Source organism: Enterobacter sp. RHBSTW-00901, from assembly GCF_014103115.1.
Lineage (GTDB): Bacteria > Pseudomonadota > Gammaproteobacteria > Enterobacterales > Enterobacteriaceae > Enterobacter > Enterobacter cloacae_P.
This window is the reverse complement of sequence record NZ_JABXPB010000002.1, coordinates 112,818-170,488: the sequence shown is the minus strand read 5'-3', so window position 1 is coordinate 170,488 and position 57,671 is coordinate 112,818. Positions and strand designations below refer to the sequence as shown.

The 57,671-nt window shown below is 43.9% G+C and carries 57 protein-coding genes and 4 pseudogenes (2 of these 61 cut by a window edge); 38 read left to right on the top strand and 23 right to left on the bottom strand.

Translation table 11 applies throughout. The features are described 5' to 3' along the window. Positions 1–2,463, bottom strand: partial view of a MobH family relaxase gene (gene mobH / locus HV318_RS23275; RefSeq protein WP_007372219.1) — the 5' portion only. It extends 240 nt beyond the left edge of the window; the window shows 2,463 of its 2,703 coding nt (coding positions 1–2,463); it begins with the start codon at positions 2,461–2,463; its stop codon lies off the left edge, out of view. A 149-nt stretch (positions 2,464–2,612) separates the two neighbouring features. Here mobH and HV318_RS23270 point away from each other — a divergent pair, with 149 nt between their 5' ends. Both HV318_RS23270 and HV318_RS23265 read left to right on the top strand, forming a co-directional pair. After that, complete coding sequence (locus HV318_RS23270; protein ID WP_016241589.1) at positions 2,613–3,182, top strand: hypothetical protein; 570 nt, start codon at positions 2,613–2,615, stop codon at positions 3,180–3,182. 22 nt (positions 3,183–3,204) lie between these two features. Next, entirely contained in the window at positions 3,205–4,104 is a 900-nt protein-coding gene (locus HV318_RS23265; RefSeq protein WP_016241590.1) for a DsbA family protein, read from the top strand. A gap of 39 nt (positions 4,105–4,143) precedes the next feature. Here the strand turns inward: HV318_RS23265 and HV318_RS23260 are convergent, their stop codons facing one another. Beyond that, on the bottom strand, positions 4,144–5,619 hold the full coding sequence (locus tag HV318_RS23260) for a UvrD-helicase domain-containing protein (protein ID WP_007372217.1): 1,476 nt from the start codon (positions 5,617–5,619) through the stop codon (positions 4,144–4,146). Between the two features lie 175 nt (positions 5,620–5,794). Between HV318_RS23260 and HV318_RS23255 the strand changes: the two genes are divergently transcribed. Further along, on the top strand, positions 5,795–6,082 hold the full coding sequence (locus HV318_RS23255; RefSeq protein ID WP_007372216.1) for a DUF1294 domain-containing protein: 288 nt from the start codon (positions 5,795–5,797) through the stop codon (positions 6,080–6,082). Between the two features lie 48 nt (positions 6,083–6,130). Here HV318_RS23255 and traA read toward each other — a convergent pair whose 3' ends face one another. Then, the gene (traA, locus tag HV318_RS23250) at positions 6,131–6,466 is read right to left on the bottom strand and encodes a TraA family conjugative transfer protein (protein ID WP_007372215.1); all 336 of its coding nucleotides are present in this window, start codon (positions 6,464–6,466) and stop codon (positions 6,131–6,133) included. A 261-nt stretch (positions 6,467–6,727) separates the two neighbouring features. Here traA and HV318_RS23245 point away from each other — a divergent pair, with 261 nt between their 5' ends. Then, a complete protein-coding gene (locus HV318_RS23245) occupies positions 6,728–7,300 on the top strand; it encodes a phospholipase D family nuclease (protein WP_016241591.1) in 573 nt (190 codons plus the stop codon). A 35-nt stretch (positions 7,301–7,335) separates the two neighbouring features. Here HV318_RS23245 and HV318_RS24310 read toward each other — a convergent pair whose 3' ends face one another. The 7 genes from HV318_RS24310 to HV318_RS23210 all read right to left on the bottom strand — a co-directional run bounded on the left by HV318_RS24310 (position 7,336) and on the right by HV318_RS23210 (position 13,283). Next, the gene (locus HV318_RS24310) at positions 7,336–8,028 is read right to left on the bottom strand and encodes a hypothetical protein (RefSeq protein ID WP_016241592.1); all 693 of its coding nucleotides are present in this window, start codon (positions 8,026–8,028) and stop codon (positions 7,336–7,338) included. 58 nt (positions 8,029–8,086) lie between these two features. Beyond that, a complete protein-coding gene (locus HV318_RS23235) occupies positions 8,087–9,415 on the bottom strand; it encodes a prolipoprotein diacylglyceryl transferase (RefSeq protein ID WP_007372213.1) in 1,329 nt (442 codons plus the stop codon). 232 nt (positions 9,416–9,647) lie between these two features. Continuing rightward, entirely contained in the window at positions 9,648–10,727 is a 1,080-nt protein-coding gene (locus HV318_RS23230) for a restriction endonuclease (RefSeq protein WP_007372212.1), read from the bottom strand. A gap of 459 nt (positions 10,728–11,186) precedes the next feature. After that, a complete protein-coding gene (locus HV318_RS23225) occupies positions 11,187–11,495 on the bottom strand; it encodes a hypothetical protein (protein ID WP_016241595.1) in 309 nt (102 codons plus the stop codon). After that, positions 11,492–12,127 (bottom strand): hypothetical protein, encoded by a 636-nt coding sequence (locus tag HV318_RS23220; protein WP_016241596.1) that lies wholly within the window; start codon positions 12,125–12,127, stop codon positions 11,492–11,494. The genes HV318_RS23225 and HV318_RS23220 overlap by 4 nt, the downstream gene beginning before the upstream one ends. A gap of 6 nt (positions 12,128–12,133) precedes the next feature. Beyond that, positions 12,134–12,862 (bottom strand): signal peptidase I, encoded by a 729-nt coding sequence (gene lepB / locus HV318_RS23215; RefSeq protein WP_007372211.1) that lies wholly within the window; start codon positions 12,860–12,862, stop codon positions 12,134–12,136. 4 nt (positions 12,863–12,866) lie between these two features. Beyond that, entirely contained in the window at positions 12,867–13,283 is a 417-nt protein-coding gene (locus HV318_RS23210) for a hypothetical protein (protein WP_016241597.1), read from the bottom strand. 170 nt (positions 13,284–13,453) lie between these two features. Between HV318_RS23210 and HV318_RS23205 the strand changes: the two genes are divergently transcribed. From HV318_RS23205 to HV318_RS23190, 4 genes are all read left to right on the top strand, one after another. Beyond that, positions 13,454–14,224 carry a hypothetical protein gene (locus tag HV318_RS23205; protein ID WP_016241598.1) on the top strand — a complete coding sequence of 257 codons (771 nt, stop codon included), beginning with the start codon at positions 13,454–13,456 and terminating at the stop codon, positions 14,222–14,224. A 6-nt stretch (positions 14,225–14,230) separates the two neighbouring features. Then, complete coding sequence (locus tag HV318_RS23200) at positions 14,231–15,346, top strand: toxic anion resistance protein (protein ID WP_016241599.1); 1,116 nt, start codon at positions 14,231–14,233, stop codon at positions 15,344–15,346. Between the two features lie 23 nt (positions 15,347–15,369). Continuing rightward, positions 15,370–16,344 (top strand): hypothetical protein, encoded by a 975-nt coding sequence (locus HV318_RS23195; RefSeq protein WP_016241600.1) that lies wholly within the window; start codon positions 15,370–15,372, stop codon positions 16,342–16,344. 806 nt (positions 16,345–17,150) lie between these two features. Further along, positions 17,151–18,277, top strand: a protein-coding gene (locus HV318_RS23190) for an IS3-like element ISSen4 family transposase (protein WP_085954994.1) whose coding sequence is annotated in 2 segments (ribosomal slippage) — positions 17,151–17,415 and positions 17,415–18,277 — 1,128 coding nt in all. Because the reading frame shifts where the segments join, the coding sequence is not laid out codon by codon here. Between the two features lie 242 nt (positions 18,278–18,519). Here HV318_RS23190 and HV318_RS23185 read toward each other — a convergent pair. After that, complete coding sequence (locus tag HV318_RS23185) at positions 18,520–19,224, bottom strand: IS6-like element IS26 family transposase (RefSeq protein WP_016162063.1); 705 nt, start codon at positions 19,222–19,224, stop codon at positions 18,520–18,522. Between the two features lie 299 nt (positions 19,225–19,523). On the opposite strand from HV318_RS23185, the gene HV318_RS23180 reads away from it, so the two are divergent. The 7 genes and pseudogenes from HV318_RS23180 to HV318_RS23150 all read left to right on the top strand — a co-directional run bounded on the left by HV318_RS23180 (position 19,524) and on the right by HV318_RS23150 (position 26,026). After that, positions 19,524–20,669 (top strand): MlaE family ABC transporter permease, encoded by a 1,146-nt coding sequence (locus HV318_RS23180; protein ID WP_001325018.1) that lies wholly within the window; start codon positions 19,524–19,526, stop codon positions 20,667–20,669. 5 nt (positions 20,670–20,674) lie between these two features. Further along, complete coding sequence (locus HV318_RS23175; protein WP_001325019.1) at positions 20,675–21,466, top strand: ABC transporter ATP-binding protein; 792 nt, start codon at positions 20,675–20,677, stop codon at positions 21,464–21,466. A gap of 1 nt (position 21,467) precedes the next feature. Beyond that, positions 21,468–22,406 (top strand): MlaD family protein, encoded by a 939-nt coding sequence (locus HV318_RS23170; RefSeq protein ID WP_000449980.1) that lies wholly within the window; start codon positions 21,468–21,470, stop codon positions 22,404–22,406. Further along, positions 22,406–23,047, top strand: a complete 642-nt coding sequence (locus HV318_RS23165; RefSeq protein ID WP_000948259.1) for an ABC-type transport auxiliary lipoprotein family protein — start codon at positions 22,406–22,408, stop codon at positions 23,045–23,047. The genes HV318_RS23170 and HV318_RS23165 overlap by 1 nt, the downstream gene beginning before the upstream one ends. Positions 23,048–23,394: 347 nt before the next feature. Beyond that, a complete protein-coding gene (locus HV318_RS23160) occupies positions 23,395–24,672 on the top strand; it encodes an L-cysteine desulfidase family protein (RefSeq protein ID WP_001515737.1) in 1,278 nt (425 codons plus the stop codon). Between the two features lie 81 nt (positions 24,673–24,753). Further along, a pseudogene (locus HV318_RS23155) lies at positions 24,754–25,272 on the top strand (PLP-dependent transferase); the annotation flags it as partial. A gap of 56 nt (positions 25,273–25,328) precedes the next feature. Beyond that, positions 25,329–26,026 (top strand): IS1 family transposase gene (locus tag HV318_RS23150; protein ID WP_223335778.1). Its coding sequence is split into 2 segments (ribosomal slippage): positions 25,329–25,578 and positions 25,578–26,026, totalling 699 coding nucleotides; the frame shifts between segments, so codons are not numbered across the junction. 200 nt (positions 26,027–26,226) lie between these two features. Here the strand turns inward: HV318_RS23150 and HV318_RS23145 are convergent. The 3 genes from HV318_RS23145 to HV318_RS23135 form a co-directional block, all read right to left on the bottom strand. Next, positions 26,227–26,415, bottom strand: coding sequence for a hypothetical protein (locus HV318_RS23145; RefSeq protein ID WP_007372207.1), 189 nt, complete (start codon positions 26,413–26,415; stop codon positions 26,227–26,229). A gap of 35 nt (positions 26,416–26,450) precedes the next feature. Further along, entirely contained in the window at positions 26,451–27,641 is a 1,191-nt protein-coding gene (locus tag HV318_RS23140) for a hypothetical protein (protein WP_009652915.1), read from the bottom strand. A 112-nt stretch (positions 27,642–27,753) separates the two neighbouring features. Then, complete coding sequence (locus tag HV318_RS23135; RefSeq protein WP_016241897.1) at positions 27,754–28,152, bottom strand: hypothetical protein; 399 nt, start codon at positions 28,150–28,152, stop codon at positions 27,754–27,756. Between the two features lie 160 nt (positions 28,153–28,312). On the opposite strand from HV318_RS23135, the gene HV318_RS23130 reads away from it, so the two are divergent. The 6 genes and pseudogenes from HV318_RS23130 to HV318_RS23105 all read left to right on the top strand — a co-directional run. Further along, a complete protein-coding gene (locus tag HV318_RS23130; protein ID WP_007372203.1) occupies positions 28,313–28,819 on the top strand; it encodes a hypothetical protein in 507 nt (168 codons plus the stop codon). 468 nt (positions 28,820–29,287) lie between these two features. Beyond that, positions 29,288–29,536 (top strand): annotated as a pseudogene (locus HV318_RS23125) (transposase); the annotation flags it as partial. 64 nt (positions 29,537–29,600) lie between these two features. Continuing rightward, positions 29,601–30,752: an IS30-like element IS30 family transposase gene (locus tag HV318_RS23120; RefSeq protein WP_001254932.1), complete on the top strand. Its 1,152-nt coding sequence runs from the start codon at positions 29,601–29,603 to the stop codon at positions 30,750–30,752. A gap of 9 nt (positions 30,753–30,761) precedes the next feature. Continuing rightward, positions 30,762–31,190 (top strand): annotated as a pseudogene (locus HV318_RS23115) (IS3 family transposase); the annotation flags it as partial. 672 nt (positions 31,191–31,862) lie between these two features. Next, a complete protein-coding gene (gene ltrA, locus HV318_RS23110; protein ID WP_001189111.1) occupies positions 31,863–33,371 on the top strand; it encodes a group II intron reverse transcriptase/maturase in 1,509 nt (502 codons plus the stop codon). 80 nt (positions 33,372–33,451) lie between these two features. After that, positions 33,452–33,928 (top strand): annotated as a pseudogene (locus HV318_RS23105) (IS3 family transposase); the annotation flags it as partial. Positions 33,929–34,080: 152 nt separating this feature from the next. Here the strand turns inward: HV318_RS23105 and HV318_RS23100 are convergent. From HV318_RS23100 to HV318_RS23090, 3 genes are all read right to left on the bottom strand, one after another. Then, positions 34,081–34,506, bottom strand: a complete 426-nt coding sequence (locus HV318_RS23100) for a hypothetical protein (protein WP_016241518.1) — start codon at positions 34,504–34,506, stop codon at positions 34,081–34,083. A 13-nt stretch (positions 34,507–34,519) separates the two neighbouring features. After that, positions 34,520–34,948 carry a hypothetical protein gene (locus HV318_RS24305; RefSeq protein ID WP_032155219.1) on the bottom strand — a complete coding sequence of 143 codons (429 nt, stop codon included), beginning with the start codon at positions 34,946–34,948 and terminating at the stop codon, positions 34,520–34,522. A 133-nt stretch (positions 34,949–35,081) separates the two neighbouring features. Next, positions 35,082–35,396 carry a hypothetical protein gene (locus tag HV318_RS23090; protein WP_009652923.1) on the bottom strand — a complete coding sequence of 105 codons (315 nt, stop codon included), beginning with the start codon at positions 35,394–35,396 and terminating at the stop codon, positions 35,082–35,084. A 222-nt stretch (positions 35,397–35,618) separates the two neighbouring features. Between HV318_RS23090 and HV318_RS23085 the strand changes: the two genes are divergently transcribed. Next, the gene (locus HV318_RS23085) at positions 35,619–36,965 is read left to right on the top strand and encodes an ISNCY-like element ISLad2 family transposase (RefSeq protein WP_076611902.1); all 1,347 of its coding nucleotides are present in this window, start codon (positions 35,619–35,621) and stop codon (positions 36,963–36,965) included. 150 nt (positions 36,966–37,115) lie between these two features. On the opposite strand, the gene HV318_RS23080 is transcribed toward HV318_RS23085, so the two are convergent. Further along, positions 37,116–38,147: an IS630-like element ISEc33 family transposase gene (locus tag HV318_RS23080; RefSeq protein WP_001395480.1), complete on the bottom strand. Its 1,032-nt coding sequence runs from the start codon at positions 38,145–38,147 to the stop codon at positions 37,116–37,118. Positions 38,148–38,274: 127 nt separating this feature from the next. On the opposite strand from HV318_RS23080, the gene HV318_RS23075 reads away from it, so the two are divergent. From HV318_RS23075 to HV318_RS23055, 5 genes are all read left to right on the top strand, one after another. Next, entirely contained in the window at positions 38,275–38,982 is a 708-nt protein-coding gene (locus HV318_RS23075; protein WP_242462381.1) for a hypothetical protein, read from the top strand. A 13-nt stretch (positions 38,983–38,995) separates the two neighbouring features. Then, positions 38,996–40,357 (top strand): FRG domain-containing protein, encoded by a 1,362-nt coding sequence (locus tag HV318_RS23070; RefSeq protein ID WP_000482601.1) that lies wholly within the window; start codon positions 38,996–38,998, stop codon positions 40,355–40,357. 152 nt (positions 40,358–40,509) lie between these two features. Further along, on the top strand, positions 40,510–40,950 hold the full coding sequence (locus HV318_RS23065; RefSeq protein WP_016239970.1) for a hypothetical protein: 441 nt from the start codon (positions 40,510–40,512) through the stop codon (positions 40,948–40,950). Positions 40,951–40,967: 17 nt separating this feature from the next. Next, positions 40,968–41,774 carry a SecC motif-containing protein gene (locus HV318_RS23060; RefSeq protein ID WP_182274663.1) on the top strand — a complete coding sequence of 269 codons (807 nt, stop codon included), beginning with the start codon at positions 40,968–40,970 and terminating at the stop codon, positions 41,772–41,774. Positions 41,775–42,090: 316 nt separating this feature from the next. Next, positions 42,091–43,494: an ISNCY-like element ISKpn21 family transposase gene (locus tag HV318_RS23055; protein ID WP_001567368.1), complete on the top strand. Its 1,404-nt coding sequence runs from the start codon at positions 42,091–42,093 to the stop codon at positions 43,492–43,494. Positions 43,495–43,522: 28 nt separating this feature from the next. On the opposite strand, the gene HV318_RS23050 is transcribed toward HV318_RS23055, so the two are convergent. Beyond that, a complete protein-coding gene (locus tag HV318_RS23050; RefSeq protein ID WP_001567369.1) occupies positions 43,523–44,155 on the bottom strand; it encodes a DUF6904 family protein in 633 nt (210 codons plus the stop codon). A 226-nt stretch (positions 44,156–44,381) separates the two neighbouring features. On the opposite strand from HV318_RS23050, the gene HV318_RS23045 reads away from it, so the two are divergent. From HV318_RS23045 to HV318_RS22995, 11 genes are all read left to right on the top strand, one after another. Beyond that, positions 44,382–45,728, top strand: coding sequence for an ISNCY-like element ISLad2 family transposase (locus HV318_RS23045; protein ID WP_076611902.1), 1,347 nt, complete (start codon positions 44,382–44,384; stop codon positions 45,726–45,728). Between the two features lie 58 nt (positions 45,729–45,786). After that, the gene (locus tag HV318_RS23040) at positions 45,787–46,590 is read left to right on the top strand and encodes a hypothetical protein (RefSeq protein ID WP_000589340.1); all 804 of its coding nucleotides are present in this window, start codon (positions 45,787–45,789) and stop codon (positions 46,588–46,590) included. A gap of 13 nt (positions 46,591–46,603) precedes the next feature. Beyond that, complete coding sequence (locus tag HV318_RS23035) at positions 46,604–47,965, top strand: FRG domain-containing protein (RefSeq protein WP_000482601.1); 1,362 nt, start codon at positions 46,604–46,606, stop codon at positions 47,963–47,965. A 152-nt stretch (positions 47,966–48,117) separates the two neighbouring features. Beyond that, positions 48,118–48,558, top strand: a complete 441-nt coding sequence (locus HV318_RS23030; protein ID WP_016239970.1) for a hypothetical protein — start codon at positions 48,118–48,120, stop codon at positions 48,556–48,558. A gap of 17 nt (positions 48,559–48,575) precedes the next feature. After that, positions 48,576–49,382, top strand: a complete 807-nt coding sequence (locus HV318_RS23025) for a SecC motif-containing protein (RefSeq protein ID WP_182274663.1) — start codon at positions 48,576–48,578, stop codon at positions 49,380–49,382. A gap of 365 nt (positions 49,383–49,747) precedes the next feature. Then, entirely contained in the window at positions 49,748–50,152 is a 405-nt protein-coding gene (locus HV318_RS23020; RefSeq protein WP_045269655.1) for a hypothetical protein, read from the top strand. After that, positions 50,149–50,484 (top strand): hypothetical protein, encoded by a 336-nt coding sequence (locus HV318_RS23015; protein WP_045269657.1) that lies wholly within the window; start codon positions 50,149–50,151, stop codon positions 50,482–50,484. The genes HV318_RS23020 and HV318_RS23015 overlap by 4 nt, the downstream gene beginning before the upstream one ends. A gap of 16 nt (positions 50,485–50,500) precedes the next feature. Next, entirely contained in the window at positions 50,501–50,860 is a 360-nt protein-coding gene (locus HV318_RS23010) for a hypothetical protein (RefSeq protein ID WP_045269654.1), read from the top strand. A gap of 782 nt (positions 50,861–51,642) precedes the next feature. After that, the gene (locus tag HV318_RS23005; protein ID WP_045269653.1) at positions 51,643–52,575 is read left to right on the top strand and encodes a hypothetical protein; all 933 of its coding nucleotides are present in this window, start codon (positions 51,643–51,645) and stop codon (positions 52,573–52,575) included. Positions 52,576–53,510: 935 nt separating this feature from the next. Continuing rightward, positions 53,511–54,473, top strand: a complete 963-nt coding sequence (gene parM, locus HV318_RS23000) for a plasmid segregation protein ParM domain-containing protein (protein ID WP_007372199.1) — start codon at positions 53,511–53,513, stop codon at positions 54,471–54,473. 13 nt (positions 54,474–54,486) lie between these two features. Then, complete coding sequence (locus HV318_RS22995; protein ID WP_009652914.1) at positions 54,487–54,873, top strand: plasmid partitioning/stability family protein; 387 nt, start codon at positions 54,487–54,489, stop codon at positions 54,871–54,873. Positions 54,874–54,899: 26 nt separating this feature from the next. On the opposite strand, the gene HV318_RS22990 is transcribed toward HV318_RS22995, so the two are convergent. The 4 genes from HV318_RS22990 to HV318_RS22975 all read right to left on the bottom strand — a co-directional run. Continuing rightward, on the bottom strand, positions 54,900–55,616 hold the full coding sequence (locus tag HV318_RS22990) for a GntR family transcriptional regulator (RefSeq protein WP_080940394.1): 717 nt from the start codon (positions 55,614–55,616) through the stop codon (positions 54,900–54,902). 324 nt (positions 55,617–55,940) lie between these two features. Next, a complete protein-coding gene (locus tag HV318_RS22985) occupies positions 55,941–56,546 on the bottom strand; it encodes a hypothetical protein (protein WP_043016718.1) in 606 nt (201 codons plus the stop codon). Between the two features lie 10 nt (positions 56,547–56,556). Continuing rightward, on the bottom strand, positions 56,557–56,979 hold the full coding sequence (locus HV318_RS22980) for a hypothetical protein (protein WP_043016719.1): 423 nt from the start codon (positions 56,977–56,979) through the stop codon (positions 56,557–56,559). Positions 56,980–56,993: 14 nt separating this feature from the next. Next, positions 56,994–57,671 carry the 3' portion of a hypothetical protein gene (locus tag HV318_RS22975; RefSeq protein WP_009654999.1) on the bottom strand. It continues 78 nt past the right edge of the window, so 678 of the gene's 756 nt are visible here — the last part of the coding sequence; its start codon lies off the right edge, out of view — the gene reads right to left on this strand; its stop codon occupies positions 56,994–56,996.

Below are 57,671 nucleotides of genomic sequence, written 5' to 3'. Positions count from 1 at the left end.
AATGTTGTAATCTTTATCAGAAACATCAGTTAAAGCAGAGTAAAGCAGATCGTTAAACTTCCCATCCATCAGCAAGTCGATATCATTATTAAGTTCTTTTCTGAGATATAAGCACTTCTGAGTACGATGGAAATAATACTGGGCTGGGGCTTCCATAAACCTTTGCCATAACCAGTTGGAGTCCTGAAGCAGAGCATAATTACGCTCATCAAAATCTTTATCAATAGCAATGATTAAGTGGCCTGATTCAATGAAAAGATCGTCTGAGTGGTCGGTAACATATTTAACGAGAAATTCTTTGGCCGCTTCAAGACCAGATACGTATAGCTGACTAAATTTATCGTAAAATTTTACGTTAGCCGGTATGTTGGCCGAAGTATCCGCATGAGCCGAGTAACCAAAATCGTTATCAGCTTTCACGTCATCCTGCCACATGGAATCATAATCTTCGTAAATTGAATAATCATCAATTACCTCACCAGACTGAATGCCGGTATCGACAGCATCCTGGTGCAGCTGAATTTCCTTTAATGCCTGACGGGTAGGTGAGGGCTGGGTCTGATCCAATGCATCGCTTGAAGTTGGTTCGTTGCTATTATACGAGTTGATGATTGAATGAAACTCAAGGGTTTCGTTCAGAGTTTTATGGTTTGGTTCTTTTATAAGTGAACTGGGTACAGAGAACTCAATCTCTGTTTGTGCCGATGCCAGGGTTTCTTTGAGGGAAAGACGGCGCTTGGGTTCATTATTCTCCGACACTGGCTTTGGTTGATTATCTTTGAGCCCTTTTGATTCCCCGCTGCCCGCCAGCTCAGTTGTTGGTGAATTAGTGTCATCCAGACAATCTTTTTGATTTTTGGTACTGGTATTTCTTTCCTTTACACGATTGTAGTCCTCATCAGAAAGCAGATTGAGCTTATGCAGCAGTTCGTGGGCGTTTTCCGGCGTAACCTGTCGGTTTCCAAAAATACTCTCCAGTGGAGATTCCTGTTCATCAGCAATGATTGTTCCGCCCTGTAAAACTGAGCGGTCGACCTCATTCGGTATTCCGGTTGACGGAACCGGCTTCTGACCAATGTAGGGTTCGCTTTCGACGAGTTTTGGCTGGTTTGGCCTCCCGGTCAGGTATTCCACCCATTTACCTTCAATACGGATGCGGCTGCTGCATGGTAGAGGGTCAACAGTATCGACAAATAGTACTTCTGGAGATATCAGAAGGATGCAGCTCAACGCAACTTTAGGGTCTTTGCTTTCTCTTGAACTTTTATCATTCAAGATATGAGGGGCAATACGCCAGTATGCAGTGTCATCGTCCTGGTGAACGTTTGGTCGACAGAGATGATAACTTAGCATCAGGTCAGCCAGACTATTCTGGGTTTGTGGAATAACAGCGCCGGAGTTCCTAACGGTCTCAATAATATCCTTGACCGCAACACCCCAGACGATGAATACGCCATAGGTAGTCACCCATACAGGGCTTCCTGGCTTGTTGGGAATCCAATCTCCTTTTTTCAATCTATGGCGCATGGCATCAACTACACGCTGAACCGCAGGTACACCTGACTGGCTTGCACGAATCGCATCACCGGCGTATTGCCGCATATCATAGTTAACGGATGCTGAGTCGGCGGCCTTAATGGTAGTGAGGATCTTGTTTTTGACGTCCTGACCACTGATTTTTTCTGCATTGAGCTGCGCACTGGCATTCAGTGCCCGGGTCAATTCATTGAAAATATCATTCCCGCCGTTAAGAAGGTAAACATGCATTTCTTTTGGCATGATCATCAACAACATATTGCTCGTGCTGGAGGTATGCTGGCGGTGACGGCCTGGTTTCCATACAAGATAGTATCTTTTTACATTGTTCTCTTTTGCCCAGACATGGATTGGTTCATGGCCTGGAGGCCAGTGAATTTTCCCGTCTTCGTTCCATACTTCAAAATCGGTAAATGGTTTCCCGAGGTCATGAAGTAGCCCACCAGCTGCGACTGCAAGTCGCCATGCTAATGCACGATTTGATTTATGTACGGGAACCGCCATTGAATCAAACTCGATGTTTTTAGAACGCCGGATACACTGGAAACACACTTCCAATGAATGACGCAACAATCCGGTTGCAGCACGGTGATGATGGTTTTCGGATGCCGGGAAGAGGTGAACAAAGTTAGCGAAATTTATCAGCATAGGAAGAATAAGCTGATTAAACTCAGAGTCCCTAATATCCAGTTCTCGTTTAATCGCCATCACAAGTGGTTTCTGGTAATGACGTAATACGTACTCACCCGGTACTTGAGCCGGGAATCCGATTTCGCTTGCCGGATAGCGCATATTATCTCGTGATGAAATGAGTTTCCCGATTTCTTCATCTACTGACATATCGATTTCGTCACCGAATAGATCAGTGGTAGCCTTTTTGTTATCAGGCAAAAAAGTATTCAGAATATTTTTAATGTGTCTCAGCATTAAAAGATTTCTCCGGTTAAGTACCTTGTAAGTTAACCGATTGAGAAAAAAATCGTGCTGGAAAATGACGACGTTTTGTCTTCATAAAACATAACGTCAAGGGTGAGAAATTAAGATAATGACGTTGCTATCCAATTGGAGACTAAGCAATGAAATTGGCGAATAAAATTGTTTTGCCCCTGCTGGTGGTTATTACCGGCGTAATCACCAGCGGTTGCAGTGGGACAGGTAAGCCACAACGTACTTACCTCGACGAAACGCGCAATCTCCCCGCCAGGGCCGAGTACCCCTACCAGTATCAGTACTCCGAATCCTGGCGTGGTACAGAACGCGGTGGCGCGGCTATACGTTACCCTGGGTATGAGCATACGCTCGTGAGTCCGTATGCCATCAATGATCCATCCGGGAAGCGATATGTGGCACATGACAATTACACCCAGGTCTTGCTCACTTCAGTGGCAAACACAAAGTATGCCAATGGGCCGCGTGGCACGTTCACACAGACCCCAGCATTTTGCGGGGAAAATACCTTTCTCCTTCCTAATAACACACAGAACGCCAGTAGGGCTGAATACCTCCGTATCAAAGATAAATACTGCTCAACACCTGGCTATCGGTTAAGTGCCCACGAATTAAATGTGCTTTCCAGTGGTGAACCGGAAGAGCTGCGGAAATATCGAATTCAGATGCAGATCGATAACCAACAACCTAAGTCCTAATCCATCAAAATGCGAGGGTACAATGGATAAGCAAAGAAATGAAAAGTGCAGTTCTGGAAATAAAACAATTTTTGCCTGGGCCGGGGGAATCGTTGTTGTAATCGGAATGGTTTGGTTGATGGTAATTAGTTTTATCTCGTACAAAACCCAGGTGATGACCAATCAACTGCTGGATAAAATTAGTACATCGCTGGCCAAGAACCCCGCAGTTCAACAGGGAGTGAACGGAAATATTCAGGACGAAGTAAAGGGTGCTCTTAAGTCTATCGCCGACCAAAAGCTCGCGGAAGAACGAAAGGCACTCTATAAAGGCTGGGACAAAGCAAATAAAAATACTGATGGCCGTTATATCTATGGCGAGCCTGGCGCTCGGTTTTCGTTGATCAACTATGAAGATCTGGAGTGTCCATTCTGCAAACGCTTCAAAGAAACGCCGAAGTATATCGTTGATACCGCGACAGCCGGGGCTGTTAACTGGGAATGGCGTCATTACCCTATGTCATTCCATGAGCCGGTCGCATCGAAGGGCGCAGCTGTTGCTGAGTGTATTGCGGAGCAGAAAGGGCCGAGTGCTTTCTGGGCCGTTACTGATTATTGGTTTAACCATACTGAAACAAACGGTAAAGGTTTTAAGGATGCGGACAGCATCCCAGCACTGTTTGAGGTAGACCAGGCGAAATTTGATACCTGTATGGGCAGTACTGAAGTGATTAAGCGCATTAAGCAGGATATGGAGGCCGGTTCAGCTGCCGGTGTTGATGGTACACCAACCACGATTGTGCGTGATAATGTCACCGGTAAAGAAGTCTCTGTTGTAGGCGCACAGCCCTTCTCAAAATTCGTTGAAGTGATCCAGTCTATGGTTGTCGATTCTCAGAGAGACACATCAGGCGAAGCCTCACCAGCTCAACAAGATAAATAGAAATAAAAAAGAGCCCTGAATTAACCAGGGCTTTTTTTGTCAGATTATCACTACTGAAACATTTCGCTCAATACGACTTCGGTATTCTTCTAATAGCTCCATTAACGAAGTATTGATGTTTACAGATTTCTTGGTTCTGGTAATAGTTACGTACAGCAGATTAAGTTCGTCAATAATTACTTCCCGTGGCTTCTTCATCACAACGGCTTCTATAATGGATGGGAAGTCGTCATTGATGATGACATGGTCAAATTCCTTTCCCTTCGAGGTATGGGCTGTGGTAACAATTAAATCAGCTTCCTTTTCTGTTCTGGCTTCATTCATCCTCATGGTCTCAACCATCCCGGGGATATCAGCATAGACTTCCATTAACTTAATCGCCCGCACCATGTCCACGTCCTTGGTGGTTTCTGCGATCTCTAAAAAATTTGCCCAGTTCCCGTATTCCGTAGTGATACGGTTATTTTTAATAGCAGCAATGTTACCTGTTTTTAGCGCATGTAAATCAAGGAGCTCGTCGAGACGGTATTTTGAAATACCTCCATTCCACATCACCCGTTTGCCCCACATAATCGACTCGTAGGCAGATTGTATGACTCCCATGTAGGTGCGGCTGATGATGGCGTAAAAGTTTTGATCCTGTATCGCCGATGGCTCAACGATAGCATCAAGACTACCCAGGCCTACCAAGGGGAACGTTTCACCCTTCATTGACAGCACAACGTTGGCCAGTGCTGCAACAAGAGGCCCAAACCGGAATGACTTAGTCAGGCGCATAACCTGAGCCCCGTGGTCTTCAACAATCTCAAGGGCGTTTTCCGCACCGCGCCAGCGGTTTATCACTTGGTGCTGGTCGCCGACAAAAACTTTGCAGCAGTTGTTTCTAAGAACGATATCGATCGTTACCGGATTTGCGTCCTGCGATTCGTCGAAGAGAATGACATTGTAGAACTGGTCTAGGGCTGGGTTCGATAACTGGAACAACTTGAGGATGGTATTCGGTGAGCAATAGGCATCGTTGAGTGGGTCAGATTGCATTTGCCATGTACGTTTTGCTGCACGTAGCGCTTGATCCAACCTGCTTTGAGATATTTTATCGGTTTTACTTAAGTCTTTAAGTACGTGTTCAGTAGTAATTTCGTGTTCATCTGAATTCATGAAATGGGTAAGCCCATTTATTGCAAGCTTAACCACTCTCCAGTCATCTTCACCCATCATTGCGCGGTATTCGCTCACGGATATAAACTGTCTGTATTTATGAGCAAAGTGTTTGTACCGGGTCACGGCCAAACCATGAGATGTTTTACACTCGACGTTTTTTGGGAATTTCTTTTTTGCATCATCTTTAATAGCTTTATTAAAAACGATATAGAGAATTTTGAGTGAGGGGTTTGCATCCGCGAATTCTTTTAGTGTAAAGGTCTTACCAGACCCCGCGTATGCCTGTACTGAAACAATACTGCCAGGTGTAGGTTTGAAACCTATGATCACGTTCTGTTCATCAGTTACCGGCATCAGAATTACCTTTATGTTAGATATCGTTTCATAGTACCTTTTGACACGGCGCGAATGATTTAAAAATGGGGGCAAATTGTACCCATTTTTAAGAATACAAATTTATCTGTTCATGAGTAATACAATAAGATAGTACCATCAAACTATTACTGCGGCCCTCAACAGGAGGTAATCTATGTTTTATTTATCGTCCTTTGTCTGGATGTCAATCTGGAGTCTGATTTCGATTTACATCTATTACAAAGATAAAAAGGCCGCGACTGCTGGCGAGTACCGTGTGGATGAACTGACGCTGGATGCGCTCATTGTGCTGGGCGGGTGGCCAGGTTGTTTCATTGCTCAACGAATGTTTAAACACAAAACACGCAGTGCTTACCAACGTCGGTTCCGGGTTATCGTTGCGGTCTGGATAGTTCTTTACATCGGATTATGGAATTTTCTATGGGCGGGAAATAAAATATGAAGATGTAAAAAAACCGGCCAGAGCCGGTTTTTTTTACATCCATGATGGTTACATGAATGCCGGTAAAGTGGTTTGCACTGCGTGGGATGCGGCCATCATGCCATTGATAATGTCCGGTGAGTAGTACAGGGAGATCGCACCACCAACAGCAACCGCCAGTGACATCAGACTCTGACGTACAACAGCAGCTGCGAGACCAACCAGAACGATAAGACCGATCAGCACCTTACCCAGAGAACCCTGCATGTAATCAGAGATTTTGAGCCATACATCGTCAAAACCTGCCTGGGTTGAACCAGAAGCGTGAGCGGTAACAATGGCAAGAATCAGAATGCCGGTGATCACCAGCGGGGTTTTAAACTTCTCAAATTTGATAGCGTTCATTTAAACATCCTTAATAACGAGTTTTAATAATTTCGATCTTTGGATGTTCTCCAGCTATTTAACGAGTTTGAGCCGGGAACTTTATTAATATAAAATTTGTTTTGTTTGATTTCATTGTTAAAGCAGGGCGTTATACAATAGCAATGTGTGATATAAGGTGACATTTATCCGTGTCTATTAACATATATGAAAATCTGGATGAAAACTTCTTTTTGAGTATGAAAGCCAACTTTACTAGTGTCACATTTAAACGAGGTGGATATGTTGAAATCAGAGGTGTTGGTCAGTACGTTGACATCGTTGGGATTATTATTTTTTTCTACTTTTGCACAGGCTGATAATCCAACAGAAGTAATGCTACCGGCTGGTGGCGTTAGAGTCGTTGTCGGATTTTCACCTGAAGGGTCTGCACAGAAAGCAATACTGGATCTGATCAATTCAGCTCAGCAGGAAATCCGTATGGCGGCATACTCTTTTACGTCACCCGTAATTGCGAAAGCATTAATTAATGCTCACCGAAGGGGAGTAGATGTCAGGATCGTAGTTGACAAAGGGCAAAATAATAACCGATATGCAGTCTCGACTATGAATACAGTAGTTAACGCGGGCATTCCGTTACGGACGAATGATCAATTTCTTCTGCACCATGATAAGTATTTGTGTGTTGATAGGATATCTGTTGAAACCGGTAGTTATAATTACTCAAGTTCGGCTTTCAATAAAAATAGTGAAAATAGCCTTGTACTTTATAACGCACCAGATGTTACAGCGCTGTATCTGGCCCACTGGGAATCTCGTTGGACTGGTGGTGTGGATTACATACCTAATTATTGAATTTTAATCAGGGTTCGGGATGAACCCTGATTTTATCATTTAAGAAACGCTTCAAGTTCGTCCATATCCAGGTCGTTATAAAATGAACGCCAACCTTTACGGGCTAAATTCGGATGCAGCATTTTGATGTTGCTTAATGGCATAATGCTGCTTAGTCCCATTTTAATAAAGTATTCATATACCAGGCGGCTGTACCGGTCAAAATCGGTAAGCGGTCTCGACAGAAGGTATGCTGCCTCTGACATAGTCAATCCCTGTATATGCAACCTGTAACCCAGCAGACGGCTGCATGTATCGCGCATAACACCGCGTGTTAGCGGGAATAACTCATCACTTACAAGATGTTCAGGTAAGTGAGTTCTCGGGCACTGAACAGGATTTATACCCCTGATATAGCACTCATCATTCTCAAGGATACAAAACTGGGGTTCCGGGCCGGAAAAAGAGTTACCAAGAAAGCCGCAGGGATCGATCACGCCACCACCCTTAAGTGCTATCCATCCGTACTGAGTTTCAGTGACTTGGTATAACCCACGATCTCCTGGATTGATGCGTTCTTTGACCTTTTTTCGACGTGTTCCTATAGTAGCAGTTCCGGCAATTACTCCCTGATCTACCAGTGCTCGGCATACGATGTAGGATCTCGCCTCTGACCATTCAATCCAGGGTAAACCAATGTGGTAACTGGTCGAAACCAGCCTTAAGCCGTCGATGCATGAATCTGTCATGTAACTTCTCCCGAAAAAAAAGCGCACCAAAGATGCGCTCGTATTTTCAATTCAACAGTCAGGCTTTGGATTTTTTGGCCAACTTGTCCGTTTGCTTAGAAAGTTCCTTTTTTGTGAATTTGAGGGAATCGGTTCGTTTATCAGGATCGCCAACAGCCTGAAGAATCAACGAGTAGGAGTTTTCGCCATTGAGTACAAAGAGGTCGGTTGCCTGCGACCATGCCCCCTTGTTTTCAGAACGCTGTACCCGCAGGATATTTCCTGGGAGGAGTGAGACTGACCAACCTTTTTCATCAGAAAGGTATACGTTGACCTTACCTTTCGATGGTAACAAGAATACTTTTGATGAAAAGGTTGAATAAACGAATACCGTATTTTGTCCCTGCGAATTGTATTCAACAGTTTTAAAGTGCCCACTATAGTCCAGGTCAGCGCCAGTAAGCGCATTCTTCTCCTGAACAACAAACTGTTGGGCTGTATAGCCTTCTGATGCTGCTTTATAGTCTGACGTAGCAGTAGTTTTAGTGGGTTCCGTATAACCGAACTCAGCTGGGTCAATTTGATGGCCAGAGGTATCTTTAGTGATGTTTTCAACACCTGCAATATCACGTGTGGTAGGTGATGGCGGTGTTTGAACCGGGTTGGTCTGCGCCGCAGCGTGTTGATTTGGTTCTGCTGTAACTGGAGCTGAAGCCGGGGCTTCACTAGTGGCCCCAGATAGTGCTTTTTTAGCGATTTCCTGTGCAGGAGTTATCTCAACCGTTCCAGGTTGCTCTGCGTTTTGTGAAACCTCGCTACCGTCAGTAAACCCAGGTTCAGCCTTAATTGAGTCAACCAATGACTGCGTAGCAGGATCTGACTTAGATACAACTGGTGAATTTGCATCCGGGTTAGCTGGTGGCGTGGTTGTGGCCATTTTTAGCATCTGATCGCCAAGATTATCAGACGATGCAGGGGAAACACCGGCGCTATCTTGCTTTGTGACAGTAGGTTCACTTTTATCATCATCAGGGGGCGCTGATGCGGGTTCCTGTTCATTATTTGTGATAGGAAGTGTCAGTGTTGGCTGAGGCCCAGCCTCATCGGTATCAAGGTCATCGTCATCCACATCGATACCATGTTGTTTTGCAATATCCGGGTTAACGCTGATCCCACTCTTTGCAACTTCGACGATAGATAGGTTCGGTTCTTTGTCTGGTTTACCATTCATTAAAATAAATGCGCCTAATGTGCTTACCGCAAAGATACCGGCAACCAGGATACTCAAGGTTTTTTTAGAAAATCGCGCCTTAACACTGGGGGTTTCATCTCCAGCATTCTGCGCTGCGCGTTCGCGTAATTTCTCCTGGCCGTATTCAGCACTTGTGCCACGTTTTTCACTCGTCATTGAAAACCTCGTTGATCACTATTCGTTCTGGCCGAAGCCCCAACTCACGGTGTATATGAAAGTGAGCATGATATGGAAAGCCCCATAATCGCGTGAGATGGTTGCCCCGGAATTGATTAGGAAAATATGCTCTCGCGATAATAAACGGATTATATCTTGAGGGAGGTAGCTCTCGAAATTTTGCGGCCTGAAAACGACCGCAAAATGAGATGGTTTTCTTGAAAATAGATTTCTAGAGGTTACGGGTTCCTTTACAAATTGGGTAAGCCGAGCAACCATAGAAATAATTTCCATTCGACATTCTTCTAACCATTTTGCTATGGCAACGGGGACAGCTAGGTATGACATTAAGATCGTATATTTGATTCTCACCTGGACCAACATTTATTATCTCAGTGGCAGGCGGGGGGATTTCTTTATCCTTGATTATTTTCAGAAGTCTGGAACCATCGATAAGCGATAATGTTCCTTTAACATTTGCGCTAAGAGCGAATTCCCATGCATCCTGAGTAAAGAACCCAGAGGTGATGATATAACCCCGCTCATATGCATTGGCTTGCACTACACCGTAAATTTCGCGGACTACCGAGACTCCTACTTTGCTGGTTTTCCATAATTTGCACTGTACCATTTCGCGGCGACCATCTTTTTGCAGCAGAATGTCGACTCCGCCGTCAGCTCCTGTATTAGTCAGAGTTGCTTTGTAGCCATTGAGTTCGAAATGCAGTCTTATAATCTTTTCGAATTGCTCCCATGTCATATTCGAGAGAATTTTCTGGGAATCATTTCCATCCTGAATGGAGGAGTAAATTCGACGTACTTCAGCAAGTTGTACATTTTTTAGCAATGTTGCGACAAACATCATCATCGAAAGGGTTAGAGATGCGCCTCGAAGGATTTCAGGGAGTATGTTACTCACGCCTACAGCAAAACGATTCATTACGAGTGCTAGGTCATCAGTACTGCTTGCAATAAACTGATAATACAAATCGCCTGGAACGTACACATAATTAGTAAGAGAAAGAATATATAGCAAGCAGGAAATCGGGAAGCCGATATACCACCGGAAAAAATAGGTTTGCTGGCTAGCACCACTGTTTCTCCATGACTGGATATTAAAAATAACGCCGAAGACTTCCTTTCCTGTACGGGTCATCGACATCTGGAGAGACAATTGTGTAATAAAGAGGCCCGCAATGACCAACGGGCCATCATGTAGAAAGAATAAAGCTAATGACGCTAGCAGGAAAAAGCACCACTGGAATTTGGCGCATCGGGACATTCCTTTTGCTGCCAATTTTCTAAAAACCATATGGTCACCATTCATTCAGAATTAATTCTAAGAAAGGTGCGCCTCAGTATCCCATTACAGTTATCAATGAATACATCGTAAAACATGACTGATAAACAAATCAGGGCAAATGTATAAACGATGATTTCTTCAACATATGGAAAATCAGGGTAAATCGCACCTAAATAAATTGCTGACAGTACAAGATACCCACCCCACAATTGGAACAACCGTGGTCTTACTAACAACCATGTGAGTAACGCCAGTACCACTAAGTTTGCAATGCCTATGGCGTTGATCGTCTTTATGGAAGTGAGCGGCACAAAGTACAGAACGCAATAAACGCTACATATCAGAATCACAATGGCGTAAATCACAACACGCTGGAGTAGAGAGTTCATGGTTTCCTCATACACTTTACAGGCCTGTATAACAGAATACCACCGTGTAGCGATTGACGAAGCATATCAGTGTATCTAGTTAATCATTCTCATCTCCCTCACAAGCAATTTGGCTCGGCATCCAATAAGGATGATTTGAAGTCTTGACGTAACTGAACACCATTCTGCATGGAACGCTCGTTAAGTTCGCAACTATCATACTTCTGTCACTGTTTTCAAGGAATTCAGCGCCAGAAAGTTCATTTTCATTCCAGAGACCAGCATTAGAAAGGGTTGCCATCGCATCTGGAAGCGCGTTTATTGCCTTGGTTGCGGGAATTGGTAATTTATCCCGACTTCCACAACCCAGGATAAGGAAGCATAAAAGAACAGTCGTGATAGATTTCATTCTCTCTTCCTCATTTTGGTGTTGTGGGTATTAAAGAGGTCGATGGCTTCAGTTCCCGTGATGGGTATCCAGTAAGGAGGGATGGCTGGAGCCTCATAAAATGGAATTCTCCCGCAGCCTGCTACGGGTAGAGAACAAACAAACAGGATTTCGTCGAACTGGTTTTCAAGTGCCCACAACTGGCTGTACCCAACTAATCCATTTAATTTTGCTTCATGGTGAATTTTCAGAATCGAAAATACAGCCTTCGCAAAACCAAATGGTGGGTTACCAAAGCGTATTGGATCGATACCCAGCGATGTCAGTGCAGACTTCGATATATCATTAAACCTATTGAATAGCGCAGAGCCATGTTCATGGTCTGTTCTTAGGGCAAAAGGAATAGTATTGTCGGGGCTAATTAAGCATTGCTCTTTGAATTGACGGAAACCAGACACACGTTGGATATGGCATTCGACTGATCGCAGAAACAAATCAGGCACACAAAAATCATGAGCAGTAAAACCTTCGAATCCTTCATCGTTACAGAGCTGGTTTGTTAACCTGAACCACAATTGGTAGGCAGATAGTACCTCCTCGTAAGTGCTTCTGACCTCCACATTATTGGTTTTGTAAAAGGTTTCGATCATCATGACTGATTACCTTTGATGCGGCTGCTGTCGTTGTTTAATGGAACGGTCACCTGAATCCCCACGCGCCAGAAAGCCTAAATTGACGATCCTGAAATTTACTCGCCCTACGAGACTATCATGGGGAATGAGACCTCTGAGGTTCCTAGGTGTGCCAGGGGGATTGTCCCAGTAACGGGAATCAAGCGAATGGTCTCGGTTATCACCGGCCATAAAGTAGTATCCTTCGGGAATGATCCATTTCTTACCCGTTTTCACGTAGCCGATACGGTTATCTGTCTGGAAGATATAACTTTGACCGGCAGTGTCGGTATCTGCCTGGTATTGAGTAGTAAAACCATCTTTTTTAATCTGGTTTCCGTTTTGTTTACCGTTTATCGAGAAGATTTTCTCTTCGTTGTATGTGACGGTATCGCCAGGAATACCTAATACGCGTTTGACATAGTAAACGCCGGGAACAGAAGGGGCGTTAAAAACGAGTACGTCCCCACGCCTAATAGCGCGATGATCGAATAAACCACCTACACGCTGAGCGATAACCAAGTCTCCAGGTTTTATAGTTGGGTACATGGATTCTGTCGGGATCAGGAATACACCGCCGAGAAACTGAAAGGACACAATAACCGCAAGCGACAATGAGGAGGAAACTATCAACCAATGTTTTGGACGACGAGACCTTATCAGCTGATAAGAGAGGTAAAGTGCAGAGATGATAAAAACAATAATTAACGGTTTCATGGAGTTATATACCACGCTTAATATTTTTTGCGTAATTAGAGAGCGATTTACCCAAAAACAGGTATACGAGACAGGTGAAAAGGTAAACAAAATGGATGCTGGTGGTTTTTTGGGCTAAAGTGAAAAATTGGTTCGCCTGCCCACCAGCTAATGTGTAATTGAGTTGAACTGTTGGTTTTTCAGCATCGACATAAAAACTTCTAGTTTTCATGAAGGTTAACGGCTTGAAAAATACTTTATAACCAACTCGTGCATAAATTGTGCATGTTGTAATGGTTATTACCAACGGCACATAGAATGGAATAATTGTATTGAGCCAGCACAATAATGACCACACCAGCACTGAATCCAGTAGAAACCTGGCAATAGAGTTGGCCTGCGTTCTGCCCGCTACCACCATAATGGGTATAAATTTAACCATGAAATCCACCATAGTTATACTTGTTTACACCATCTTATAGACAGACAAATTTTCTCCGACTTTTTTTGAACGCAAAACGACCCCGAAAAACGGACATTATATGGTCAGGAATTTCGATAGTTTAAGAGAACATGGTAAATTTTTTCTATCGAAATTTGTGGAGAATTGAAATGAGCAGTGATGCCACTAAGATGGTTGAAGCCTTTGTTAAAGACCCATTAAGTTACGATAGATTTGGGCCAGAGCTTATTTCAAATCAAAAATGTGTCCTCAACATCAATGGGCATGAAATGTCAATTGATGAAGCAGTTAAGATGAGTGATATTGAAAAGTCGCTCTTAGATGAAATTTACCATCTCATAGACGCAATGACAAAAGCGGAAGTCAATTTCTCAAAGGGAAAAAAGAATCTTTTTCGTCGGATGTTCGATCATTTAACAGGTTCCGAAATCTTACGGAAAGCCCAGCTAGATATTTATAACAAAGTAGTTATGAAACTATGCGAACGGATACCTGATCATTTCAAAATGCTAACCGCTCATGCTGAAATCACGAAGGGTTTGGAGGCAATCTATGCGCAAGATATTCATCAGCTAGAGGTTTTCATAGATGTTGTTGAGTCATATCTGAAAAATAAGAACGAGTGTGACTATAGTGTCACAAGCAATGAATATATGGCAATTAACAGGCTACGGATAAGAGTTAATAACTTTCAGGGAGTTCTTGTTGGTTTAAAACTAAGTCAGGTTCAAGCACAAATGAGCTATGAAACAGCTGTCGATGTAAAAGATAGCCTTCGAGATATTAAAGATAATTTATTACCTATGTGGGAAGGGCAGGCTAAGAACATCAACGCCAGTGGTGTTTGTAGTGGTATTGATGAAGTGGCTCATGAAAAATTCAAGAAGCTGGTCAATAAATTAAATAAGAACATAAGGTGAGATAACATGAAGATCATAAATAGTATTGATATATTAGATGTCAAAGTGGCTAAGGAATTTGATAAATATGCTGTTGATGTAAGTATGGAATCATCAATAAAAGATGCAGTCAGATCTTTCCAGATTGGTGATATTGATGCCGCGCATAACTTTGGACGATTGGAGGACACTACTGATATTAATTATCTTGATAACCTCCTTCTCAGCGTCAGCTCATCATCTCAGGGCAAGAAGGGAGAGACTCTGAATGAGATTGTTGCACTGGCTCGTGAAGTCAGTAATGCAGTCGAACCAAGTTATCTTCAAAAGAAACTGTCACGGATACCGTATGTTGGGCCTTTCATAATGAAAGCCATCGGTCTTCATTTTAGTGCAATGTCAAGATTTGATTTAGTTAAAGGACAAATCGATATTTTAACCTCGGATATCGAAAGCATATCGGAGGGGTTGTTTGAAATGAATAAAAATATTGATGGAATGTATGACCAAGCTTTAACTAGTGTAAAAAATACAGGGGTTAACATTGTAGCTGCCTATTACATTCTGGAGAAGTTACAAACAGTTCAGGCTTCTATTCGTAAGGAACTAAAAAATCAGCCTGATAATACCATGCTGAGCATGGAAGCAATGAATATTGAACATCAAATCGCCCTCATAACAAAACGTCGAAATGACATGATCACGGAACAACAAAAGGCATTTGAAGACCTAAAGATGATGAAAATGATGAAGTTCAATAACCTCTCGATGGTAGACCAGTTTGAAACTATTATTAAAGTAACGATACCATCTTCTAAACGCAGCCATCTTATTATTGACCAGGCCGAAAGGAGTGATAAAAGCTCATTACTGATTCAGGCAATTGGTGATTCTGTAAATCAACAAGCCAGACGTCAAGCTTTGTTAGTAAAAGAGAGCAGTATTCGTGTAGCCAAAACAGCTAATCGTACTGTATATGATGTTGAGACAATTGATTACATATCAAACCAGATCAATGAGGCCGGTCGAGAAATTAAAAAAATCCACGACCGAGCCAAGACGCAACATACCCAGCTTGAAGCTCGCGCAGCGCAATGGAAGGAGAAGCGTTTTATGGTAGCAAAAGAACTGTCTTCCAAATAATAGTTAAATTTAGAGGATGTGCTATGGCTAGAATCAGACAAAGTAATCCATATGATGATGTTGAGAATGCTATTAGACGGAAGCGTGATAGAGCTATATATTTTACCTTAGCTATATCTCTAATCTTCGCTATTATATTTCTAATATTATGGTTTTGTATTCCATCAGACATGCCAGTAGATGAGCAAGTCAAACAGGTTTCTGACGATATATTCAACATTCTACGCTCCAATGAGTTAGTTCCTGAAAATGCTTTTGATACGATAGGATCATTTATTTCCATATATGGAAGAGTTGGTGTGGGTGTATGTATATTGATTGTAATACTAGGGGCAATTATTAATGGGAATGGTTTACAACTTGAGATAATGACAAGTTGCATAGTATTGTTTGTAGGGTTTAATTTATTTATTGCTGCATTTGGTGATGAGCCTCATAATTATAAATACAATACCGACAAAATAAGTACTGCTATGAAAACTGGAGACTTGGACTCTTTGTATGAAATCTATGGAGACAGAGGGAGTTTACTAAGAAAGTCAGTTGAAAAAGCACTTGCAGATCCTAAACCAGCTACTGCAAAAAAACTGGGAGATATCGATGGCCTGTTACTCAGAGGTGTAATAATTACTGCTGAAAAAGTATCTGATAGCAATTATAAAAATCATCTTGGAAACTTGGTTTTGTTAATGCCTGAATATAAAGAGGATAGTGTCAAAGACAAAAACACACTGTTTGATTCACAACTTTATAAAGCTATTGATTACCATATTTATGACATTGGTTACAAGTCTGGTGCGCTTGCTTCAAATCCTCTTTCTGCTTGGAAGTCGGGAAATGATCTTAAATCCAATTATATTAAATATATTATAAAAAGTACTGCTCTAATATTTTTTATACTTGCCGTAATTTTTGTGGTGATTATACTGCTGACGGTTAGAAATGGCCGTAGGCTTACTTATTTGATAGAGTCTAATATTAAATATCTGTCGAAATAAAATAAAACGCCCCTGCGGAGTATATAGTAAAAACAGTGTCTATTCGCGTGTGAGTGAGTGACAGGGCTTTACATATAACGTCAGCGGCTTTCATTTCAAACGTACATACTGTGTATAATGGTATGTACGTTTTTTATTTGCGCCGAGTCCTTCGGCGGTAACCATTCATCCATGAATTTTTGTTCAGTGTTTAATTGCACCTTGTGAGTGCGACTTGTTCCAACAAGTCGGGAGAGATAGGAGTTACGTCATTGGTTTAGCAGGACGGGGATAGTTATTTGCGGCAAGTACAGAGTTGTCGCCGCATCCATGCGGCTTTGACAGTTCAGTTGTTCACTCATTGATTCACCTTCTTGATTAATTGCACTTAATTTACCACCACATTGCAACCGCTCCTTACCACGTGTTGCAAATTAATCGCACCACAACTTTCACGGAAAGTACCACTTCGTCGGATCTCGGCTTTGTGCCAAAAACGGACATTGACTTTGGCTGTTACTGAATTGCAGGTTTTAGTTAATCCACGAATAAATCTCCCAAACACCTGCACTATCCATCAACAGTATAAGCTGATTTAACGTTTAGTATTTCTTATTAAGTTTTTAACCACGGTCTTGCGGGCGCGAAACCGCTAGAGCGCTTACTTAGCGAAATGATGTACGCTTGGAAGCAATTGATTTAGCGTGGATTAAAGGTTAACTTCTTCTGAGTAAAATTCATAAAAGAAGGCAATAGTGACCTGCTCCCCGTTGATTAGTACACCCCGATGTTAGTAATGTCTTCATAAGCCACATGAGGACATCCCCATGAAGAAGCGTTTTTCCGACGAACAGATCATCAGTATTCTCCGCGAAGCCGAAGCCGAAGCTGGGGTACCCGCCCGTGAACTCTGCCGCAAGCATGCCATTTCCGATGCCACGTTTTACACCTGGCGTAAGAAGTATGGCGGTATGGAGGTGCCTGAAGTTAAGCGCCTGAAGTCGCTTGAGGAAGAGAACGCCAGACTCAAGAAGCTGCTTGCCGAAGCCATGCTGGATAAAGAGGCGCTTCAGGTGGCTCTTGGGCGAAAGTACTGACGACAGACCAGAAGCGGGAAGCCGTGATGTTGATGTGTGATGCGACCGGTCTGTCGCAACGTCGTGCCTGCAGGCTTACAGGTTTATCCCTGTCGACCTGCCGCTATGAGGCTCACCGTCCGGCTGCTGATGCGCATTTATCAGGGCGCATCACTGAGCTGGCACTGGAGCGCAGGCGTTTTGGCTACCGTCGTATTTGGCAGTTGCTGCGCCGTGAAGGGCTTCATGTTAATCATAAGCGCGTGTACCGGCTTTATCACCTCAGTGGCCTGAGCGTAAAACGCAGAAGACGTCGTAAAGGGCTGGCAACAGAACGTCTGCCGCTGCTCCGTCCGGCGGCGCCCAATCTGACCTGGTCGATGGATTTCGTCATGGACGCACTTTCCACCGGTCGCAGGATCAAGTGTCTTACCTGCGTCGATGATTTCACAAAGGAATGCCTGACGGTCACTGTTGCCTTTGGGATTTCAGGCGTTCAGGTCACGCGTATTCTGGACAGCATTGCACTGTTTCGAGGCTATCCGGCGACGATAAGAACTGACCAGGGGCCGGAGTTCACTTGCCGTGCACTGGATCAATGGGCCTTTGAGCATGGTGTTGAGTTGCGCTTAATCCAGCCGGGCAAGCCAACGCAGAACGGATTTATTGAGAGCTTTAACGGACGATTTCGCGATGAATGTTTGAATGAGCACTGGTTCAGCGATATCGTTCATGCCAGGAAAATTATTAATGACTGGCGGCAGGATTATAACGAATGCCGCCCGCACTCCACGCTGAATTATCAGACACCGTCTGAATTTGCAGCGGGCTGGAGAAAGGGTCATTCTGAGAATGAAGATTCCGACGTTACTAACTGAGTGTTGTATCTATTCGTGGGGGCAGGTCACTTGGTCGGTGCCATGACGCGACTATTTTCAGGTGATTGCTGATACAACTCACAACAGGCTTGAGCAATGTCGCTCTTTGCCGTTTCGTGGAAGTGAATAGCCCCCGTACTTAGTTTTTCAGGCACGATACCTTGATTAATGAGCTTGGAGTATTCAGGAAGGCACTGTTGCAAAGTTAGCGATGAGGCAGCCTTTTGTCTTATTCAAAGGCCTTACATTTCAAAAACTCTGCTTACCAGGCGCATTTCGCCCAGGGGATCACCATAATAAAATGCTGAGGCCTGGCCTTTGCGTAGTGCACGCATCACCTCAATACCTTTGATGGTGGCGTAAGCCGTCTTCATGGATTTAAATCCCAGCGTGGCGCCGATTATCCGTTTCAGTTTGCCATGATCGCATTCAATCACGTTGTTCCGGTACTTAATCTGTCGGTGTTCAACGTCAGACGGGCACCGGCCTTCGCGTTTGAGCAGAGCAAGCGCGGGACCATAGGCGGGCGCTTTATCCGTGTTGATGAATCGCGGGATCTGCCACTTCTTCACGTTGTTGAGGATTTTACCCAGAAACCGGTATGCAGCTTTGCTGTTACGACGGGAGGAGAGATAAAAATCGACAGTGCGGCCCCGGCTGTCGACGGCCCGGTACAGATACGCCCAGCGGCCATTGACCTTCACGTAGGTTTCATCCATGTGCCACGGGCAAAGATCGGAAGGGTTACGCCAGTACCAGCGCAGCCGTTTTTCCATTTCAGGCGCATAACGCTGAACCCAGCGGTAAATCGTGGAGTGATCGACATTCACTCCGCGTTCAGCCAGCATCTCCTGCAGCTCACGGTAACTGATGCCGTATTTGCAGTACCAGCGTACGGCCCACAGAATGATGTCACGCTGAAAATGCCGGCCTTTGAATGGGTTCATGTGCAGCTCCATCAGCAAAAGGGGATGATAAGTTTATCACCACCGACTATTTGCAACAGTGCCTCACATAGTCTGGTATTAGGTACTGCCAGCGTACTGTTAATTCTGCTGGCGGTAGTCGTTTGGTTTACCCTGCCAGAGAGGAAAATACGGCAATTGGGCAAACAGCGTGCCACACCTCACTGATTAGGGTGTGGTTAACACTTCATTAATTAAACAGTCATTACTCTTACTTAACTGTGTGATATACCTATTTAGGGTTTGAAACATTAGAGTTTGAAATAGGTAAGGTCTGAGCAATGACTGAGCAAACGTCCCCCGCACAACTTGATCTCGATAGCGCGGCTCAGCCCCCCAGAGTTTATATCCGGGGGGACTGGGTGTTGGCGCATTACTGCGTTTTGGAGCCGCGCGTTGCGCAATTGCGCGCTAATATGCCCAGTGGGGGGGTATTTGATCTCAACCAACTGGGGGCGTTAGATACCGCCGGTGCAACGTTGTTAGCTCTGCTTCTGGGTGAGGACCGTGTAGCAAATTTACGCGAACTTGCGCCTAAATTGCCAGAAGAGCGGAGGATATTACTTGAAACGGTAAGCCATGTATTGCCTGACTTAACCCCTGAGTTGTCTGAAAAACCCACACGGTTTTGGCTTGAGATGCTGGCTAATACCGGCCGTTCGGTAGATAACTTATGGCAAGATATTAAGTCACTATTGGGCTTTATTGGTCTGGCGCTGGAAACCTTGCTGGGAACACTTTTTCGCCCCTCCCGCTGGCGCATTACCTCATTAATTGCCAATATTCAACAGATTGGCCTCAATGCTGTGCCGATCATTATGTTGCTCACCTTTTTGGTGGGGGCAGTTATCGCCTTTCTCGGTGCAACCGTACTCACTACTTTCGGCGCGGGCATTTTTACCGTCGATTTGGTGGTATTTTCTTTTCTACGTGAATTTGCGGTACTGCTTACCGCGATCCTGATGGCAGGGCGAACAGCCAGTGCTTTTACCGCTGAAATTGGCTTGATGAAAGCCAATGAAGAGATTGATGCTATCCAAACACTGGGCTTGAATCCGGTCGAACTGTTGGTGCTACCGCGCGTCTTGGCACTATTGATCTCTCTGCCGATGCTAACCTTTATTGGCATGGTTTGCGGTATTTTCGGTGGCATGGTGGTGTGTGCCTTAACACTGGATATCTCTCCCACTATGTTTTTGTCGATTATGCAAAACAGTAATGGGTTGCAGCATTTTCTGGTGGGAATAAGTAAAGCCCCTATTTTTGCTTTCCTGATTGCTATTATTGGCTGTCTGGAGGGGTTCAAAGTAACCGGTAGTGCTGAATCAGTCGGGGTTCATACCACCACCAGTGTGGTGCATTCGATCTTTGTGGTGATTTTGCTTGATGCCGTGGCAGCGCTATTTTTCATGGAAATGGGGTGGTGAGCCAAATGACGCAAGATGCAATCATTCAAATTCGCGATCTGGTTAACTGCTTTGGCGTACAGTGCGTGCATCAAGGGTTGAATCTTGATGTTAAGCGCGGCGAAGTTCTTGGCGTGGTTGGTGGCTCGGGTACCGGTAAATCTGTTCTGTTACGCAGTATTGTTGGGTTACGTCGTCCGACTGACGGGAAAATTCATGTTTTTGGCAAGGATTTAATGGCACTGTCAGGTCAATCCCGCGCCATGGTCGAGCGCCGATTCGGCGTATTATTTCAACGAGGCGCACTGTTCAGTTCTCTAACCGTGACCGAGAACGTGGCATTACCATTAATAGAAAACGCCGGATTACCCCGGTCTGAGGCTGAGCGATTGGCTCAGGTTAAACTGGCACTGGCTGGGCTACCGCCGGGCACTGGCAGTAAGTATCCAGCATCTCTGTCGGGTGGTATGGTCAAGCGTGTTGCGCTAGCCCGTGCCTTAGCACTGGACCCGGATATTCTGTTTCTTGATGAACCGACTGCGGGTCTTGATCCCATTGGTGCGGCGGCGTTTGACAGTTTGATCCGCACCCTGCGGGATGCCCTCAATCTAACGGTATTCTTGGTGACCCACGATCTGGATACGCTGTATACACTGTGTGATCGTGTGGCGGTGCTTTCGCAGAAAAAAGTGCTGGTGGTTGATACTCTGGATAAAGTTGCAGCGACTGATGATGGCTGGATTCAGGCGTATTTTCATGGCCCACGTGGCCGGGCTGCTTATCAGGCAGCGGCAATTAACAGTGGAGAGAGGTTGTAATATGGAAACCCGTGCTCATCATGTCGTTATTGGTTTGTTCACTCTTATTGTGGTGAGTGCCGCGCTGCTGTTTTGCCTATGGCTGACAAATTCCGGTTCTGATCGCCAGTTCAGATTGTACGATATCGTTTTCAATGAGCCTGTGAGTGGCCTGTCACAGGGTAGCACCGTTCAGTACAGCGGGATTCGAGTCGGTGAGGTGACGCAATTACGCCTGGACCGAGACAATCCGAATAAGGTTTGGGCACGTATTCGCGTTTCTGCATCTACTCCGATACGCGAAGATACCCAAGCTCGTCTCACCGTCGCGGGTATTACCGGCACCTCAAATATTCAATTCAGCAGTGGCAGCCAGACCAGCCCGTTGCTGGAGGGCAAAGATGACGAGGTTCCTATCATTATTGCTACCCCTTCGCCGATGAGCCAGTTACTGGCTAACGGTGAGAATTTCATGACCAATGCGAATGAAGTGTTGGTGCGTTTGAACCAGTTGCTGGCACCGGATAACCAGCAGCGCCTAGTAACGACACTGGATAATCTCGCGCTGGTCACCCAAACTGTGGCTGATCAACGTGGTGATCTCCGTACCCTGTTGCAGCAGTTGGCGCAGGCCAGTAAACAGGCTAATGAGACACTGACTCAAACCAATCGCCTGCTGCGTAATGCTAACGGCTTAATGGATGGGCAGGGGAAACAACTGGTCAGTGATGCCGCCAAAACCATGGCATCGTTGCAAAATACCAGTACCATCCTCAATAAATTGGTGAGTGAAAATAAAACCTCACTCAATAACGGGATGCAAGGGATGAATGAGCTGGGGCCGGCAGTAGATGAGCTGCGCAGAACATTAGCGACATTACGTGCCGCCGTTTCTCGTTTGGAAGAAAACCCAGCGGCCTTGTTGCGCGGCCGTGAAAGAACACAGGAGTTTACGCCTTAATGCTCTCTTTTAATGTGATGCGCTATGCAGGCCGCCGCGTGTGGCTATTGATGATATCCGGGGGGGCGATACTGCTCTCTGCCTGCACCATTTTACCTTCGGCCCCTGTATCACAAGTTTATCTTCTGCCGGTGCCACCTGCAGTCAGTGTGCCACACGCGCAGACAGTAAACTGGTCATTACGGGTTTCACAACCGGCGACGAACCAGTTTCTTAATAGCTCACGCATAGCGGTGCAGCCTCAGGGCCAGGAGATTGCGGTTTATAAAAACTCCCGTTGGAGTGATTCGGCGCCGATTTTGGTGCGCAATCGTCTTATTCAGGCGTTCCGTAGCGATGGGCGAATCCGTGCAGTCAGTAGCGACGATGATAGCTTGCAGGCTGATGTGGAGTTGAGTGGTGATCTGTCCGCGTTCCAAGGGGTATACCATGTTGGTAGCAGCGAAGTGCTGATCCGTTTTGATGCTCGGCTGGTAAGAATTTCAGATCGTAGGATTATTGCGACTCGCCAGTTTGACATTCGCCAACCGATAAAAGGTAACGAGATGAACGAGGTGGTTCAGGCCTTTGGCCTGGCCAGTGACCAGTTAGCCACTCAAGTGCTCAACTGGACGATGCAGCAATCCCCTGCGCAGGGTTGATATCTAAACCAGCACCGGTTGGTTTTATCTGAGGCGAGTTGGCAGTAGCTAACTCGCCTTTTTTATCGTCTAGTTTAATGATTCAAGGCGAATAATTGCGTCTAAGGGGAAAATATTCTCTTTATTGTTTTGTGATTAGTATCTCATTGAGTAAGGGATTAATGGTGTTTGAGTTATCTATTTCATTGTTTTTAATATGTTTTTATTTAAATTGTTCTGTGGTTATCTTTTTTGTTAAAGAGAACAATATTCTCCAAGCATTAAAAACAACAAGAAAATAGGAAAAGTATTTCTCCCCGTAAAACCCTAAGATAAAAATAATCCAAATCACTGATTAATTACTTCAAATGCAAAAAATAACACATCAACAATTACTCGATTGGTTGAAAAAGGAAGTGAAACTTTCATTAGGTTGTACTGAGCCTATTGCTATTGCGTATGCTGCCGCAGTGGCTGCTAAATATCTCAACGCACCGATATTAAAAATAACGGGGAATATATCGGAGAATCTGTATAAAAATGCGATGGGAGTCACTATTCCGGGAACAAGCTATTGCGGAGTCACTCTTGCGGCGGCAATAGGGGCTATTGGTGGTAACGCGGATGCCGATTTAGAAGTATTAAAAGATATTACTGCGACACAAATTACCGAAGCCTATATATTTAATGAATCAGGTAACGTGTGTCTAAACGCAGTAGATGCTACGGATTTTATTTTTATCGATATTACGCTATATAGTCTTAGTGATCAGTGCCGGGTAGTGATTCAAGGTAGCCATACTAATGTCACTGAAGTTTATATTAATAATATAAAGCAAATATTAGTCCGAGACCTAATTGCCGCCAATGATAGTGGGGTACTACCCGAATTTTCCCTTAACGACGCATTTAAATTTGTAACCGATGTCGCCGCTAAAGACATCATGTTTATGCTGAAAAGTGCTGAGATTAATACCGCGCTTTCTGACGAGGGGCAAAGGAAGAACTATGGTTTGAACGTGAGTGGCGCGTTGTCGCAAGCCAGAAAAAATGGCTTTATCAGCACTGACTTACTGAGTCAAATGTTGATCAACACCACTGCGGCATCAGATGCCCGTATGGGCGGCGCACCCTTACCCGCGATGTCAAATTATGGCTCTGGTAATCAGGGGATTACCGTGACAATGCCGGTAGTGACACTTGCCCGACATCTTAATACAGATGATGAAACACTGGCCCGGGCATTAGCGTTGGCCCATCTAGCCGCAATCTCAATTCATATGCGTTATACCCGATTGTCTGCATTGTGTGCGGCGTCAACGGCAGCAATGGGGGCGGCGGCAGGTATGAGTTGGTTATTGACCCAAGATTTTCAAACTATCTCCTACGCGGTCAGTAATATGATCAGTGATATTAGTGGCATTATTTGCGATGGTGCATCAAATAGTTGTGCCATGAAAGTGTCTACCGCTACCGCCTGTGCATTTAAGTCGGTGTTGATGGCGCAACAAAATAGTGTTGCAGGGGAGCGTGATGGCATTGTTTCCTGCGATGTTGAAGGTTCTATCAATAATTTATGTAAATTAGTGTTATCGCCAATGAGGCAAACAGATAAAGAAATTATCAGTATAATGACACGTAAATAAATATTACGGTTTAACCGCGTGGCCTAACGTCATTATTAATAATGATCGGCGGGCTATCGTTAAAATTTAAAGGGACAAATAATGAGCAAATCAAAATCGATCGCGACTCTGGTTATCCATGCCGGAGATCAAGTTGACCGGGGCAATAATGCTATTTTTCCACCGATTACTACCGCCAGTTCCTTCATTCAGCCAAATTTAGGCGAAGAAGGGGAGTTTTGTTATTCCCGTTGCAGTAACCCGACAAGATATGCATATGAAACCGCCTTGGCTGAGTTGGAAGGAGGTATCTATGCTACGGCAACCGCTTCCGGTATGGCAGCAACTGCACTTATATTGGAATTGCTACCTAAGGATTCCCATGTATTAGTAATGAAAGGGGTCTATGGCGGTACTTATCGGTTGTTTGAACGTCTGCGTAAACAAACTTCAGGTACGACATTCAGTTATGTCGATCTTAATGATCTGGCGTCAGTAGAGCGCCATATTCAAGAGAATACAGGTCTAATCTGGATCGAAACGCCCACTAACCCACTGTTGGAATTAGTTGATATTGAAGCAGTATGCCAGGTTGCCAAAAGCAGGGGCATAATGAGCTGCGGGTGATGCTGCCAACTTACTGATTTAGTGTATGATGGTGTTTTTGAGGTGCTCCAGTGGCTTCTGTTTCTATCAGCTGTCCCTCCTGTTCAGCTACTGACGGGGTGGTGCGTAACGGCAAAAGCACCGCCGGACATCAGCGCTATCTCTGCTCTCACTGCCGTAAAACATGGCAACTGCAGTTCACTTACACCGCTTCTCAACCCGGTACGCACCAGAAAATCATTGATATGGCCATGAATGGCGTTGGATGCCGGGCAACCGCCCGCATTATGGGCGTTGGCCTCAACACGATTTTCCGCCATTTAAAAAACTCAGGCCGCAGTCGGTAACCTCGCGCATACAGCCGGGCAGTGACGTCATCGTCTGCGCGGAAATGGACGAACAGTGGGGATACGTCGGGGCTAAATCGCGCCAGCGCTGGCTGTTTTACGCGTATGACAGGCTCCGGAAGACGGTTGTGGCGCACGTATTCGGTGAACGCACTCTGGCCACACTGGAGCGTCTTCTGAGCCTGCTGTCGGCCTTTGAGGTCGTGGTATGGATGACGGATGGCTGGCCGCTGTATGAATCCCGCCTGAAGGGAAAGCTGCACGTTATCAGCAAGCGTTACACTCAGCGCATTGAGCGACATAACCTGAATCTGAGACAACATCTGGCAAGGCTGGGACGGAAGTCACTGTCGTTCTCAAAATCGGTGGAGCTGCATGACAAGGTCATCGGGCATTATCTGAACATAAAACACTATCATTAAGTTGGAGTCATTACCCTACGATAGTTGCTTTGACTTTAACCGATGACAAGGTTCATTCCTTTATACACGTTAAACATACAATACACTATAATTCTAAAGAGTTTATTGTCAAATAAAAAGGCAGATTTCTCTGCCTTAATACACAATATACATAGTTCAAGGTACTATATATAACTTAAGGGCGTTTTATTTTTGTGTGCTTATTTACCATCCGTTTCATCATCTACTTTCTGAGTCATGATTGGAGGCGGCGCTTCATTATCAATTTTCCTACGGCCTTCATCGCTGAAGAAGATTTTCCAGATAAAGTGCCCGACAAAAAGGATTCCGCATCCTATAATCAGCGCCCAGTCGAAAGTGTCAAATGGTCTGTTAAAATAATCAAACATATAGTTCTCCAGGGTAGAGTTCGTGACTAAGCCCGTTAAACGTTGTGTGGATAATTGCTCCACCAGACCGGGCAATGCAATTCATTGTTTTTTTCAGACCATCCGGCATCTATGAGTAATCTCTTCACAAAAAATGGCTGGTTTCTGAAGATATCTGTAGAAATTGATGTAGCTTTAATGACACTTCCTTTTTCACCAGGTTTTGTTGGTTTCTCGTAACGCGTTATACCGATATGCTGTAGACGTGACCTAATCGCGCCATCTGTCCTATTCATTTTCTTGGCAATCACTTCTATTGAACGATGCTCAGATAGAAGTGTAATTAAAAACTTATAGTTTCCACATACCCATTTGGCTGGTTTTTGTGGTTCTCTTTGGTTCCGTTCAGGCACTGATCTTTCCTTAATTTGTTGTGGTTTTTCACTATCACAATCAATGTCAGTTCTGGCCGGGTAATTTGAAATGGTTTTATCTGGTACGGTTTCATAGATAATTTCATTAAGCACTATATGCTTGCTCCACCAATCTGGGGCGGTAAGGTCGAATCCATCAATGTGCCAGCCGAATTCGATTAGTGGCAGGACATCAAGAAAACGTTTTTTTGATAATTTCGCAGAACTTATTTTTTTATTTAACCATATAACCGTACTAGATGAATCGTCTTCAGCGCCCACGGTAATCATTCCAAGCTCTATAAGTTGCTGAAGAGTGGATTGATGGCTTCTTAAGGTAAGCTCGGCAAGTGCCGTTTTACTGATACCATGTTGTATCGCCTTAAGTAAGACCCGAGTATCGTCAGGAGTCCACGGTTTACCGGTAATGAGGTGTGAAGATGTTTTCTTATGTAGCTGATCAGTATCCTCATCTTCGGGTACTAACAGGCTTGTGTTTCTTGTTCGCCACCATTCTGGAGAGTACAGAACATTTTCACCATTTATGCAGTGTGCTACCCATCCATTATCTAGCAGGGTTTTAAGAGTTATACCTGAAGCTGGTTCAGCCGGTGGCACTCTGATTGAAGAGTTAGGCTTGAGGGTAATTTCGTTAGGCTCGGAGAGATTTTCTCTTATGAGAAGGTATAAATCCAACTCGATACATCTTAACTGGATTATCCTTTCATTGTATCCAAGAATGGACGTAAGCGCTGCAAATGAGTAACCATCCTTAAGCCCTTTTATAAGCTTCAGATCTTCAGCTGGTGACCATGACGGTAATTTCTTCTTCATTCACTTGCCTTAGAGTGAACTAAATATTTCTGATATTACTTGTAAATCAATAATTCTTGAATCGAGAATGGGGGCGTTTTGAGGTGTATAAATCGCACTTAGACTCGACCATTTAGTATCCGTGGTTGAAGAGCTCCTCAACTCCAGCATTTACGACATCCTGGTTTCCAGGGATGTAACGTGGCCAGCCTTCTACCTCTTTGATGTTCTTAACGATAACTCCTTCGAAGCCAAATTGATCTGCCGATATATCAACAATATGGAATTCATCGTTGTTGGAGATCTCACACCAGTAATGACCGAACCCGCCATACATAGTGAATAACCCGCCGTCAGATTTCCCATCGCCACCTCTAATCACAGCTGATAACCCTTTGCTATGTGCCAGACGAGCTAATAGCAGACTGGCAAATAGGCATGTGCCCGTTGTGTCATCGGTATCACAGTCAGCGAGGATACCGTTCAGTAATGCCCGTGCTTCAGTCGCAACATCATTAATGAGGTTTTTCATCAGGGTTACTTATCGCAAATCGGTTTCAGGGGATTCTGCCAGACAGGCCGTAGCGTGACAATTTTTTATGACCCCAATAGGGGGCGAAATTAACGGGTCTTAGAATTTCGTCACCGATGAATGTTGCGTTAATCTTTTTTTATATAAAGAGGAGCTAACCATGAATAAAATGAAGTACAGTGCAGTATTGAATGAATGGAATTTTAAGTATGATTCTGCTGAAAGATTCGGTGACTCACACTTTCTTTATATCCATAATTTCATGAACGATCAGAGCCAGTTACTTGGTATTATCATAGCTGATTTTTTGAAGGTTCCTCAGATAGAACTTCTTCCTATTCAGACCGCCATAGATAACCTTGTAAGGTTATTAAAGGTTCAGACATCCAGGTCGTTAACGTCTGATGAGGGTGTTGATCTTGCTCAATTCCTCACTCAGTACCTCAGACAGACACAATCTTATGCTGCGGTTTCAAGTATGTGTCCGGTTGGTCAAAAGTTGAATTTTTTCCTGAACATCTACCCAAGAAAAGGTAATAAAGAGTTTTCTTTTCGATTATTCGCAATCACCACACTCAATGAAATTACAAGCGTGTCTGAATTTGTTGAAATGGCACATAGTACTCAACAAAGTGATCTGATTAATAATCCTGGTTATTTTGTTTGATTACTAAATAATTCCATATTGAAATCATTAACCATCACTTAACAGTGATGGTTTTTTGTTTTATTTCAATTATCTTTTTGTTCGATATGACTATCTGCTTTTTATAATCTGATTTCACTTACTATCATGCTGATACTACTAGGTAAAATGGTCGTGATGACTTTAATTCATGCTATTCCATTGAGATTTGTGTTTACAATCAATAAAAATATTGTTAATAAAATGTAATCCTTAACATAAATCAACATGGATATGGAACCTACACTACAATGGCAAAGAAAAACATACATCAGGAAGAGATTGTATTCGCGAAGAAACAGCTTGTTCTCCTTGCAACATTAAAAGGGAAGGTAAGTGAATTGATTCTAAAGTGGGAAGGGAACATTGGAGCTGAGACTCCTGACTTGAATCGCCACGGGTTTAACAGACACCTCAGAGTCATTTAAGATGGCTTAAAGAGAGGTGCCCATGAGCAGTAAGCGTTATCCCGAAGAGTTTAAAATTGAAGCAGTCAAACAGGTTGTTGATCGCGGTTATTCTGTTGCCAGCGTTGCAACACGTCTCGATATCACCACCCACAGCCTTTACGCCTGGATAAAGAAGTACGGTCCGGATTCTTCCACTAATAAAGAACAGTCAGATGTTCAGGCCGAGATCCGCCGTCTCCAGAAAGAGCTGAAACGGGTTACCGACGAACGGGACATATTAAAAAAAGCCGCTGTAGATTCAATTGGTCAACGCAACAGTTATGTGAAAACATGGGGTTGCGGAGGTTTTTTGAATGAGACGAACATTTACAGCAGAGGAAAAAGCCTCTGTTTTTGAACTATGGAAGAACGGAACAGGCTTCAGTGAAATAGCGAATATCCTGGGTTCAAAACCCGGAACGATCTTCACTATGTTAAGGGATACTGGCGGCATAAAACCCCATGAGCGTAAGCGGGCTGTAGCTCACCTGACACTGTCTGAGCGCGAGGAGATACGAGCTGGTTTGTCAGCCAAAATGAGCATTCGTGCGATAGCTACTGCGCTGAATCGCAGTCCTTCGACGATCTCACGTGAAGTTCAGCGTAATCGGGGCAGACGCTATTACAAAGCTGTTGATGCTAATAACCGAGCCAACAGAATGGCGAAAAGGCCAAAACCGTGCTTACTGGATCAAAATTTACCATTGCGAAAGCTTGTTCTGGAAAAGCTGGAGATGAAATGGTCTCCAGAGCAAATATCAGGATGGTTAAGGCGAACAAAACCACGTCAAAAAACGCTGCGAATATCACCTGAGACAATTTATAAAACGCTGTACTTTCGTAGCCGTGAAGCGCTACACCACCTGAATATACAGCATCTGCGACGGTCGCATAGCCTTCGCCATGGCAGGCGTCATACCCGCAAAGGCGAAAGAGGTACGATTAACATAGTGAACGGAACACCAATTCACGAACGTTCCCGAAATATCGATAACAGACGCTCTCTGGGGCATTGGGAGGGCGATTTAGTCTCAGGTACAAAAAACTCTCATATAGCCACACTTGTAGACCGAAAATCACGTTATACGATCATCCTTAGACTCAGGGGCAAAGATTCTGTCTCAGTAAATCAGGCTCTTACCGACAAATTCCTGAGTTTACCGTCAGAACTCAGAAAATCACTGACATGGGACAGAGGAATGGAACTGGCCAGACATCTAGAATTTACTGTCAGCACCGGCGTTAAAGTTTACTTCTGCGATCCTCAGAGTCCTTGGCAGCGGGGAACAAATGAGAACACAAATGGGCTAATTCGGCAGTACTTTCCTAAAAAGACATGTCTTGCCCAATATACTCAACATGAACTAGATCTGGTTGCTGCTCAGCTAAACAACAGACCGAGAAAGACACTGAAGTTCAAAACACCGAAAGAGATAATTGAAAGGGGTGTTGCATTGACAGATTGAATCTACAGCGGCGTACTTCGCAAAGCTGTCCGACTGAGGTACGCCTTTATCCGTGACAACACCTGTTGCTGGCCTGTTCGCCTGCTCTGTCGGGTGCTGGATGTTCATCCCAGTGGTTTTTACGCCTGGCTTCAGCAGCCGCATTCACAACGCCATCAGGCAGACCTGAGACTGACAGGACAGATTAAACAGTTCTGGCTGGAATCGGGATGCGTCTATGGTTATCGTAAAATCCATCTGGATCTGCGGGACAGCGGGCAACAGTGCGGAGTGAACAGAGTCTGGCGACTGATGAAACGTGTCGGGATAAAGGCTCAGGTCGGATACCGGAGCCCGCGGGCACGTAAAGGCGAGGCCAGTATCGTGTCGCCCAACAGGCTCCAGCGACAGTTCAATCCGGATGCTCCGAATGAGCGTTGGGTAACGGATATAACCTACAGTGTGCCCGGAGTTCAGGGCGGGCATGGATGCTTAAATGAACCGCGAGTCTGTCTGGAATATTGAACCGGTAACTCACGATGAGAAACCCAACAATCCCACCGGGTGTGACGGTGGAGAACCTGAGCGGCAGTGACCTGCGGCATGCCCGCAGGGTGATGTAACCCGCTGACAACGGGGATTGAGGCGAGATCACTAAGCCGAGATGATCCTCAAGGTTAAGTACTGAAAGGCTGAAGAACATGAACCCGTTAATCCGCCTCTGTGGGTTGAAAACGTCACCACGGCCTACGTGATCTGACAGGCCGTGCAGGAGGAACTGGCAGTGATACGTAAGCACTGCCGGTCGAAGGTGTTTTGACATGTATGCGAAACACCGGGGCAGCAGCGTCTATCACGCTTGCGTTGCTGACTTCTGCCAACTTGCGGCAAGCAAGGATAAAGAGTGCGACGGGCAGCCTCCTCAGTATGCCTGAGTCCAGGCAGGTAAACCGGGGAAGGTCAGCGACGGATGTTAAGGGGGCATGGCTCCGATGACGCGCTGGCTGGCGGAGCTTCCGTAGTAGTCCGCGATGGGGAAAGCCCATTACATGGCGAAGGGAAGCAGTTTGAATGTGTTTGCGACGTGAATTAACTGACCTAACGAGGTGAAGACCTTTGATAATCAGCGAAATGCAACGCAAGCTTGCCACATGGGCAGCCACCGATCCGTCCCTACGGATTCAACGGCTGCTGCGTCTGATAACACAACCAGAATGGCTGGCTGAAGCGGCGCGGATCACGCTTTCATCAAAGGGGGCCCATACCCCCGGCGTTGATGGCGTGAACAAAACAATGCTACAGGCCAGACTGGCTGTTGAGCTGCAAATCCTCAGGGATGAATTACTCTCAGGCCACTACCAGCCCTTGCCCGCCAGACGGGTTTACATCCCTAAAAGCAACGGCAAACTGCGACCACTGGGTATCCCCGCGTTGCGGGATCGTATTGTTCAGCGGGCCATGCTGATGGCGATGGAGCCGATATGGGAGAGTGATTTTCATACGCTCTCATATGGCTTCCGGCCTGAGCGCAGTGTCCACCACGCGATCCGCACGGTGAAATTACAGCTCACAGACTGTGGTGAAACCCGGGGACGCTGGGTGATTGAAGGCGACCTGTCCAGTTACTTCGACACCGTACATCATCGACTGCTGATGAAGGCTGTACGCCGCAGGATCAGTGACGCACGTTTCATGACTCTGCTGTGGAAAACCATCAAGGCGGGACATATCGATGTCGGTCTCTTTCGGGCGGCCAGTGAAGGTGTACCACAGGGCGGTGTTATATCGCCGCTATTATCGAACATCATGCTGAATGAGTTCGATCAATACCTGCATGAGCGCTACCTGAGCGGGAAAGCCAGAAAAGATCGGTGGTACTGGAATAACAGTATCCAACGGGGCCGAAGTACGGCGGTCAGAGAAAACTGGCAGTGGAAACCCGCGGTGGCGTACTGCCGCTATGCCGATGATTTTGTCCTCATCGTCAAAGGCACCAAAGCACAGGCGGAAGCCATCAGGGAGGAGTGTCGGGGTGTGCTCGAAGGCAGTCTGAAACTCAGGCTGAACATGGATAAGACTAAAATCACCCATGTTAATGACGGCTTTATCTTTCTGGGGCACAGGATCATTCGCAAACGCAGTCGTTATGGCGAGATGCGAGTGGTCTCAACGATCCCGCAGGAGAAAGCCAGAAACTTCGCCGCATCGCTGACAGCACTGTTATCAGGCAACTACAGTGAAAGCAAAGTCGATATGGCTGAACAACTCAACCGAAAACTGAAAGGCTGGGCCATGTTCTATCAGTTCGTTGATTTTAAGGCCAAAGTCTTCAGTTATATCGACCGTGTCGTGTTCTGGAAGCTGGCTCACTGGCTGGCCCGCAAATACCGTACAGGTATCGCTTCCCTGATGAGGTGGTGGTGTAAATCACCGAAACCGGGTCAGAGCAAAACGTGGGTTTTATTTGGTAAAACCAATCACGGCAAGCTCAGCGGCGAAATACTGTACCGGTTGGTGGGGCAAGGCAAGAAGCTGTTCCGCTGGCGGCTACCCGAAGGTAATCCCTATCTGAGGACGGAGACCAGAAACACGTATACATCGCGCTTTACAGAAGTGGCAATGGCGTTCGCCAGCATTTAAATGGAGAGCCGGATGCGCTGAAAGGTGCACGTCCGGTTCGGGGAGGAGAGGCAGGGAAATAGTCCGACTACGCCCTGCCTCTTACTCTACTCAGAACCCACGAAGGCTGGCTGTATCTTGCCGTGGTTGTTGATCTGTTCTCACGCAAAATTATCGGCTGGTCCATGCAATCCCGGATGGCAAAGGACATTGTCCTGAACGCACTGCTGATGGCTGTATGGCGGCGTAATCCCCAAAAACAGGTGCTGGTTCATTCGGATCAGGGCAGTCAGTACACAAGCCATGAGTGGCAGTCGTTCCTGAAATCACACGGCCTGGAGGGCAGCATGAGCCGTCGCGGTAACTGCCATGATAATGCGGTTGCAGAAAGCTTTTTCCAATTGTTGAAACGCGAACGGATAAAGAAAAAGATCTACGGAACGCGGGAAGAAGCCCGCAGCGATATTTTTGATTACATCGAAATGTTTTATAACAGTAAGCGTCGGCATGGTTCTAGCGATCAGATTTCACCGACAGAATATGAAAACCAGTATTATCAACGGCTCGGAAGTGTCTAGATTATCCGTGGCGATTCAACTATCATCTTTTAATGAACCAACTTGAGTCAGTAGAAAAGCAAATATTTTCTAAGATTGGTGCTTGGAAAAAGACATCTTTGCTTTGAGTGTCAGTGAAGAAAAACTTTATGAACAAACTTAATCCTCCTGCTTTATGTAATTCTTTTTTTACCAGGGATTTCTAGGAGAATCTTAGTCCATAACCCATCTGTCATAAAATCAATTATCGAGTCTGATATCATGGCTTTATTTGCAATTCTTTGAGCAGTGTAAATTGCCTGACTTTTATCTTCGATAAAGATGCCATGAGGCACTAGACTAACATTATCTTCGGTTTTCCTTGCCCACATGCGGAGGCGGTAATCTATTATGTATTCGTCATACTCTATCCACAGATGAGGTCGAATTATCTGGCCAGTTCCAGCCAACGTTACTTCTCCAACGATGCGCTGGTGCGGTATACAGAATCTATCTAGCAGGCAACTTACAACCATAGTATGACCATCACATTCGAGTGGAAGTACATCATATTTATGTAACAGCTCGCAGACATAAGCAACTTCAGGGGTTATGAACATTTACGGCCTCATATTAGACGGGGAGGGTGCTTAATTGGTCATTAAGCCTAAGTGATGATGGAGCCCAGTAGCCGGAACCGCACATCCACCGTTCACCAGGAAATGAAAAACCCTCTCTGATAAGAAACTCCCTAAGTTCGGTGCTGATGACATTCTCAACCTTTAAGATGTAGTTATTTGTCTCAGCTGCTTCTTTTAATTTCGAGAGTAACTGTCTGAAAAATCCTTTGCCTGGGGTCTTCACTGAAATGGTTGCGACTACCAGTACCGACGAACCGAGGTATGACATTTTTCCCGTCCGGGCACGGATGTATAACTCATCTACTAACTGAAGACCTTGAACCTTCATTGATTTTGAATGAAAGATGCTTTTTTTTGCTTCAACCATTAAGTGAGTGAATGATTGAAGGATCTTATTGATGTCTCTGTCATGACAACTCATATAATCACCAAATTAAATCAGCATAATAAATTGCACAGTGTATAGCGTAACTTTTCAATAAAGTTGATGCTTTGAAATAAAAGCAACAATACATAATCTTTGTGTCTTATTGACTAAGGTTGTTATGTAATTATCAGAGGTTTTTAATCCTTTCTAAAGATGCTAGATATGCTTCATAGTTATCTCCAAATTTTTTCTTTGCCCGTCTTACTCTCATCTTTTCTGCCAGTTCACTCTTATGCTCGGTCTGGTATTTTTTATTGTTTTGGAGTTTTACACCTGCACCGGAACCGGCAGCATAATTTCTGTTTTTATCGCTAATGCACAACTTGCATTTACTTTTAAGGCCAAACTTACCCTTAAGTTCCTTACCGAATTCTTCGAAGGGTTTAACCTGATTGCATCCTTTACAGCGTTTGCACCCAGAGGGGAGATCTTCATTAGCCATGTCTAGTTCCAGTGGTTAAAGGTAATGAACTGCATTTTACTGCAAACAGGCACTTCCAACCATAAAATCGACTACTTAACCATAATTCAACATAAGGTTCATTATGCGCACTTAGATTGTTAGAACCATTTAGTAATGTCACTTTTTATCCAGATAGAAACGTCACCTTAGAGTAAGCTAAACTGAATGCAATTCTAAGGGACTCAACGCATGTTGGTGACCATGTCAGATAAAGAGATCCACCGCCTACCGGTGATACAGGCAGTTTGTGAAAAGCGTCTACGCCGTCGTGATGCAGCATCACAGCTTGGCATTTCAGAACGTCAGGCGCAACGACTTATCAATCGTTACCGAGTTTCTGGTGCTGAAGGACTTGTCAGCCGCAAACGCGGCCAGCCCAGCAACCGCCGGTTGACCGAATCTCTCAAACTACGAGTACTCACGCTGATACGTGAAAACTACAGTGACTTTGGGCCCACACTGGCCGCAGAAAAACTCAGAGAGCGCCATAATATCCGGCTTTCAATCGAGACCGTCCGCAACTGGATGACGTCTGACGGACTCTGGGTCCCGCATGCTCGCCGTAAGTCACGGGTTTATCAACCCCGACATCGGCGTGATTGTCTGGGTGAACTTATCCAGATCGACGGCTCCCACCATGACTGGTTTGAAGGCCGTGCGCCAAAATGCTGCCTGCTGGTCTTTATCGATGATGCCACCGGGCGTCTGATGCATTTGCGGTTCAGCGAGTCAGAAACAGCCTTTGACTACATGCTGGCAACCCGGGAATACATCGAGCAGCATGGGAAGCCGGTATCGCTGTACAGTGACAAACACGCAATATTTCGCGTCAGTGGTCCGGAGAAACGCAATACCACCGTTACCCAGTTCGGACGTGTGCTTTATGACCTGGCAATCGAGCTTATTTGTGCCAACAGCTCTGAAGCTAAAGGCCGCGTGGAACGTGCGAATCAGACACTTCAGGATCGGCTGATCAAAGAAATGCGTCTGGAAGGTATAACCGGCATTGAGGCCGCAAATGCCTGGCTTGCCACTTTCATCGCTGACTTTAACAGCCGGTTTTCACGACCGGCTAAGTTCCCCAAAGATTTGCATCGTCCGGTGCAGGAAAGCCCCGATGAATTAAGAGACATCTTTGCCTGGCATGATGTTCGTACCGTGTCGAAATCACTGACCTTCCAGTACGATAAGATCCTTTATCTCATGGACACCACAGAAGAAAATAGCCGTCTTGCCGGTGAAAAAATTAAAGTACTGGATTATCCCGATGGCACCCTCGCCTTCCTCTATGGGCACCGGAGCCTTAAGTGCCAGGCATTTGATAAGCTGGCCTGTGTCGACCAGGGGCAGATTGTTGATAACAAACGTCTCGGGACTGTACTCCGACTGGCTCAGGTAAAACAGGATGAGCGGGAAAGCGAAGGCAAACGGGAACGAAGCAAAAAATCGCCCAGCCGTAAGGCTCAGGTGCGCATCCAGGAACAGCTCCGGGCTATCAATCCCGTTCTGGCAGACCCGAGCTTGTTTGTGGCAAGTTCAAAGCGATAGAATCGACCATCAGTGCTGCAAAGTACCGGAACAGTGAGTCCCCAAAAGGATACTTGAGATGATTAAATTCCCGACTACAAAGCGCGTTGATTTGTATAAAACTGCTGTCAGCTCTGAGCAATTACATCTAAATAGCTGCGCCTAATACCGCTACACTTTTGCCTGACCATGTTTTCCTCCGGGGAATGGGCTGGCGGTTTCCATAAAATGGCGGACCTTTTTCAGTAACTGCCACATTGAGCGGCACTGATGATTACGGGTTATCGTGTCATGAAGTGCCTGCCATAGCCGTTCCACATGATTCACCCACGGCGAGTAAACCGGCTGGTAAATTACCCTGAACTTGGGATTTGCTTTCAACCAGCGCTGTGTTTCGCGGCTTTTATGGATAATGTAGTTATCAACGATCAGCGTGATTGTTTTCGCCCGCCGGTAAGTGGCTTTCAGGTGCTTTAGCAGAGCGATAAACAGCGCTGAACTTTTGCTGTTGCCGCCCACGTAGCTGACTTTACCCGTGCCACTGTGCAGTGCGCCGGCCAGATAGTATTTTTCGTTCTGCCCCGGCGTCACTACCCGTTTCTGCTGTCCGCGCAACTGCCAGTCCGCACCGATTTTAGGATTAAGGTGGATATCCACTTCATCTTCATAAAATACCGGATGCTCTGCGCTGCATTCATCCAGCGCTTTGTGGATTACCGCCATCTTTTCATCTTTATGTGGGTCACGGATACGCAGAGTTGGCGCGGCCCTGCGCCATACAAGCCCCGCAGATGGCAACCAGCGGCGAACGGTTCCTGCATGTAACTGGCAACCGGTTATCTCATTGATTTTTATTGCCAGTAATTCGGTGCTCCAGCGTGAACGTTGATAACCAAAATCGCCGGGAGAATGCTTTATCAGCTCACGTAACAGGGTGCAGATATGTTCAAAAGGCCAGCGTCGGGAGCGCCCTGCGGGTAAGGATTTCAGGCCTTCAATACCTGAGTGCGTAAACCAGTTAATCCAGCGACCAACGGATGAACGGGCACAACAGAGAGTTCTGGCAACATCGCTGACCCGTTCACCCCGATGAAGCATTAGCATGGCCGTGAGTCTGCGGGCATGATTTTTATCACGCGTTTTATGAATAGCTTTCTGCATCAGGCGTCGTTCGCCACGGGGTATTGGTACTATGATCGGCATCGCTCAGTCCGGTTGGTGATTTTGGTTGGTTTGGCGATTGATCAGATCGCACAATCCGGGCTGAGTTCCCTTTCAGTGATCTACTATTCCGCGCAGCTATTTAGATCTGGTTGCGGCTCAGGAGTTCATGTTCGATGCCTGGGAAAATGATGACCTGGAAGTTGTGCTGAAACTCATCAGAAAAGCTATCAAGAAATCCCCGCTCTGTGCTGACGCATACTCATTCTACTGCGAGATATCTCAAGAACCTCCTGAGTCAAAAATCGGGAAGCTGGAGACTGCTTTGTACGCAGCCAGCATTGCACTTGGCGAGGATTTTCAGGAGTTCGCAGGACGTTTCTGGGGATTTGTCGAAACACGTCCATATATGAGAGCAAAAGCAGCTTTGGCTGAGGCCTTATGGGAGTCTGGTAATTTTTATCCGGCTATGGCTCATAGCCGCGAAATGCTGAAGCTCAACCCGAACGATAACCAGGGGATTCGTCATTTATTAGCGAACTATTACCTTGAGCTTGAAATGGTGGATGATCTGGCCTTGCTACTGGACGATTATCCTGGGGATATGCGTTCGTTTTTTCAGTATACACGCGCCCTACTCGCCTACCGACAGTCATCCCCGGATGCCGATGATATCGCTAAAGCTGCGATTGATTCTAATAGACACATCCCCGGCTTGTTATCGAAGTGCAGATTACAGATCAAGTCTAACAGTGGATATATCACGTTAGGTGGAATGGATGAAGCCATTTATTATGTGAATCATAATATAAAGCCTTGGATTCGCACCTCTGGCGCAATTGATTGGATTGTAAATAATTCATTAAGTAAAATATAAGGATTTAGTTTTAATGTTTAATCTAATTATGGGCGGAGAACCTGACTATTTTGAACATTGGCCCATGTATGAACGGGTTAGTGGGAGTTGTGATTTTCCTATATCACGTATGTTAGAAGGCACCTCTGATGACATCCGGTTGAAGTTAACGCCTTTGAATGATAAAGCATTATCTTATATTGAGAAATTACCTACGCTTTTTATGTCAGAACTTTATTCCCGAGACAATGTTGAATACATTACTTTGCGACTTGGTGTAATTTCAAATCTACGAACAGTTAACAAAAATGTTGAGTTTGATTTCAGAATCACTCACTCACAAGATGATGTCGTAGTGATAAACAAAGAGTTATATCAAACAGCTTTAGAATTAGGTGCATATGGGCTGAAACGGACTCACTGGGGAATAAAAGCACGTGATTTAAATCAAACATTAGCACTTCTAAATATAACGACAAGAAGTACACCACTTCCTCCTACTGAAGCACTTCCTGATGAAGTTGATAACTACCCAATAATAGATAATGTTCAAAGTTTCATGGCGCGTGTTTTAGAACAAGATCATGAAGAAGATGCAGAAATATTTTATCGTGGACATTCTGATGTATCTTACGAGTTGGCTCCATCAGTTTTCAGGAAAAACAAAAAAGGTAACTTCAAGCATTTGCACAGTGAATCAAATTTAGTCCGTGAAGCCCTAACAGCAAGGCCAACTGAGTTTGTTGATGATAAAACAATGCTAGACAAGTTAGTAAGGATGCAACACTACGGACTACCAACTCGTTTGTTGGATATAACATCAAATCCACTAATCGCTCTGTATTTCGCTTGTTGCGACATTAGTAATAATGAAAATACAAATGAGGTTGATGGACATGTTATTATTTTCAAAACAAAAAGGGATCGTATAAAATTCTTTGACTCTGATACAGTAAGTTGCATATCAAATATATCAATGCTAAGTCAAACACTGAAAGATCAGCTGGATTGTAAAATGGACAAGGAGGCTTTCAATAAAACTGAAGCTTGTCAAAAACTTATACATTACATTAAAGATGAAAAACCTTATTTTAAAGATGTAATTATACCATCAGATTTGGAAAGGTTAATTTTCGTTAAAGGAAGAAATAATAATGAAAGGATGTCATCACAGTCAGGTGCATTCTTATTATTTGGGAATAATGCTGTTTATCCCGATTTAGTTTCAAACCCTGATGATGCTATGCAAGAGTTTAAAGTAGAAAAAATAGTGATCAGAAACAAAGCTAGAATACTTAAGGAACTCGCAAGGTTAAACATTACAGATGCGACAGTTTATCAAGGCATGGAAAGGACAATGAAACTAATTGCGGCCAAATTTTCCGCAGGAGATTGATCTTCATGTGGTTTTTTGACACACTAGCCTGTCGCTACTGGCATTGGTCCCTTGTATGCTAAGCATATGAACTCTGGTGTGTGTTGGACAGGAGCAATTAACCAGTCGTATAGTAAAATTTGAATGTAAAAATATAAAACAAGGAGTTGAGAATGAACCCCATTACTTTGAGTGAAATGAGTGATGAAGATGAAGAGGTAAAAATCATTTCTTCATATGAACCTCAAGATGATGAGATTGCGATCGTTTTTGATAGTTCAAAAATTACTGGAGGTAATGCACTGGATTTTTTCCAGTTCACCAAGCAATCACATTCTAATGTTAAAGTGTACGGAGATTCTAATGGTGTTTCGTACCTGCAATTAAACAGTATAACGTTAGCGTTAGGCACTTTCTTTGCCACATCAGTAATGATACCTTTTTTAGTAAATCTTGTTTCAAATTATATTCAGAAAAAAATTGATAACTTTGGAACTAGAGATATAGACGTTAAAGTCTCTATAATTAAAAAAAATAAATCAGGAAAACATGTGAAATACACTGTTTCTGGAAAAGTAGACGATGTTTTAAAAGTAATTAACAAAATCAAATAAAAATCTATATAGATATTATGAATATTCACGAAAAGTTAAAGCGTTGGATGTGTATTACTCAAGAAGATAGTGCTATTCTTGATTATCTTAATGCTGAGTTAAAAAAAGCTCAATCCTTGAGCTTGAATAATGAATCAAACAGATTGTTTTTATACAAAACAATTTTACTAGCCCATTTAAAATATATTCAAGTCATTAATTTACTTACAAGAGGTGATTTTTATGAAGCATGGGTAGAACTTGAAAGGATAGAAATAGATTTAATACATATTAAAGAAAATAATGAGTTTCTGCCTGAGGTTAATTTCTATGGTGTTAACTTCTTAGCGAGAATGGTATGTAATTGGCAGGCGTTATTCCCATATAAAATCTTCGGTAGTTCTCGTGAAATAATAAAAGAAGTGAAATGTTCAGTATGTAATACAACCCGTAGTTTTATTAATGATTGTGGTCATGTTAAAAATAAACTTTATGATGGAGTTCTTTGCTTTGATGAAGTGATCGATTTTGAATTAATTACTTATGACATAGTTAGTAATCCCGTTAACAAATGTAGTGTTTTTTTCTCCAATGATGGTGATCATTATAACTATTCAACTTTAATTAGTGTTGTCAAATACATACAATCCCCACATCAAATTTTCAATATTACGACCTGGAGATTTAAGGCGAAAGAACATGATGGAGTATTATCGCCAGAAAATATTTGTCCATGTGGAGATTCTTTAAAAAAATATGCAGATTGTTGTTTGCCACGTAATGGTATTTATAAAAAACATATAGATATTTGGTTTCCCTTCCCGTTGAATGTAGAACCTATTTAGAACCAGATATTCAATAACTAAAGATCCCGTTGACACAGATATTTCCATATTAAGATGTTTTCGTTATATTTTTATTCCAGTCTTTCATATTTAACTTTTGCTTTATTAATTGGTTGAGTGGGATAACACAGCAGTCACATTAATATGATTACATAGGCTGAAAGTGCCCTTTCTATCTTGCACAAAGAGGTGACATTTTAAACTTGCTTTGACATAGATTGTAATGGCTCAATAGTAATGTCCGCCTGTGGCTCAATTCAGATGTCCGCGCTATGGTAAGCTTCACTGGTCCGTTTAAACTACCGGGAGGCATATCATGAGCGCAGAAAGCTCAGGAGTGTTTACTTTGAAAGAGATCAACCGGATCAAGATTATACAGGACGTCATTGAACGTCGCATCACAACGCGCCGTGCGGCCGAGCACCTCGGTATCAGCGACAGGCAATGCCGCAGACTTCTTGCCCGTTACCGTGAAGGCGGACCGCTTGGTATGGCCAGCAGACGATGTGGCATGCGTGGTAACCGCCAGTTGCCACCCGGGCTCGCAGATCAGGCTCTGGAACTGATCAAGACGCGTTATGCTGATTTCGGTCCGACTCTGGCGCGTGAAAAGCTCGAAGAACTCCACGGACTGTTTCTTGGCAAAGAAACTGTCCGGCGCATCATGGTGCGGGCTGGCTTATGGGTTCCCCGTAAACAACGTGCCGCAAGGATCCCTCAACCACGGTACCGGCGTCCGTGTACTGGTGAGCTGATACAAATAGATGGCTGTGATCACGACTGGTTTGAAGGCCGTGGCCCGGCCTGCACCGCGCTGGTCTATGTTGATGATGCAACCAGCAAACTGATGGAACTGTTGTTTGTTAAATCGGAGTCCACGTTTTCTTACTTCGAAGCCACGCGGCGCTATATCGATAAGCATGGTAAACCGCTGGCACTGTACAGCGATAAAGCCGGTGTTTTTCGTGTTAACAATAAACACGCCACAGGCGGAGACGGGCATACTCAGTTTGGGCGAGCCATGCATGAACTGAACATCCAGACTATCTGTGCAGAAACCAGTCCCGCCAAAGGGCGTGTAGAACGAGCTCACCTCACTTTACAGGATCGTCTGGTCAAAGAGCTGCGGTTACAGGGCATTTGTTCAATGGAGGCTGCAAATGACTTCGCTGAGGCCTATATGGCTGACTATAACCGCCGTTTTGGCAAAGTACCGCGACATGATTTTGACGTACACCGTGCTGTAGAACATGATGAGGACCTGGGGCTTATTTTCACTGTTCGTGAAAAACGTAAAGTCTCAAAATCGTTGACGATACAATATGATAAAATGTTGTACCTGATTGAAGACAGCGAACTGAGTCGCCGTGCAATAGGTAAATATATCGATGTGTATCACTATCCTGATGGCAGAAAAGAGCTGCGCCTGAACGGTACGCTACTTCCCTACTCTACCTACGACCGACTGTCAGAAATCGACCAGGGCGCGATTGTCGATAACAAGCGTCTTGGCCGAACCCTGGAGTTTATCAGTCTGGTGCAGAGCAAGCGGGATAACACGCGCTCTCAGTCAATTCCCGCTGGAGATGGCCCTTCCCGACGACGGCCAAAGCAGGAAGGGAAGAAATCCCAGCGCTCACTGGATAATGATGACATGCTCGAAGCACTCAAACAGCTTCAGTCACGTTCAGAGGACATTTTTGGTAAAAGAGCCCGCTGATGGTACTCACTGGCCGGACAGTGGTTGCTCACCAGTTGATATTGTCCGGCCAGACCCATGATGTATTATTCATTTCGTTCAGCATCTTTATGTCCTGCTTTTCACGGGCATACTTACCCCATAATGAATGAAAAGAACGAACAATACTGATTAACTGCTTTTTTCTTTGCTCCGGAGATAGGCTGATAAAATAGCAGCACCTGCTGTCAATATTATCCTCAATGAAATTAAAATCAGAGTCTGATGCATATTTTACTGTTAGCATAATATCATTCGACGTTGTTCTCTCAGACTCTGTTAATGCTGATTCTATCAGGTATTCAAAGGCATACATGACAGACAGCTGGTTTTTGTCTGTCTGAATATAACCCATTGAGTTTCTGAGTATTGAGGACTGTACCAGGACCAGAGGCCATAAAAGCTCAACACCATAAAGCTTATATGTATCATGTTGATCATACTGATGTTGCTCAACACGACGATTACCTTCCCGTGCTTTACGAATATCATAGGCAAGGGATAACATAAATCCGTCTTTAACTTTAATCAGTGGGCTTTCATCCACGATGTAATGAATGAGTTCATGTAATTCATTCAGGGCTTCTGAATCTCCCCACAGTATAAAACCTGCATTGTTCGGCGTTAACTCGTATCGAAGCATGGGCTCAATCATCCTGTTGTTTCAGTCGGAGGAAAGTCTATCAGTAAAGAGAATGAGAGATCAAAGTGGTCATTTTAATTGAGCTGGATAACGGACATTTCAATTGAGCCTTGACATAGATTGTTAGAACCATTTAGTAATGTCACTTTTTATCCAGATAGAAACGTCACCTTAGAGTAAGCTAAACTGAATGCAATTCTAAGGGGCTCAACGCATGTTGGTGACCATGTCAGATAAAGAGATCCACCGCCTACCGGTGATACAGGCAGTTTGTGAAAAGCGTCTACGCCGTCGTGATGCAGCATCACAGCTTGGCATTTCAGAACGTCAGGCGCAACGACTTATCAATCGTTACCGAGTTTCTGGTGCTGAAGGACTTGTCAGCCGCAAACGCGGCCAGCCCAGCAACCGCCGGTTGACCGAATCTCTCAAACTACGAGTACTCACGCTGATACGTGAAAACTACAGTGACTTTGGGCCCACACTGGCCGCAGAAAAACTCAGAGAGCGCCATAATATCCGGCTTTCAATCGAGACCGTCCGCAACTGGATGACGTCTGACGGACTCTGGGTCCCGCATGCTCGCCGTAAGTCACGGGTTTATCAACCCCGACATCGGCGTGATTGTCTGGGTGAACTTATCCAGATCGACGGCTCCCACCATGACTGGTTTGAAGGCCGTGCGCCAAAATGCTGCCTGCTGGTCTTTATCGATGATGCCACCGGGCGTCTGATGCATTTGCGGTTCAGCGAGTCAGAAACAGCCTTTGACTACATGCTGGCAACCCGGGAATACATCGAGCAGCATGGGAAGCCGGTATCGCTGTACAGTGACAAACACGCAATATTTCGCGTCAGTGGTCCGGAGAAACGCAATACCACCGTTACCCAGTTCGGACGTGTGCTTTATGACCTGGCAATCGAGCTTATTTGTGCCAACAGCTCTGAAGCTAAAGGCCGCGTGGAACGTGCGAATCAGACACTTCAGGATCGGCTGATCAAAGAAATGCGTCTGGAAGGTATAACCGGCATTGAGGCCGCAAATGCCTGGCTTGCCACTTTCATCGCTGACTTTAACAGCCGGTTTTCACGACCGGCTAAGTTCCCCAAAGATTTGCATCGTCCGGTGCAGGAAAGCCCCGATGAATTAAGAGACATCTTTGCCTGGCATGATGTTCGTACCGTGTCGAAATCACTGACCTTCCAGTACGATAAGATCCTTTATCTCATGGACACCACAGAAGAAAATAGCCGTCTTGCCGGTGAAAAAATTAAAGTACTGGATTATCCCGATGGCACCCTCGCCTTCCTCTATGGGCACCGGAGCCTTAAGTGCCAGGCATTTGATAAGCTGGCCTGTGTCGACCAGGGGCAGATTGTTGATAACAAACGTCTCGGGACTGTACTCCGACTGGCTCAGGTAAAACAGGATGAGCGGGAAAGCGAAGGCAAACGGGAACGAAGCAAAAAATCGCCCAGCCGTAAGGCTCAGGTGCGCATCCAGGAACAGCTCCGGGCTATCAATCCCGTTCTGGCAGACCCGAGCTTGTTTGTGGCAAGTTCAAAGCGATAGAATCGACCATCAGTGCTGCAAAGTACCGGAACAGTGAGTCCCCAAAAGGATACTTGAGATGATTAAATTCCCGACTACAAAGCGCGTTGATTTGTATAAAACTGCTGTCAGCTCTGAGCAATTACATCTAGATCTGGTTGCGGCTCAGGAGTTCATGTTCGATGCCTGGGAAAATGATGACCTGGAAGTTGTGCTGAAACTCATCAGAAAAGCTATCAAGAAATCCCCGCTCTGTGCTGACGCATACTCATTCTACTGCGAGATATCTCAAGAACCTCCTGAGTCAAAAATCGGGAAGCTGGAGACTGCTTTGTACGCAGCCAGCATTGCACTTGGCGAGGATTTTCAGGAGTTCGCAGGACGTTTCTGGGGATTTGTCGAAACACGTCCATATATGAGAGCAAAAGCAGCTTTGGCTGAGGCCTTATGGGAGTCTGGTAATTTTTATCCGGCTATGGCTCATAGCCGCGAAATGCTGAAGCTCAACCCGAACGATAACCAGGGGATTCGTCATTTATTAGCGAACTATTACCTTGAGCTTGAAATGGTGGATGATCTGGCCTTGCTACTGGACGATTATCCTGGGGATATGCGTTCGTTTTTTCAGTATACACGCGCCCTACTCGCCTACCGACAGTCATCCCCGGATGCCGATGATATCGCTAAAGCTGCGATTGATTCTAATAGACACATCCCCGGCTTGTTATCGAAGTGCAGATTACAGATCAAGTCTAACAGTGGATATATCACGTTAGGTGGAATGGATGAAGCCATTTATTATGTGAATCATAATATAAAGCCTTGGATTCGCACCTCTGGCGCAATTGATTGGATTGTAAATAATTCATTAAGTAAAATATAAGGATTTAGTTTTAATGTTTAATCTAATTATGGGCGGAGAACCTGACTATTTTGAACATTGGCCCATGTATGAACGGGTTAGTGGGAGTTGTGATTTTCCTATATCACGTATGTTAGAAGGCACCTCTGATGACATCCGGTTGAAGTTAACGCCTTTGAATGATAAAGCATTATCTTATATTGAGAAATTACCTACGCTTTTTATGTCAGAACTTTATTCCCGAGACAATGTTGAATACATTACTTTGCGACTTGGTGTAATTTCAAATCTACGAACAGTTAACAAAAATGTTGAGTTTGATTTCAGAATCACTCACTCACAAGATGATGTCGTAGTGATAAACAAAGAGTTATATCAAACAGCTTTAGAATTAGGTGCATATGGGCTGAAACGGACTCACTGGGGAATAAAAGCACGTGATTTAAATCAAACATTAGCACTTCTAAATATAACGACAAGAAGTACACCACTTCCTCCTACTGAAGCACTTCCTGATGAAGTTGATAACTACCCAATAATAGATAATGTTCAAAGTTTCATGGCGCGTGTTTTAGAACAAGATCATGAAGAAGATGCAGAAATATTTTATCGTGGACATTCTGATGTATCTTACGAGTTGGCTCCATCAGTTTTCAGGAAAAACAAAAAAGGTAACTTCAAGCATTTGCACAGTGAATCAAATTTAGTCCGTGAAGCCCTAACAGCAAGGCCAACTGAGTTTGTTGATGATAAAACAATGCTAGACAAGTTAGTAAGGATGCAACACTACGGACTACCAACTCGTTTGTTGGATATAACATCAAATCCACTAATCGCTCTGTATTTCGCTTGTTGCGACATTAGTAATAATGAAAATACAAATGAGGTTGATGGACATGTTATTATTTTCAAAACAAAAAGGGATCGTATAAAATTCTTTGACTCTGATACAGTAAGTTGCATATCAAATATATCAATGCTAAGTCAAACACTGAAAGATCAGCTGGATTGTAAAATGGACAAGGAGGCTTTCAATAAAACTGAAGCTTGTCAAAAACTTATACATTACATTAAAGATGAAAAACCTTATTTTAAAGATGTAATTATACCATCAGATTTGGAAAGGTTAATTTTCGTTAAAGGAAGAAATAATAATGAAAGGATGTCATCACAGTCAGGTGCATTCTTATTATTTGGGAATAATGCTGTTTATCCCGATTTAGTTTCAAACCCTGATGATGCTATGCAAGAGTTTAAAGTAGAAAAAATAGTGATCAGAAACAAAGCTAGAATACTTAAGGAACTCGCAAGGTTAAACATTACAGATGCGACAGTTTATCAAGGCATGGAAAGGACAATGAAACTAATTGCGGCCAAATTTTCCGCAGGAGATTGATCTTCATGTGGTTTTTTGACACACTAGCCTGTCGCTACTGGCATTGGTCCCTTGTATGCTAAGCATATGAACTCTGGTGTGTGTTGGACAGGAGCAATTAACCAGTCGTATAGTAAAATTTGAATGTAAAAATATAAAACAAGGAGTTGAGAATGAACCCCATTACTTTGAGTGAAATGAGTGATGAAGATGAAGAGGTAAAAATCATTTCTTCATATGAACCTCAAGATGATGAGATTGCGATCGTTTTTGATAGTTCAAAAATTACTGGAGGTAATGCACTGGATTTTTTCCAGTTCACCAAGCAATCACATTCTAATGTTAAAGTGTACGGAGATTCTAATGGTGTTTCGTACCTGCAATTAAACAGTATAACGTTAGCGTTAGGCACTTTCTTTGCCACATCAGTAATGATACCTTTTTTAGTAAATCTTGTTTCAAATTATATTCAGAAAAAAATTGATAACTTTGGAACTAGAGATATAGACGTTAAAGTCTCTATAATTAAAAAAAATAAATCAGGAAAACATGTGAAATACACTGTTTCTGGAAAAGTAGACGATGTTTTAAAAGTAATTAACAAAATCAAATAAAAATCTATATAGATATTATGAATATTCACGAAAAGTTAAAGCGTTGGATGTGTATTACTCAAGAAGATAGTGCTATTCTTGATTATCTTAATGCTGAGTTAAAAAAAGCTCAATCCTTGAGCTTGAATAATGAATCAAACAGATTGTTTTTATACAAAACAATTTTACTAGCCCATTTAAAATATATTCAAGTCATTAATTTACTTACAAGAGGTGATTTTTATGAAGCATGGGTAGAACTTGAAAGGATAGAAATAGATTTAATACATATTAAAGAAAATAATGAGTTTCTGCCTGAGGTTAATTTCTATGGTGTTAACTTCTTAGCGAGAATGGTATGTAATTGGCAGGCGTTATTCCCATATAAAATCTTCGGTAGTTCTCGTGAAATAATAAAAGAAGTGAAATGTTCAGTATGTAATACAACCCGTAGTTTTATTAATGATTGTGGTCATGTTAAAAATAAACTTTATGATGGAGTTCTTTGCTTTGATGAAGTGATCGATTTTGAATTAATTACTTATGACATAGTTAGTAATCCCGTTAACAAATGTAGTGTTTTTTTCTCCAATGATGGTGATCATTATAACTATTCAACTTTAATTAGTGTTGTCAAATACATACAATCCCCACATCAAATTTTCAATATTACGACCTGGAGATTTAAGGCGAAAGAACATGATGGAGTATTATCGCCAGAAAATATTTGTCCATGTGGAGATTCTTTAAAAAAATATGCAGATTGTTGTTTGCCACGTAATGGTATTTATAAAAAACATATAGATATTTGGTTTCCCTTCCCGTTGAATGTAGAACCTATTTAGAACCAGATATTCAATAACTAAAGATCCCGTTGACACAGATATTTCCATATTAAGATGTTTTCGTTATATTTTTATTCCAGTCTTTCATATTTAACTTTTGCTTTATTAATTGGTTGAGTGGGATAACGCAGCAGTCACATTAATATGATTACATAGGCTGAAAGTGCCCTTTCTATCTTGCACAAAGAGGTGACATTTTAAACTTGCTTTGACAAACGTAGATAAAGGCTGAATCTGATGTTTTATGGTCATCCTTGTGCTGGCTGTGTTGCCCGTACTCTCTGTTGCGCATAACGATTGAAATGTCTTGCGGCCTTCACTGAGATTACCGGGCGTCCTGATAATTTTCTTAGGACCTGATTCGAATGAAACGATTGATACCAATCCTTACCTTTGCCGCCAGTATGACCATTCCGGTTACTGCAATGGCAGACAATATTGTTTGTCATGATGGCTGGAGCATTGAGCGACACGTTACCGGTAGTGCCAGTAGTGGATTCATGAGCTACATGAAAGACGCTGGCGTCATAAAGTTACTGCATCACGGCAAGCTCATCTCACAAAAACGTATTCAGGATATTCAGCAATCGGTGTATCAGACCAGTGGCGCTCCACTTGTTAACTACGAGTTTGATGTTGATGAAAACAGTTTCTATATCCTTGCTCTGGATATGAGCACTCAGGGTGCATCAGGTGGTGAACCGGATATCAAGCTTTGGGGTACTGATGCAATGGGAATTGATTGTATTTTACAGGGAGGTGCTGAATGAAAAATTCAACCACCCTTCCCTTATTGATATCAATCGCCGGTTTGTTATTTGCAAATCAGTCACTGGCGATTACGCAATCACAGATGCAGATGAGAGTGACTGCTACATGTGATTCTTACGCAAATTTTTCCAGAATTGCCAACCCGGATGTTATTTATGGCGCATGTATAACCGGAGCCAGGGACGCAATACAGCATCGCAATTCCGTCTGTGAGAAGAAAATAAAGAAATTTAATAAACAGACGGAAAACTTACGAGGAATGGAACGAGCCGAGCATATTGAAGTTACTCAGGCATATCGCGCCGGATGCAACACTGGAAAACAAAACTAAAAAGGAATACAAAAAAATGAACAGTTCATTTTTGACAAAACATCTTTCAAAATTAACGCTCGCTATCAATCTTACAATAACCATACTGATTTGGCTCTATTTTATTGGAACTGACAACCCGTCATGGTATTCGATACTTCAGGGGTATGCTTTCATCAGCTTTGATACGGCAAAAATCATTATCACCGTTGTCTGTGCTGCATGGATAATCAAAAGCATTACATCCTATGAGCTAAAAACAGTTCTGTTTACTCAGGCGGACATTCAGAAGGAAATACTCAAAGAGCTTCAGTTATTAAGAAATGGAAAGCAAATGAATAATGCCGATGCCATGAAAGATGATTTCAGGATAGACTTTGATAAAGTAGATTGCTGATATTTCTCTGATGCTGACATGTAAGGGTCTTCATTTTGGTGGAGATTCTTATTTTTTTATTCTGATTCTTTGTTAACTCAAGCCGTATGGCTCTCCTGCGGAGGGCTTAATATTGGGATAATATTGAGAGGTTCAGAGTAAGTACAGAAAACCGATTAAGAATAAATATATCATAATAAGGGTTTAACCCCGGTTGGCGATTTGGCGATGGTAGCATGGATATTTGAATCTGTAAATTGATTATATTTATTTTTATTTTACCACCCTATCGGGTGATTCCGGCACAGCACATCAGCATAACCAGAAGCATATAACGCGCTACAGGCCATCAGGGGAATGCAGTCGGTGCAAAGCCATACTTCAGCCCTGAAACAGCCCACAATCACGCCAGTGCAACCTCCGGTCACAATCTGCACTAATTTCATTTAACTGTATAAATGAACAGTGGTGCATATGCCGGAATCCTGCCATCAGACAGACTCTGCACACCCTGCCCTGACCCGTATTTACAGTGCCTGTAGCGCATTCTGAGCGCACCAGTGCATGATAAGGCAGGGTGCTGAGCCTGCTTTGTGACAACCTCAGATTACTGCTGACAGAACGACACGATACCTGTCACATTGCATTGTCTGTATTATTTTAAATTTTATTTTTTTGAATGGATTCTTAAATTTAATTCCTGACCTCCACCCGGAGTGCTGGCCTGACAGAAGTTAAAGGGGAAAAACAGGACCCGACCCGATTCTTTTTCTCCCTCCAATTCTTTACTCAGGAAATATTAAATGACGCTTTTTCGAAACAAGAGATACCACCAGAACTACAACCATAACACGTTATTTCCCGGTGCTGTATTTACCACGAAGCATAATGGTGAATGCTCTGTTCTTGGTCGCTCCGAAGATAAATCAAGACGCGGATATTATGTTGTGCAATTTAAAGACAGCGGCATAATCAAAGAGGCCTACGGTACGCATATTAAATCAGGTGCAGTCTCAGGTGACGCGTTCCCGTCCTCAGAAGATGAACGAATAACACTGTTGATGAAGCCCCGTTATTATGATGTGGGATATATTGGAAATGGAAAGCATTCCACAATTGAAAACACCCGAAGCCATCAGAGAACAAGAGCGTTCATTCTCTGGCATAATATGTTGGCAAGGTGCTACATGACAGTTAAAGGGAAACAATATTTTAAAGGATATAAGGGAGTGACGGTTTGCGAAAGATGGCATAACTTCCAGCATTTCTGCGATGACCTTCCAAAACTTAATGGCTATGCCCGCTGGAAAAATAACCCCGGAGAATATGAGTTGGATAAAGATTTTTCACATCGTCGTTTCTATTCCCCGGACACAGTTTCTTTCATCAGTACAATGGAGAATGCAAAGGAAGCAGCATTACGACGCTCAGCAATGAAGATACTGAGCCAGCATTATCACGAAGTGAATAAAATACGAAATGAAATAGTTATGGATACGGAGGATGAACTTAAGAAAAACAATATTGTTTATGAAATTGCATATAACGGGAATACTAAAATCATTATCTCAGAAACACCCTATGGTACGGTGGCATTCTATCCCCTGACCAGAAAGATTCAGCGAAACAGTTACATGACGGAGGGTGATACACAGATTTATGTATCCTACCTGAACTGGCTCAGGCTTCAGTGGGAAATCAGGAATCCCTTCATTAACTGCATTGCTGTAAAATGATGATAATGCTATAAATAGCTGCACTATATACTTAACAAATAAACATCAGGGCAATCTGTAAAATCTGAGTTTCAGTGATGTTGCTGCATCAGAGACGATATTAACTGTCTGAAAGTTCATCGCTGAAGGCTAAATGTCTGCACTTCATGCAGCCATTTAACATGTTCAATACATTAAGCGCACCAAGGTAAGGTGTTGATTGTTAAGGGTTTATCAGGGGGTTCTCTTGACTTGTTGGTATCCTCGGACTCAGGCTGTTACGTATCCTGTGACTAACTGAGCCCCGTCCGTGGTGACCAGTTAACAGATTCTCCAAGGAACCTTGTTAACGCTGCTTTAGCATACTGAGGCTTTGAGTAGTATCTGGGAAACCAGCCATCATAAGTTTGTGTGCCATTGCGCCGGTATTCTGGCCTGACTGACAGCTTACATCCATTACCATCAGTAGAAATACAAAAAGTGTACCCATCAACAGAATCAGAAGTAAGCAGAATGGATGTCATTGGGGATACCTCATTATTGAACTAACCAGAAACTACAATGGTGATCCGACATGGTTTCCTCGATTTTACCGACTGAGCTGTCATATAGCGATACCTTTTATTCTTAGGTTCTCTTGCAGTATTGGCTATCGATTGTCACAATTTAGTCTGGTGGCACTGGTTCATTTTTCGGGTGGTTTGTTACTTTTTCCGTTGGTGTTCCAGGGCTACCGACCTCTGCATGTACGTATACATCCCTCTTTCTCGTTTACCCCGCCAGATTTCAATCCGATAGAATCGTTCCTGTTTTACTCACTCGTAATTCACTTTTCATAGTCATTTTGTGGACATTAAACGTGCGCTACAGGTGCGCATTCCTTGCTTCAGGATGGCTTACTATCTAAAATGGCAGAGATTTTTGATACTTTTGAACATTTTAATGAGGTATATACCATGATGAACATCGCTTGTGATGACGGCTCAACGAACGTAAAACTTGCCTGGATTGAGAATGGTGAAATCAAAACTCATGTTTCGCAGAACGCCTTCCGCGAAGGCTGGGCTACTCCACTCGCATTTGGTGGTAAAACTATCTACAACTATCTCATTGATGGGCGGAAATTTACTCACGACATTGGTTCAACATCTGCAATTACAACAACGCATACCTCTTTCCAGTTCGACGCTGTAAGTCGCGTAGCAATTCATCATGCCCTTTTGACTTCCGGTCTTGAGCCACAGGATGTTGAACTTACAGTGACACTGCCGGTGGCCATGTTCTTCACGAGCGATGCGCAGTTGAACGAAGCTAATATTGAAAAGAAAAAGGCCAACGTTATGGGCCCAATAACCCTGAATAATGGCGAAACTTTTCATGTTGTAAAAGTTAACGTAATGCCTGAATCAGTACCTGCGGCTGAATATCTGATTGATCCTAAAACAACCACGCAGCTTACACGAACCCTGGTTGTCGATCTGGGGGGAACAACCCTAGACCTGGCCATCATTCAGGGGGCAATGGAGGGCATATCTGATATCTTTGGCAACAGCGATGTTGGCGTTTCACGAGTGACAAAAGCTGTTATGGCTGCGCTCCAGGATGCCCAGTCTCCAAGTAGTTATGCCATTGCGGATATCATCATTAAAAACCGTCATGATAGAGCGTTGATTGCTTCTGCGGTCAATGATCACTCTAAAATTGATGCCATCATTGACGTTATCGATTCTGAGTCGAAAAATCTGGCCGAAGCTGTTGCAGCTGATATACGTCGTCAGAACAGCGTCCACAAAATCATACTGGCCGGGGGCGGTGCTGAGCTCATCCATTCTCATATTGTCGAACTATTCCCTAAGCTGGATGTCATCAAAGCGCCTGACGCGCAGCTCGCGCTCGTCAAAGCAATGGCAAGCGTCTAAACGAGGTTATGTGATGGAAGAAGATAAACGTTTACTCGTCTGGCTCCGCCCCGGCAATAATCCAGAAGACGGTAAAGCTCTTGATATTATGGAGCGCTTACCCCGCCGATCCCGGGGGGAATTTTACCGTAAGGCACTGGTAATTGCGTCTGCCTTGCATGAGCTCGACCCTCGGTTAATAAATTTGCTGGCCGCACAAACCACGACATCGTTTAATGCCGAAACGCTGAGCAACATTCTGTCGCAAACGCTGGGCATTGCCGTTGAACGGAATTCTTCACCAGTGGAAACCCAGGCCACAGGTATCCGAGCAACAACCATCATTGATTCGGATAAGCCTGCTGAGCAGAAAGAACCAATTCCTAAACCCTCCCTGATGATGCAAACCCTCAAACGTTGAATCCGAACCGGCTACTAGTAGCCGGTTTACTCACCTTGCTCGGTTAACAAGCTGAGATAGATCCGCAACCCCTTATCCAGTGACTCTCTAATGGCATCTGCTGCTGCCCCTGCATCCCTGTTTGAAAGAGCGAGTTCAAGCGACGAGAAAAATATTGGCCATTTATCCTCCGAGTCAGATTCGAACGTGTAACTCAGAGTTGGCCACAGGTTAATCCACAGTTGGGTTACAATTTTGAAAAACTCAGGCAGACCGGCGTATATGTAAAGCTTCAGCCGCAGAGTGAGGTTTAGCTGGTGCGCCAGATAAACATCCCTACGTTCATATGCGGAACGCAGCTTTTGGCACAAAGACAGGCATTCTTCAAAGCCATTGGCATCCATTTTCAGTACGGCCTTTTCTGCCAGTTCTGGCTCAATCAATCGCCTCATTCTCATGTACTCGTTGAACTGCTCACTGGTGATGATGGGAACAAAAAAGGCATGTGATGGAGTCAAAGCAAGAGCACTACTGGCAGACAGACGTATCAGGCTTTCACGGACGGGCGTGACGCTCATTTTCATAGCATCGGCGATGTTTTTTGTTACCAACTTATCACCGGGCTTGAGGTAGCCGAGGATAAGGGCGCATTTAAGGCGATCTTCAACTCGTCTCGTTAAGCTAGGTCTGCCTGACGGAGAGTAACTAATTAGTTCCGGTAAATTCCCGGGGTTTTTGAGGAAGCTTTTGTAATCATCAATCATATATCACTCATACTGAACTTTTTGACCACATAGAAAACAGAATATTTTTAATCACACTACATAGTAAGTAGATCCCTCTACCTACATATTTCAAATAGTTCCAGTATGCACATCCATAAACTGGCATCCGCCAGAACAGAGAAGGTAAACGGTTATCATTCGTTTTACTCTACCAGCATGTCTTACATTTTCAATAACGGATCTATTACTACCCATATTTTATGCTTAACAGAATCCATTATAGATGCATGGTTAATTCTTTCTAATGTGTTTGTTTGCTATTTGTGCAAGGTCGAAATATATTCAGCTTGTGCGTCAATGACATTAATCTTTGTGGATGTATAGGTCAGGTTGTCCGGTGTGTGTATACGAAATGTCTGAAATCAACCTTCCCTCAAAATCGTGCCAATCCCATTCCTTTTGAATTTTTTCTCCCATTAAAACACGATCCATCCTTTGAAGTTGCCAATCCATATAAATCAGTAAAAGAGCCATTTCTTCTTTTTCATTATTAGTCATGCCCTGCCCTAATTTATAAGCTTCTTTTGTGAGCTGATAGATCTGAACAGAGTTTTCAACAATGTATTTAAATATTTTTTCTACGCAGCCGGAAATGGCAATTGAATTTTGGCAATTAATGTCATTAACGAGTTCGCGTGTATCTATTTCCCAGTTCCTATATAAATCAATCTCTGCGGTATAATGTTGATTTGTGTTTAAAGGAATACCACCAAAGATTCGACAATAGAGTTCTACTGCATCGGCCTGTTCCAGGCAATTAGCCATGTAGGGAAAATCAGGCAACGTGGAATGAATCAATTGGAGATAAGCTAACCTCTGAACAACCTTTTCATATGGCTGGTTAGTTTCTACGCCATAGAACATGTCTTTATTGATGTCATAACGATGAGTGATCCTGATCTTCGCCATTGCTAGCCTCTTAATTCAGATAATTGATATCAGCATCGTCCGCACGTGCGGCATTACCAGCTACTAGCTGAGCGCATTTTGCAACGCGGACTGAGTGGTCAAGGTTGACCTTGTCGAATTCAGCCTTCAGTTGCTCATCTGGCTTAGCTTCGTTAACAGTTACCAGAATCCGACTAGCATACTCGCTACCCTTGGCTTGATTGCCTACCATCTTACCCAGTACACGGCCAGCTTTTGATTTCGCTTCAGTCAAACGTTCCTCGCCATTTTCGAGGTAGTCTTTACATGCGATAACAGCAGCAATCTCGGAAGCATGAACTTTCATCACGTCATTCAGTTCGTCACGAGATGGAGAGCTTTCCGCTGATATTGCGAAACTTGATGCATTAATTGCAAATAAACAAACAACCGCATTTAATATTATTTTTCTCATCACAGGTTTCCTTTTTATTGGTTACGAGGCAATGCTGCTTCAGACAGCTGGTAATTCAATATTGATAAGTAGGCCAGAGGTATAGTTGCTGCCGGGATTAACCATTCATACCTGAGCGAAAAGTATGACCACGAAAGTAAAACAACACCAGAGATAGCTGAAAATGCGAACAACGGCCCAATATTCATAAAAGTACTTTTACAAATGACTGGTATACTTTTCAGCAGAGAACCTTTACACCGCGTAACTGTTGGTATGAATAAAACGAGCATTGGCGTAGCGATAAATACGCTCAAAGTGGCAAGGGCGTACATATTGAAATACACTATTAGGTTGGAGTAAGCCAGACTAATGCTTGTTAATGTTGGTTGTTTATATTCAACATGGTTGGTTTCACCCGCAACCGCTGAAGCAATCATAAATTTGACCAACCACAATATTACGATCATTAGTACGGTCAGGAATAATGCATAAACTAACACAACGATAAAGTTGCGTAGTTCTTCCCAGATATTCAATCTTAGCTCTGAGCTTTGATATCGGCATAAGATAGCCGTAAGGTAGAGGGTGAGTACAACTGGCTGTAAGATAAAAAATGCAAGCCCCTCCATTGTCACATTTTTCATGATGAGTGTCAGGAGTCCACCACCAGCAATTATCGGCAAGAATATTGCCAAAATACCATGAAGAGA

What these genes read in the sequence shown, in the direction of transcription:
- traA (WP_007372215.1), bottom strand. Translation starts at nt 6,466, where the DNA reads ATGAACGCTATCAAATTTGAGAAGTTTAAAACCCCGCTGGTGATCACC.
- HV318_RS22985 (WP_043016718.1), bottom strand. Translation starts at nt 56,546, where the DNA reads ATGGCGAAGATCAGGATCACTCATCGTTATGACATCAATAAAGACATG.
- HV318_RS23180 (WP_001325018.1), top strand. Translation starts at nt 19,524, where the DNA reads ATGACTGAGCAAACGTCCCCCGCACAACTTGATCTCGATAGCGCGGCT.
- HV318_RS23140 (WP_009652915.1), bottom strand. Translation starts at nt 27,641, where the DNA reads ATGAAGAAGAAATTACCGTCATGGTCACCAGCTGAAGATCTGAAGCTT.
- HV318_RS23175 (WP_001325019.1), top strand. Translation starts at nt 20,675, where the DNA reads ATGACGCAAGATGCAATCATTCAAATTCGCGATCTGGTTAACTGCTTT.
- HV318_RS23230 (WP_007372212.1), bottom strand. Translation starts at nt 10,727, where the DNA reads ATGGTTTTTAGAAAATTGGCAGCAAAAGGAATGTCCCGATGCGCCAAA.
- HV318_RS23210 (WP_016241597.1), bottom strand. Translation starts at nt 13,283, where the DNA reads ATGGTTAAATTTATACCCATTATGGTGGTAGCGGGCAGAACGCAGGCC.
- HV318_RS23025 (WP_182274663.1), top strand. Translation starts at nt 48,576, where the DNA reads ATGAATATTCACGAAAAGTTAAAGCGTTGGATGTGTATTACTCAAGAA.
- HV318_RS23195 (WP_016241600.1), top strand. Translation starts at nt 15,370, where the DNA reads ATGGCTAGAATCAGACAAAGTAATCCATATGATGATGTTGAGAATGCT.
- HV318_RS23160 (WP_001515737.1), top strand. Translation starts at nt 23,395, where the DNA reads ATGCAAAAAATAACACATCAACAATTACTCGATTGGTTGAAAAAGGAA.
- HV318_RS23010 (WP_045269654.1), top strand. Translation starts at nt 50,501, where the DNA reads ATGAACAGTTCATTTTTGACAAAACATCTTTCAAAATTAACGCTCGCT.
- HV318_RS23075 (WP_242462381.1), top strand. Translation starts at nt 38,275, where the DNA reads ATGTTCGATGCCTGGGAAAATGATGACCTGGAAGTTGTGCTGAAACTC.
- HV318_RS22990 (WP_080940394.1), bottom strand. Translation starts at nt 55,616, where the DNA reads ATGATTGATGATTACAAAAGCTTCCTCAAAAACCCCGGGAATTTACCG.
- HV318_RS22995 (WP_009652914.1), top strand. Translation starts at nt 54,487, where the DNA reads ATGGAAGAAGATAAACGTTTACTCGTCTGGCTCCGCCCCGGCAATAAT.
- parM (WP_007372199.1), top strand. Translation starts at nt 53,511, where the DNA reads ATGATGAACATCGCTTGTGATGACGGCTCAACGAACGTAAAACTTGCC.
- HV318_RS24305 (WP_032155219.1), bottom strand. Translation starts at nt 34,948, where the DNA reads ATGAGTTGTCATGACAGAGACATCAATAAGATCCTTCAATCATTCACT.
- HV318_RS23065 (WP_016239970.1), top strand. Translation starts at nt 40,510, where the DNA reads ATGAACCCCATTACTTTGAGTGAAATGAGTGATGAAGATGAAGAGGTA.
- HV318_RS23060 (WP_182274663.1), top strand. Translation starts at nt 40,968, where the DNA reads ATGAATATTCACGAAAAGTTAAAGCGTTGGATGTGTATTACTCAAGAA.
- HV318_RS23220 (WP_016241596.1), bottom strand. Translation starts at nt 12,127, where the DNA reads ATGATGATCGAAACCTTTTACAAAACCAATAATGTGGAGGTCAGAAGC.
- HV318_RS23130 (WP_007372203.1), top strand. Translation starts at nt 28,313, where the DNA reads ATGAATAAAATGAAGTACAGTGCAGTATTGAATGAATGGAATTTTAAG.
- HV318_RS23170 (WP_000449980.1), top strand. Translation starts at nt 21,468, where the DNA reads ATGGAAACCCGTGCTCATCATGTCGTTATTGGTTTGTTCACTCTTATT.
- HV318_RS23260 (WP_007372217.1), bottom strand. Translation starts at nt 5,619, where the DNA reads ATGCCGGTAACTGATGAACAGAACGTGATCATAGGTTTCAAACCTACA.
- HV318_RS23165 (WP_000948259.1), top strand. Translation starts at nt 22,406, where the DNA reads ATGCTCTCTTTTAATGTGATGCGCTATGCAGGCCGCCGCGTGTGGCTA.
- HV318_RS22980 (WP_043016719.1), bottom strand. Translation starts at nt 56,979, where the DNA reads ATGAGAAAAATAATATTAAATGCGGTTGTTTGTTTATTTGCAATTAAT.
- HV318_RS23245 (WP_016241591.1), top strand. Translation starts at nt 6,728, where the DNA reads ATGTTGAAATCAGAGGTGTTGGTCAGTACGTTGACATCGTTGGGATTA.
- HV318_RS23070 (WP_000482601.1), top strand. Translation starts at nt 38,996, where the DNA reads ATGTTTAATCTAATTATGGGCGGAGAACCTGACTATTTTGAACATTGG.
- HV318_RS23100 (WP_016241518.1), bottom strand. Translation starts at nt 34,506, where the DNA reads ATGTTCATAACCCCTGAAGTTGCTTATGTCTGCGAGCTGTTACATAAA.
- HV318_RS23015 (WP_045269657.1), top strand. Translation starts at nt 50,149, where the DNA reads ATGAAAAATTCAACCACCCTTCCCTTATTGATATCAATCGCCGGTTTG.
- HV318_RS23050 (WP_001567369.1), bottom strand. Translation starts at nt 44,155, where the DNA reads ATGCTTCGATACGAGTTAACGCCGAACAATGCAGGTTTTATACTGTGG.
- HV318_RS23200 (WP_016241599.1), top strand. Translation starts at nt 14,231, where the DNA reads ATGAAGATCATAAATAGTATTGATATATTAGATGTCAAAGTGGCTAAG.
- HV318_RS23030 (WP_016239970.1), top strand. Translation starts at nt 48,118, where the DNA reads ATGAACCCCATTACTTTGAGTGAAATGAGTGATGAAGATGAAGAGGTA.
- HV318_RS23005 (WP_045269653.1), top strand. Translation starts at nt 51,643, where the DNA reads ATGACGCTTTTTCGAAACAAGAGATACCACCAGAACTACAACCATAAC.
- HV318_RS23145 (WP_007372207.1), bottom strand. Translation starts at nt 26,415, where the DNA reads ATGTTTGATTATTTTAACAGACCATTTGACACTTTCGACTGGGCGCTG.
- HV318_RS23270 (WP_016241589.1), top strand. Translation starts at nt 2,613, where the DNA reads ATGAAATTGGCGAATAAAATTGTTTTGCCCCTGCTGGTGGTTATTACC.
- HV318_RS23035 (WP_000482601.1), top strand. Translation starts at nt 46,604, where the DNA reads ATGTTTAATCTAATTATGGGCGGAGAACCTGACTATTTTGAACATTGG.
- HV318_RS23135 (WP_016241897.1), bottom strand. Translation starts at nt 28,152, where the DNA reads ATGAAAAACCTCATTAATGATGTTGCGACTGAAGCACGGGCATTACTG.
- HV318_RS23235 (WP_007372213.1), bottom strand. Translation starts at nt 9,415, where the DNA reads ATGACGAGTGAAAAACGTGGCACAAGTGCTGAATACGGCCAGGAGAAA.
- HV318_RS23080 (WP_001395480.1), bottom strand. Translation starts at nt 38,147, where the DNA reads ATGCCGATCATAGTACCAATACCCCGTGGCGAACGACGCCTGATGCAG.
- HV318_RS24310 (WP_016241592.1), bottom strand. Translation starts at nt 8,028, where the DNA reads ATGACAGATTCATGCATCGACGGCTTAAGGCTGGTTTCGACCAGTTAC.
- HV318_RS23020 (WP_045269655.1), top strand. Translation starts at nt 49,748, where the DNA reads ATGAAACGATTGATACCAATCCTTACCTTTGCCGCCAGTATGACCATT.
- lepB (WP_007372211.1), bottom strand. Translation starts at nt 12,862, where the DNA reads ATGAAACCGTTAATTATTGTTTTTATCATCTCTGCACTTTACCTCTCT.
- HV318_RS23040 (WP_000589340.1), top strand. Translation starts at nt 45,787, where the DNA reads ATGATTAAATTCCCGACTACAAAGCGCGTTGATTTGTATAAAACTGCT.
- HV318_RS23055 (WP_001567368.1), top strand. Translation starts at nt 42,091, where the DNA reads ATGAGCGCAGAAAGCTCAGGAGTGTTTACTTTGAAAGAGATCAACCGG.
- HV318_RS23255 (WP_007372216.1), top strand. Translation starts at nt 5,795, where the DNA reads ATGTTTTATTTATCGTCCTTTGTCTGGATGTCAATCTGGAGTCTGATT.
- HV318_RS23045 (WP_076611902.1), top strand. Translation starts at nt 44,382, where the DNA reads ATGTCAGATAAAGAGATCCACCGCCTACCGGTGATACAGGCAGTTTGT.
- HV318_RS23185 (WP_016162063.1), bottom strand. Translation starts at nt 19,224, where the DNA reads ATGAACCCATTCAAAGGCCGGCATTTTCAGCGTGACATCATTCTGTGG.
- HV318_RS23265 (WP_016241590.1), top strand. Translation starts at nt 3,205, where the DNA reads ATGGATAAGCAAAGAAATGAAAAGTGCAGTTCTGGAAATAAAACAATT.
- HV318_RS23090 (WP_009652923.1), bottom strand. Translation starts at nt 35,396, where the DNA reads ATGGCTAATGAAGATCTCCCCTCTGGGTGCAAACGCTGTAAAGGATGC.
- HV318_RS23085 (WP_076611902.1), top strand. Translation starts at nt 35,619, where the DNA reads ATGTCAGATAAAGAGATCCACCGCCTACCGGTGATACAGGCAGTTTGT.
- HV318_RS23120 (WP_001254932.1), top strand. Translation starts at nt 29,601, where the DNA reads ATGAGACGAACATTTACAGCAGAGGAAAAAGCCTCTGTTTTTGAACTA.
- HV318_RS23205 (WP_016241598.1), top strand. Translation starts at nt 13,454, where the DNA reads ATGAGCAGTGATGCCACTAAGATGGTTGAAGCCTTTGTTAAAGACCCA.
- HV318_RS23225 (WP_016241595.1), bottom strand. Translation starts at nt 11,495, where the DNA reads ATGAAATCTATCACGACTGTTCTTTTATGCTTCCTTATCCTGGGTTGT.
- ltrA (WP_001189111.1), top strand. Translation starts at nt 31,863, where the DNA reads ATGCAACGCAAGCTTGCCACATGGGCAGCCACCGATCCGTCCCTACGG.